This window comes from Pseudomonas sp. Ga0074129 (genome assembly GCA_001465025.1).
Lineage (GTDB): Bacteria > Pseudomonadota > Gammaproteobacteria > Pseudomonadales > Pseudomonadaceae > Aquipseudomonas.
The window spans coordinates 1-44,156 of sequence record LNDO01000058.1 but is presented as its reverse complement, the minus strand read 5'-3'; the positions used below and the strand labels follow the sequence as shown (position 1 = coordinate 44,156).

Sequence of the window (44,156 nt, the reverse complement as noted above, 5' to 3'; positions counted from 1 at the left end):
GCCGCCGGGTTTACAGGTGATTGCTGTGACGCGTCTGGAACAAGCGCTGGATGCGCTGTTTGAATAGCGGATCGCAGAGATGAGAAAGGAGGCCTAAGCCTCCTTCTGGTTACTCGTCTTCTTGCCCGAGCGCAGCCAGTTCTCGCTCCAGCAGGCTTTCGTCGCCGAGGTTGAGTTCAACCAGGCGGCGCAGGTGACTGATCGAGTCCAGGTCGATATGCCGGCAGACAAAGCCGAGCAGATCGCCCTGATTGCGGGTGAGGACTACATCCATCTTGACTTGGGTGTCGTCTGCCAGCGTCAAGGCCGCTTCGAGTGGCTGATCGGCGTCAGCACTCCAGTTGGCGGGGCGCTTGACCAGCAGCCCTTTCAACGAGATATCCAGCAGTTCTACAACCCAGCGTTGATCGCCTTGCACGATCTCGGTCGGTGCGTCGAAGGCGATTCGTTGAAAGCGCCGACGGTCATTGGCTGTTTCGCTCATGCAAACAAACTCCTGCGATGTTTTATCAACTATAGCCAAGGCTGCTGGCGCTGGCTGGTTAAATCTGGGCGGATATCTGGCGCAGATAGTAACTGAAGCGGCAGCTAAATAAGCTGCTGCAGTGGCAGGCGGCAACGCTCGTAGCGGCGCCTAGCCGTACAGGTCGCTTGCGGAAAACGTGGTTGCGCCGAGTAGTCCGATCATAAACTCTGCGCTACTACCCGCGTTGGTGCTGCCATACAGCACGCCGTCGGCGAAGCGCAGTTGGCCGCTGGCATCCTGCTCGCTGAAGGCAGCATTGCCGATAAAGCTGAAGGCGTCGTGGGCGGCGGTCAAGGGATTGGCATCCAGTGCCGACAGATCAATTAGGTCACCTTCACTGCTCTTGAAGCCATAAATCAGGTCGTGAAACTCACCCGTGAGCATGTCGCTGAGCTTGCTGAACACATAGCGATCAGCGCCGCTACCACCATTCAGGTAGTCGGCACCTGCGCCACCGTCGAGCACGTCGTTACCAGCCAGGCCATTAAGCACGTCGTTACCGCCTCCACCCCGCAGAGTGTTATTACCGGAGCCACCGCCCAGAATGTCGTCATAGTCGCTGCCTATTAGGTTTTCGAAGCCGCGTACTGAGTCGAGCCCGGAGCCGCCGGTCGCCTGGGCTTGTGTCGTGACCAGGGTGACGCTGACGCCGGCTTCGGCATAGGCGTAGGACAGGCTGTCGTTGCCGAGTCCGCCATTGAGGATGTTATTTCCGGAGCTGGCGAAGATGAGGTTATCTAGTGCATTGCCGGTGCCGTTGGAGTTGCCGGGAGCGATCAGGTGGAGGATTTCGATGTTACTGGCCATGGTGTAGCTGGTCAGGCTGCTGAACACCCGATCAGTCCCCCCATCGGCACCTTCCACTACCAGATCGCCAGCGTTGTCGACAAAGTAGCTGTCATTGCCCACGTCGCCGAGCAGCACGTCGGCACCCACGCCGCCATCCAGTACGTTGTCTGCGGCATTGCCACGGATGATGTTATTGAGGCTATTGCCGCTGCCGTTGAGCGCTTGCGGGCCGACCAACAGCAGGTTTTCCAGATTCTCGCCGAGGGTCCAGCTGATTGATGCCACGACGGTGTCATAGTCCTCGACGCCGGTGCCGTTCTCCAGAACTTGATCGCCGACGTTGTCGACGAGATAGACGTCGCTGCCGTCGCCGCCTTGCATATGGTCTGCGCCCAGGCCGCCGTCGAGGGTGTCGGCGGCTGCCGTGCCGAGCAGCAGGTCGTCGCCCTCAGTGCCGAGAGCCCGGTTGGCGGGGTACAGCGAGAGCGTGCTGGGGTCGTTGTTGTCGTGGGCATCGCTCTGATAGCCCAGGTCGTTGGCGATAAAGTCCGCCAAGCGCTGGCCGATGATTTCACTGGCATCGCCGGTCATATGCCAGACATCGTAGTAATAGGTCAGCGGGTCGACGTCGTAGCGCATTGGCAGGTCGCTGTAGTCCACCGCGATTTTTATATCGCTACGGCTGGCGGCCAATTCCAGTTGGGCTTGGCGGATCGCCTCAGTGCCTGCGACTATGCCGGCAATCTCCGCGGGGCTGTAACCGCGCAAGGCGGCCGCCTCCTCTTGGTAGGTACCGGTCAGCATCAGGTAGAACACCAGGTCCGGGGTGCCCAGCTGGGTTTTCAGGTAGTCGAAGACTTTCAGCGTATTGCTCTTGTACAGCTCGATTTCAGCCTGTTTGTCGCTGGCGGTGGCATAGCTCATGGCGTTGTCCTCACCCTGGCCCCAGACGATGGCCATGGTCACGCTACCTTTGGCCAGAAGGCTTGCCAGCTGGCTGCTGAGGTTGGTGACGGCCTGCAGCAGGGCTTCGCCGGGTTGGTCGGTGTCGCTGTACCACCAGGCCTTGGCCTTCTCTGCGTCTGTTGATGTGGAGCGGCCGCTGACGGTGCTGCCGCCGACGGCGATGTCCACTGGGTTGGCGTCCTGGTCAAAGAACAGGCTTTCCACTTTGTCGAAGTCGGTATAGCGCGTCAGGTGGCTGACCATTTCGGTGATTCCGGACTCCTCGTCGCCGGCGAACATGCGCAGTAGCCGGGCGTTGGATTGGCCCAGGGTGGGCACGAAGAGTGTGTTCTGCGGCATGGGCTCGGCGAAGATAAAGTCCGCCGCGCTCAGGCTGTTCAGGTGATTGCCGTTCAGCGCTATCTCGAAGCTATTGCCATCTGCGTCGGGCTCACGGGATTTAAGCGAGGTCTTGGTGCCCGTGTCATTCAGGGTCAAGTACAGCGTGTTGTCGTAGCCGTTACCCAGGCCGGTGTAGCCCAGGGCCGAAAGGTCGATCTTGTCCACACCGGAGGTGAAGTCGGTGATGGTGTCGGCGGCGCTGATGTCGGCGGGGCCGTAATTGCGGTAGCTGTCGAGTGCGCCGCTGAAGCGGAAGATGTCGCTGCCTTCGCCGCCGGTCAGGCTGTCTTTGCCGGCGCCGCCGTCGAGCACATCGTTGCCCGCGCCCCCATTGATCTTGTCTGCGCCGGCATTGCCAGAAAGTACTTCGTCAGCGCCGCTGCCGTTGAGTATGTCGTCGCCCTCCGTACCGGGCGGAGTTGGCAGCGGTGGAGGCGGCGGGGGCGGTGGTGGAGGCGGTGGTGGAGGCGGCGGTGAGGTGTCGAAAAACACGTTAGCGGCCGTCAGGCTGTTCAGGTGATTGCCCTGGAAGGCTAGCTCGAAGCGGTTGCCGCTGAGGTCGGGCTCCAGAGATTTCAGGTAGGTGCGATCGCTGGCGCTGCTGTAGCTGAGCAGCAGGGTGCCGTTGTAGCCATTGCCCAACGCGGTAAAGCCAAGTCCGCTGAGGTCTAAGCGGTCCAGTGCGGCATCGAAGTCGGTGATAGTGTCGTTATTCAGGCTGCCGTTACGGTAACTGTCCTGCAGTTCGCTGAAACGAAAGGTGTCCGCGCCGTCGCCGCCGGTAAGGCTGTCGCGCCCGCCGCCGCCGATCAGCAGGTCGTTGCCAGCACCGCCCAGAAGCGTGTCGATACCGGCCATGCCTTGTAGGGTTTCATCCGCCGAAGTGCCCAGCAGGCGGTCATTGCCCTCGCTGCCCCACAAGGTCAGCTCACCTTCTGGCGCGGCGCTGATGCTGATCAGGAAGCTGTCGGTGAGCGTGCCGCCGCGCCCGTCGCTGGCGCTTAGTCTGATCTCATAGGTGCCTGCCGTACCGAGTCCAGGCATGCCGTTGAAGGTCAGGGTGGTGGCGTTGAAGGCCAGCCAGGACGGCAGAGCCGCGCCGCTGCTCAAGGTGGCGCTGTAACTCAGGCTGTCGCCATCCGCGTCGGCGAAACTGGACGTTGAGATGCCGTAGGTAAGCGAAGTGTTTTCACTGAGACTCTGATCCAGCAAGGGCTCGCTGAGCGCGGGCGCGTTGTTGGCCAAGGCGTTGGCGCTAAACAGGATGTTGGTGGGGTTGAGAGCCGTCAGCTGGTTACCATGGAGGGCCAGTTCGAAGCGGTTGCCGCTGGCGTCGGCCTCGAAGGATTTCAGGTAGGTGCGGTCGCTGGTGCTGCTGTAACTGAGCAGCAGGGTGCCGTTGTAACCGTTGCCCAATGCGCTGAAGCCGAGGCCGGAAAGGTCGAGGCGATCGAGTGCGCCGTCGAAATCGGTGATCAGGTCGGCGTGCAAGGTGCTGCTGGTGCGGTAGCTGTCCGCCAGTTCGCTAAAGCGGAAGGTGTCTGCGCCGTCACCGCCGGTGAGCGTATCGCGGCCCGCACCGCCTACCAGAACATCGTTGCCGGCACCGCCGTTGAGCTTGTCGTCGCCGGCCTGGCCGCGTAACAGCTCATCGTCTGAGGTGCCAATTAGGTTGTCATTGCCGCTGCTGCCTTCGAGTGCCAGTAGTGCGTCGTCGGTGCCATTTGCCATGGAAAACATGCAGTCTCCTCCGCCAGCTGCTGTGAGCGGCGCCTTAAAGCCAATACACGGATGCGCATGGCTTTAAGAGCCCGCTGCAGTCGCTGTGACAGCGCCTCAGAGCAAGCGTGCTGCGCCGTTTAAAGCGCTCTGCGTCAAGGGTTGGGCGTCAATGAGTGCGGGGCGTACGGAGGAAATTTGGCGTCACTCAATGGGCGGGTGGCGGCCTTGCAAACAGGCACCAAGGCATTGCACCTTGAGTATTTGGGGGGAATAAAAATGCCCGCATCTCTCAATGCGGGCATTTTATTACAGACGGACGGTCGTGCGATTTCCCAGGCTGGCACTACGGGCCGGTGCCTGGGCGAGTCACTCAGTTGCCGTAAACCGGGAACTTGGCGCAGACCGCTTTAACTTGCTCACGTACGCGGGCTTCAACGGCTTCGTCGCCCAGGTTGGCGAGGATCTCGCAGATCCAACCAGCCAGTGCGCGGCATTCGTCTTCCTTGAAGCCACGGGTGGTGACGGCTGGGGTGCCGATACGCAGACCCGAGGTGACGAACGGCGAGCGTGGGTCGTTCGGTACGCTGTTCTTGTTCACAGTGATAAAGGCGCGACCCAGGGCGGCGTCGGCGTCTTTACCGGTGATGTCTTGCTTGATCAGGCTGAGCAGGAACAGGTGGTTCTCGGTGCCGCCGGAGATTACGTCGTAGCCCTTTTCAATAAACACACTGGCCATGGCCTGGGCGTTTTTGATGACTTGCTGCTGGTAGGCCTTGAACTCAGGTTGCAGGGCTTCTTTAAAGCACACGGCCTTGCCTGCAATCACGTGCTCCAGCGGGCCGCCCTGTCCGCCTGGGAATACTGCGGAGTTGAACTTCTTCTCCAGCGCTTCGTTGGCGCGGGCCAAGATCAAACCACCACGCGGACCGCGCAGGGTTTTGTGGGTGGTGGTGGTTACCACGTCAGCGAACGGCACCGGGTTCGGGTACACGCCTGCTGCTACCAAGCCCGCTACGTGCGCCATGTCGACGAACAGGTAAGCACCGACTTTGTCGGCGATGGCGCGGAAGCGTGGGAAATCGAGAACCTGCGAGTAAGCGCTGAAGCCGGCGATGATCATCTTCGGCTTATGCTCAACGGCCAGGCGCTCAACTTCGTCGTAGTCAATCAGGCCAGTGACGGTGTCGATGCCGTACTGCACGGCGTTGTACACCTTGCCGGAGAAGCTGACGCTGGCGCCGTGGGTCAGGTGGCCGCCGTGCGCCAGGCTCATGCCCAGCACGGTATCGCCGGCGTTCAGCAGGGCCAGGTAGACCGCGCTGTTGGCTTGGCTGCCGGAGTGCGGTTGGACGTTGGCGTAATCGGCGCCGAACAGCTCTTTGGCGCGGTCGATGGCCAGCTGCTCAACGATGTCGACGTATTCGCAACCGCCGTAGTAGCGCTTGCCTGGGTAGCCTTCGGCGTACTTGTTGGTCAGCACCGAACCTTGGGCTTCCATCACCGCTGGGCTGGTGTAGTTTTCCGAGGCGATCAGCTCGATGTGATGTTCCTGGCGTTGGGCTTCCTGCTCCATCGCGGCAAACAATTCGGCGTCATAACGGGCAAGAGTCAAATCACGGCTGAACATGGCATTCCCCTGAAAAAAACAGCTGGGCAGTAGAAAGAGGGGGCGAATTCTAACCCATCCGAGGTGCACTGGCATATGAAGGCTGATCATCTGGCGGACAAATGGGGCTCATGTGGACTGCACATCATGCAATAAGCCACAAGCCCCTAATACGCAGCGGCTTGCCTTAGCTGAGCATAAACAGCGCGGTGCCGGTGAACAGCGCGGTGAACTGATTGGCGGGCATGGGGCGGCCAAGCAGGAAGCCTTGCACTTCGTCGCAGTCATGCCCGCGCAGGAAGTCCAGTTGGGCCAGGGTTTCCACGCCTTCGGCGATCACCTTGAGGTTCAGGCTGTGAGCCATGGCAATGATGGCGCGGGCAATTTGCCCGTCCTGCTCACCGTGGGGCAGGCCGTCGACGAAACTGCGGTCAATTTTCAGCACGTCGATGGGGAACTGTTTGAGGTAGTTGAGCGAGCTGTACCCGGTGCCGAAATCGTCAATGGCAATGCCTACGCCCAGTTGTTTGAGCGCGCTTAGGGTCTGCATGGCGTTGGTTACATCTTCCATCAGTATGCTTTCGGTCAGCTCCAGCTCCAGGCAGGCGGCGGGTATGGCGCTGTCTTCGATGATCTGGGCAATACGTTGGTGCAGGTTGCCTTCGGCAAACTGACGGGCGGAGAGGTTGACCGAAATCTTCGGTACGCGAATCTGCGCAGCATGCCATTGCGCCAGTTGCCGGCAGGACTCGCGCAGCACCCAATCGCCCACTTGCACCACCAGGCCGAGCTCTTCCAGAACCGGGATAAAGTCGTTCGGCGGCACCAGGCCACGTTGCGGGTGTTGCCAGCGCAGCAGGGCTTCTGCGCCGGTTAGGCGCTTGCCGTCGCCGGAGAACTGCGGCTGGTAGTAAAGGATAAATTCGTCCTGCTCCAGCGCATGGCGCAGGTCGCTTTCCAGCTCCAAGCGCTGCAGGGCGCTGGCGTTCATGTCGGCCTGGTAGAACTGGAAGTTATTCTTGCCGCGCTCTTTGGCGTGGTACATGGCCGTGTCGGCGTTTTTCATCAGCTGGCTAAGCTCGCGGCCGTCTTGCGGGCTGAGGGCGATGCCGATGCTGGCGGTCACGAAGAACTCGCGGCCTTCGAGAATAAACGGCTGCGCCAGGCTGGCGAGAATCAGTTCGCCCACATGAATGGCGCGGTTCATGGCGGCATCCCGTATGGGGTGAGAGGACAGCAGTAGGGTGAACTCGTCACCGCCCATGCGCGCTACCGTGTCGTCACTGTCAACGCAGGCGCTCAGGCGCTGCGCCACTTCTTTGAGCATGCGATCACCGGCGGCATGGCCGAGGGAATCGTTGATCGGCTTGAAGCGGTCCAGGTCAAGGAACATCAAGACCACCCACTCATTGTGCCGTTCACCGTGCAGCAGGGCGTTGTGCAGGCGATCTTGGAACAGTGTGCGGTTGGGTAGTTGAGTGAGGGCGTCGTAGTAGGCCAGGCGGTGAATGCGCTGCTCGCTGGCTTTGCGCTCGCTGATGTCGCTGAAGAAGCAGACGTAGCTGACCAAATCCCCTTCGTCGTCTTTCACTGCCGTAATGCCGACCCAGGCCGGGAATTTCTCGTCATTTTTACGCTTGAGCCACACCTCGCCTTCCCAGCTGCCCTGCTGGTTGAGCTGGCGCAGCACATAAGACAGGTGGCTTGCTTGCTGTGTGTCGGCCGTGAGCACGTTGGGCAACTGGTCGAGAATCTGCCGTGGGCTGTAGCCGCTGACGCGGCTGAACGCTTTGTTGACTTGCACAATATAGCCGGCCGGGTCGGTGACCAGAATGGCGGCGGTGGAGTGTTCAAATACGGTGGCCGCCATGCGCAGGTCTTTTTCCGCGCGGCGTTGCAAGCTGATGTCCCGACCGACACCCAGCAGGCCCTCGAAGCGGCCGTTGTCATCCCACATGGGCACCAGGCGCAGCTCCACCGGGATTTTCTGGCCGTCGGCGCGCAGGGCGTCAAACACAAACAGTTGCGGCAAAAACTGGGTGCGCAATTCAGCCATGCGCAGCGGATCGCCCAAGGCTATACGCACACGCTCCAGCAGGGCATAGAACCCCACCAGCTGGCGCGGGTTGGTGGCCAAACTCTGAAAGCCATTGGCCAGCGCCCATTCGCTGTCGTAGCCCAGTACGGGTTTGACCGAGGGGCTGACGTAGTTGAGTTGCAGGTCGCTGCCGGTTGAGAAAATTACGTCGCTGATGCTTTCAGCCAGCAGGCGATAGCGCTGTTCGCTGGTGCGCAGCGATTCGCTGTGGGTGATCTGTTCAGTGATGTCTTTGGCCACCCCTATCAAGCGGCTGACCCGGCCATGCTGATCGTGCGCCAGGGCTTGTTCGCGAATATCGAACCAGTGCCAGCTGCCGTCGCGGTGACGCCAGCGCAACTCGAACTGCATCAGCAGGCCTTTACCCACCACTTGCTGGGCGTTGCGCATGTGTTGATAGAGTTCGACATCATCGGGGTGTAGGACTTTCTCCCACAGGTGTTCCCCGAGCTCTTTACTCTCCGCCTTGCTGTAGCCCAGTTGTGGCCCTAGGTGGTTGTTGCTGTACATCACTCGCTTATTGCAGAGGTCGTGCACGTAGATGGTGTCCGGCACGGCCTTGACCACCTGCGACCAGAAACGCTCGCGCTCGATCAGCGAGGTTTCAATGCGTTTGCGGTTGGTAATGTCGCTGATGCTGAGGGTTACGGCGTGCAGGTCTTCGACACTCTCCGGCAAGCGCATCAGCAACCACAAATGACGTTCGTGCCCTTGTGGCGTGGTGACTTGCCGTTCCATCTCCAGTTGCCGGTTACCGCTGAGCAAGGTGGTGAGCAGTTGCAGGCGGAACCCATCGGTTCCCAACTTGCCGCGGTTAAAGAGGTGCTCCCAGGCTTGCTGGTTGCTGTCCACGCCTAACAACTGCAGGGCCACCTGATTGGTCTCGGTCAGGCGCATACGCTGGATGAGTGCGTGGTGGTTGGCAGGATCGGCTTCCAGCCAGCTATGCAGGCGCGGCAGGGTGTAGAGCTGCTGCTCGTTGAGATAGCGGTGCAGTTCGGCCAGGTCCAGCACACACAGGGCGGTGCCGGTGCCGTCGAAAATATCTTGATAGCGCCGCCGGGTTTCTTGCAGCACCTGTGAGGCGTGCTGTTCTTCGGTGACGTCGCGCAAGACCCAGACAAATCCGCTGCGCCGGTTGTCCGTACTTAGATCGCTGCGGCTGACGTCATAGAGGTGCGTGCGGCCGTTTTGCTGGATCTCCACCAAGTCGGGGCCGAGGTCGTTGTGCAGGGCCGTGTCGTGCAAGAGCAGCGGATCCAGGCGGGGCAGCAATTGCAGCAAGTGCCACTGGCTCGCCTCGTCATTCTTCAGGCCAAACATGGCCTCAGCCTGGGGGTTGAGGTATTGCAACTGGCCGTTGTGATCGGTCACCAGCACACGTTCTTCGATAGCGCTCAAGACGCTCGCGGCTTGCTGCAGCGAACGCCGCGAAGCGCTGTTGAGGGCATGCAGGTTGCGTTGCTCTTGCAGCAGGCGATAGAGCGCAAACAGCGTCAGGGTGGCGCAGAGGATAAACAGCAGCAGTTTGCTGGCTTGTTGCGGCAACTGTTGAGCGCGCACCTGACGCTCATTAAAGAGCGCGCGCAGTTGCCAGTCACTGCCGGCCAATTCGGTTCGTTGCAGGGTGTGCGCCAGATTCTCTGCCGTAACGGGCGGTGCCACGGGGATTGTGCCGGTACTGCTGATCTGATTGCTGGCGATCACGCGTTGCACGTTGCGGTCTTCCAGCTGCCATTGGTGCGAGCTTTGATGATGTTCGCGCAGCCAGCCGCTCAGCGCGCTGTTACTCATGCGCAGCACCCAGAAACCACTGGCCATGCTGTCGGGGGTGTGTCGCAGGAGCGAATAAATACGCCCGCCATCGTTGGCGCTGAAGGTATAGAAGAAGGCTTCGGCGCGGCCGCGCTGTATCAGTTGTTGCAGGTACAGTCCGTCGTCGGTTGGCGCATGGCTGTCGGTGATGACAGCGCCTTGGGCGTTCAACCAGACCAGGCTGTGCAGGGTGGGGAATACACCGCGCAGGGTGTGCAACAGCGTTTCAAACTCATCCGCCGTGGCCGGTGGCTGCTGGTGGCCTTGCAGCAATGCCAGCCCCGCGCTGGCTTTGAGCTCCATGTTCAAGCTCAGGTGGTTAGCCAGCTGTGAGCTGTAGACCATGCCAAGTTGGCGCTGGTTGTCCAGCAACTGCTGAGACTCCTGGCGCAGCTGCCAAAGCAGCAGGGCGAGCATCATCAGCACTAAAATCACCAGCGCACCACGGGTTGGTCCACGCATCGCTGCCGCCGGCTTGAAGCCAGTATTGCGCGAGGAGGAGGGCGGTGTGACTTTAGGCAACGACAAGGTTCCTGGGGCTGTGTGGGGGATCCCTGAGTGGTGCGCGGCAGGGCTGATTTTCAGGGGGCGGCTAGCATGCCACAATCATGGCGAAGTGCCAGCGCAGCCGACGAGCGTTGTTTGCCCTGCCTCGCGCATTCCGGTAGTTTTGCCGCACGCGCGGCAACTGTCTATGGCCCGTGATTTTGCGGCCCCTGCTGGCAGCCTTTGGCAGCACTGTAATGCCTTTGGGCATTGCCCTGCAGACCACAGTTGGCGGCTCTTTCGATCCAATCCAGAACCAAGGTCATCATGGCTCAATACGTTTACACCATGCATCGGCTCGGCAAAGTTGTGCCGCCGAAGCGGGAAATCCTCAAGAACATCTCCCTGTCGTTCTTCCCTGGCGCGAAGATTGGCGTACTCGGCCTCAACGGTTCGGGTAAATCCACCCTGCTGAAAATCATGGCCGGCGTCGATACCGAGTTCAATGGCGAAGCGCGGCCGATGCCAGAGCTGAATATCGGTTACCTGCCACAGGAGCCTCAGCTCGACCCGAGCAAAACCGTGCGCGAAGTCGTGGAAGAGGCTGTAAGCCAGATCAAGGACGCCCAGGCGCGTCTGGATCAGGTTTATGCCGCATACGCTGAGCCGGATGCCGATTTCGATAAGCTGGCCGCCGAGCAGGCCAAGCTCGAAGCCATTCTGCAAACCAGCGATGGCCACAACTTGGAGCGTCAGCTGGAAGTCGCCGCCGACGCGCTGCGCTTGCCCGCCTGGGATGCCAAGGTTGCCGTGCTTTCTGGTGGTGAGAAGCGCCGCGTGGCCCTGTGCCGCCTGCTGCTGTCGGCCCCCGATATGCTGCTGCTCGACGAACCAACCAACCACCTGGATGCCGATTCGGTAGCCTGGCTGGAGCATTTCCTCCACGACTTCCCGGGCACCGTGGTCGCCATTACCCACGACCGTTACTTCTTGGACAACGTCGCCGGCTGGATTCTCGAACTCGACCGCGGCGCCGGTATCCCTTACGAGGGTAACTATTCCGGTTGGTTGGAGGCTAAGTCGAACCGTCTGGCCCAGGAATCCAAGCAGCAGTCGGCTCACGAAAAGGCCATGAAGGAAGAACTGGAGTGGGTGCGCAAAGGCGCTAAAGCTCGCCAGTCGAAGTCCAAGGCACGTTTGCAACGCTTCGAAGAAATGCAGTCGCAGGAATTCCAGAAGCGCAGCGAAACCAACGAAATCTACATCCCGGTTGGCCCGCGTCTGGGCGACAAGGTCATCGAATTCGTCAATGTCAGCAAGGGCTACGGCGACCGCGCGCTGATCGACAACCTGTCGTTCAGCATGCCTAAGGGTGCCATCGTCGGCGTGATCGGCGGTAACGGTGCCGGTAAGTCGACCCTGTTCCGCATGCTGATGGGCAAGGAGCAACCGGACTCAGGCAGCATCGAGATCGGTGAAACCGTGCAGTTGGCCTGCGTCGATCAGAGCCGCGACGACCTCGACGGCAGCAAGTCTGTCTGGGAAGCCGTGTCCGGCGGTTCCGACATGATCAAGATCGGCAACTATGAAGTGCCGTCGCGCACTTATGTGGGCCGCTTCAACTTCAAAGGCGGCGACCAGCAGAAGTTCGTCAAGGACCTCTCCGGGGGTGAGCGCGGCCGTCTGCACCTGGCCCTAACCTTGAAAGAGGGTGCCAACGTGCTGCTGCTGGACGAACCGTCCAACGACCTCGACGTGGAAACCCTGCGTTCGCTGGAAGAAGCACTGCTCGACTTCCCTGGCGCCGCCATTGTGATCTCTCACGATCGCTGGTTCCTGGACCGCGTGGCGACCCACATCCTGGCGTACGAAGACGACTCGCATATCGAGTTCTTCGAAGGCAATTACACCGAGTACGAAGCCGACCGTAAAAAACGCCTGGGTGATGCTGCCGCGCAGCCGCACCGCGTGCGTTACAAGAAGCTGGCGCAGTAAGCCACGTCGCACAACAGAACGGAGCCGCAAGGCTCCGTTTTTGTTTGCCGCGATTGATTCAAGCTCGGCCGCGCTGGTCTGAGTCTGCGCGAAGGCCTGTGCTGATTGGCTGATCTGCGGCAATGTCTTGCGTGTTGAGGGGCGCACACTGATGCAAACCACCCCTCAGGAGACTGACATGACCGCGTTTGATCCCCATGTTGAGCTGGGCCAACTGTTTGACGAATACAGCGCACGCGCACAAGCCATTCGCCACGATCTGGCGCGCAGCCATTCGGCTGATTTCGCCGAACAAGCCCAGCAGCGGCAAAATGACGAGGTGCTTGAGGCGCTGTTGGCCGAGGCTGAAACCGGGATGCGTCAGGTTGAGCTGGCCAAGCGCCGCTTGGCAGAGGGGCGCTATGGTGTTTGCCAGTGCTGCGCTGAAGCCATCAACCCCGCGCGGCTGGAAGCAATGCCCGCCGCCGAGCATTGCCTGAACTGCGCTGATCAGGCCTGAGCAGAGGCTGTTCAGGCCTTGCCGATTTCACCCAGCAAGCGGCGTGCGGCAGTTTCTGCCGCGTCGCTGTGAGGCCTGAGCACGCTGGCGGCGCCGGCATTTTCCAAGGCTTCGGCATCACCCGCGCGAAAGGCGCTAAGGGTGACCTTGCCTTTGAAGGTGCTGGCGCGCAGTGCGCGCAACAGGATGGCATTGACCTCGCGCTGGGGAATGGTGCTGATCATGGCCTTGGCCTTGTTGAGCGGCAGGTGCTCTAAAAAGTCGCTGTCCTCGGCGTCGCCGTAGCAGACGTTGAGGCCTTCGTTACGGGCATCGCTAAGTGCGCCAGGGTCAAAGTCCACCCCCAGGACACGCAGGCCACCGGCTTCAAGTTGGTGGGCAAGCTGACGGCCATAACGGCCCATGCCATACACGACGACATCGGCGTGGCTGTTTTGCGGGTCGCTGTCGTTGGCGTTTTCGCGGTGCGGGATGTGCCGCTCGAAAATCCCCAGCCAAGGCGCCAGTCGATCAAACAGCGGCTGCGAGTACAAAATCATGTAGGTGGACAGGGTGATGGTGATTAATCCCACCAGCGTGGTCAGCCCTAGCGCATCCTGGCCAACATGCCCCAGGCCAATACCCATGGCGACAAAAATGATGGAGAACTCACTGATCTGCGCCACAGTCAGCCCCGCCATAAAGCCGGTGCGTTTGCGGTAGCCCATCCAGCCCATGATGGCCATGACGATCAGCGGGTTACCAATCAAGACAAAGGCCGAGAGGATCAGCGCGCTGCCGATTTGCCCGTGGATGTGGGCGAAATCCAATTGCAGGCCCAAGTGCAGAAAGAAGAACAGCAGCAGAAAGTCGCGCAGGCTGGTCAGGCGACTGGCCACGGCTTCACGCAGCGGCGTTGAGGCCAGCGAGAAGCCCGCGACAAAGGCGCCAATCTCTTTGGACAAGCCAAGCGAATCGGCACCCGCTGCCAGCAAAATCCCCCAGGCAATGGCCATCAGCATCAGCAACTCGGGGGAGCTGGCCATGATGTCCAGCAGGCGCGGCAATGCGAAACGCATCAGTAGGTAAAGCAGCACCCCAAAGCCCAGCAAAGTGGCCGCTAGCAGCAGCGGCGGCATCACCGGCGCTTCACCGTTGCTCGGTTGATAGAGGTTAAGGCCGAGCATGGCCAGCACCACGGCGATGTCCTGAACAATCAGGAAGCCCATGGCGATGCGTCCGTGCAGCGAGTCGATCTCGCCTTTGTCGGAGAGCAATTTGACGATGATGATGGTGCTGGAGAAGGTCAGCGCCACCGAGACATACAGCGCGGTCATCCACTCCAGCCCGAGCAGGTAACACAGGCCGTAGCCGAAGACGACGGTAAAGGTCAGCTGGCCCAAACCGGTGGCCAGCGCCACAGGCCCGAGCGTGCGCACCAGGCGCATGTCCAGCTTTAAACCGACGACGAACAGCAATACGGTGATGCCAATTTCGGCGAACAGCTTGAGCGGTTCGTTCTCACTGCTCAGGCCTAGCACGGCGGGGCCAGCAAGAATGCCCACCAGGATATAAGCGATGATCAGCGGTTGGCGCAGCTTGACGGCAACGCCGCCCACCACGGCAGACAAAGCCAGCAATACCGCAACTTCCTGGAAAAGACTCATGGCGAACTCCGTGAAAAATTGTGAGCCATTCTAGAAAAGCCCGCGCGGCTGCGCTTGCGTTAGATCAAGCATACCGCTTGTGGATGAGGGCCGATGGGGCGATTATTTCGTCAGCCCCCCGTCCAAGGATTTCCAATGCCTGACTCCGTTGCAGCCCATTTGCGCCTTGCGCCTGAAGCGCTGACCCGCCCGTTTTCCCCTGAGCAGTTCAATTTCACTAGCACGGAAGATTTAGAGCCGTTTCGCGGCGTACTGGGTCAGGAACGTGCCGTTGAAGCGTTGCAGTTTGGTGTGGCCATGCCGCGCCCCGGTTATAACGTGTTCGTCATGGGCGAGCCCGGTACCGGGCGTTTCTCCTTCGTCAAACGCTACCTCAAGGCTGAAGCCAAGCGCCTGCACACCCCGGCGGACTGGGTCTACGTCAACCATTTCGATGAGCCGCGTGAGCCGCGTGCACTGGAGCTGCCGGCCGGTACTGCCAGTGCGTTTATGGCCGACATCAATGGGCTGATTGATAACCTGCTGGCGACTTTCCCGGCGGTGTTCGAACACCCCTCGTTTCAGCAGAAGAAAAACGCCATCGACCGCGCCTTCAACAAGCGCTATGACCAGGCGCTGGATGTGATTGAGCGCCTGTCGCTGGAGAAAAGCGTCGCCCTGTACCGCGACAGCAGCAACATTGCCTTCACCCCCATGCTCGACGGCAAGGCGCTGGATGAGGCCGAGTTCGCCCAGTTGCCGGAAGCCGAGCGGGAGCGCTTCCATGCCGACATCGCCACGCTGGAAGAATGCCTGAACGAAGAGTTGGCCAGCTTGCCGCAGTGGAAGCGCGAATCGAGCAATCAGCTGCGTCAGCTTAATGAAGAAACCATCACCCTGGCCTTGCAGCCGTTGCTTGCGCCGCTGTCGCAGAAGTACGCGGAAAATGCCGGTGTCTGCGCCTATCTGCAGGCCATGCAGGTCAACCTGCTGAAGACCGTGGTCGATCAGTTGGTTGAAGTGGAAAAGGCCGATGCGCACACGCGCAAGCTGCTCGAAGAGCAGTACTGCCCCAGCCTGGTCGTCGGCCATCACCTGCAGGGCGGCGCACCGGTGGTGTTTGAGCCGCACCCGACCTACGACAACTTGTTCGGCCGCATTGAATACAACACCGATCAGGGCGCGCTCTACACCAGTTACCGCCAGTTGCGTCCGGGAGCGCTGCACCGCGCCAACGGCGGCTTTCTGATTCTCGAAGCCGAGAAGATGCTCGGCGAGCCGTTCGTTTGGGATGCGCTCAAGCGCGCCCTGCAATCGCGCCAGTTGAAGATGGAGTCGCCATTGGGCGATCTGGGCCGAATCGCCACCGTGACCCTGACCCCACAGATGATTCCGCTGCACCTCAAGGTGGTGATCATCGGTTCGCGCCAGCTGTATTACACGCTGCAGGACCTCGACCCGGACTTCCAGGAAATGTTCCGGGTGCTGGTTGATTTCGACGAAGACATCCCGCTGGCCGACGACAGCCTTGAGCAGTTCGCCCAGCTGATGAAAACCCGCACCTCGGAAGAGGGCATGGCGCCACTCACCGCTGCTGCCGTGGCGCGCGTGGCCACCTACAGTGCGCGGTTGGCCGAGCACCAGGGGCGTTTGTCGGCGCGTATTGGTGACTTGTTTCAGTTGGTCAGCGAGGCCGACTTTATCCGCAGCCTGGCCGGGGATGAAATGACCGATGCCGGGCATATCGAGCGAGCGCTGAAAGCCAAGGCCACGCGCACCGGACGGGTATCGGGGCGCATCATTGACGACATGCTGGCCGGGATCATTTTGATCGACACCGCTGGTGCGGCGGTGGGCAAGTGCAACGGCCTGACCGTGCTTGAGGTGGGTGATTCGGCCTTCGGTGTGCCCGCGCGGATTTCCGCCACGGTCTATCCGGGCGGCAGCGGTATCGTCGACATCGAGCGTGAGGTCAACCTCGGTCAGCCCATCCACTCCAAGGGAGTGATGATCCTCACCGGCTACCTGGGCAGTCGCTATGCGCAGGAGTTTCCGTTGGAGATTTCGGCGAGCATCGCGCTGGAGCAGTCCTACGGCTATGTCGACGGCGACAGCGCCTCGCTGGGCGAGGTCTGCACGCTGATCTCGGCCCTCTCGCGCACGCCACTTAAGCAGTGTTTCGCCATTACCGGCTCGATCAACCAGTTTGGCGAGGTGCAGGCGGTTGGCGGGGTCAACGAGAAGATCGAAGGCTTCTTCCGTCTGTGTGAGGCCCGCGGCCTGACGGGCGAGCAGGGCGCGATCATCCCGCATTCCAACGTCACCACCCTGATGCTCGATGAGCGGGTGCTACAGGCCGTGCGCGCCGGGCAGTTCCATATCTATGCCGTGCGCCATGTGGATGAGGCGCTGAGCCTGCTGGTCGGCGAGGACGCCGGTTCACCCGATGAAAAGGGCCAGTTCCCAGCGGGCAGCGTCAATGCGCGGGTGGTTGAACGCTTGCGTGATATTGCAGCCATGGGCATGGACGACGACGAAAAGGATGAGGAAAAGAAAGAGGAACCCGTCGTCAAAGAAAAGAAACCCAGGGCGAAGAAATCTGTGGCCCCATGAGCGCTGGCCCGTGCCGTTCGTCTGGTGGCTGGTCAGTCACTGAGCGAATGGCGCGGGCCTACAGGGCGACAGGGCTGGGCTGACTTTTCCGCGATTCATCCACACAGTTATCCACAGCTTTTGGGGGTAACTGTTGGCTTCCCAATGGCGCAAACCCGGGTGTAGGCTGAAGGCCTGCTCCCGCGAGGGTTGTCGCCATGTCACGTAGCTTGCACCTCACCCGTCATTGCCTGGGCCTCGACACCCGCATTGAATGCGTGGTGCTGCCGCTGGCCGGTGAAAACGGTCTTTGGACGTTGATCTGCGCGGCGGGTATGGCGGGTGCGCAACCGTCCACCATTAAGGCGCAAGGCCCATTCCACGGGGCTTGTGCAGCACAGATCGTGCTCGACGATATCGCCGATAACCTGCGCGCAATGGGCTATTACCCTTGTGCTGACGTAGCAGTTTGGCGCTTGCCCATTCAGGCCGAACTGCGCCGTTTGAATGCGCGGCGCGGTCATGGTCAGGGCCACCAGTTCTCCCTGCCTGAGCCGTAAACCCACCGTTGGTGAGTTTTTAAGCAGCTCGCTGCAGCGCCAGATATGACCGGCGTGCAGCCATTCATCCCGAGCCCGCCCACAGGGTTATCCACAGTTGCTGGGGATAAGCGCTAATGCACGTTGCATGGCCCGCGCGGGCTTGTATGGTCAGGGGCGCTGAGTATACTCGCCGGCAGTTTTAAACCCTAAGTGAGTGGCCCTATGGAACGCCTTATCGAAAACGCTATGTATGCCTCGCGCTGGCTACTGGCACCTATCTACTTTGGCTTGTCGATTGCCTTGTTTGCCCTGGCGCTGAAATTCTTTCAGGAGGTTTTTCACATCCTGCCCAATGTATTCGCCATGACCGAAGCCAATCTGATTCTGGTGCTCCTGTCGTTAATCGATATGGCGCTGGTGGGCGGCTTGCTGGTGATGGTGATGCTCTCGGGTTATGAGAACTTTGTTTCCCAACTGAATATTCGTGAGGGTACCGAGAAGCTCAGTTGGCTGGGCAAGATGGACTCCAGTTCGCTAAAGATGAAGGTGGCCGCTTCGATTGTGGCGATCTCGTCGATTCATTTGCTCAAGGTGTTCATGGATGCCAAGAACGTTCCTGAGAGCAAGCTGATGTGGTACGTGATCATTCACCTGACCTTTGTCGGGTCGGCCTTTGCCATGGGTTATCTGGATAAGCTGACCAAATACGAAAAAGACTGACCGCCTTCATGCTGCCCAAAACCGCCCGTCTGTTGCAAAACAGACGGGCGGTTTGCGTTTTGCCTTGTGCTTTTGCGTTGTTGTACAAGAATTGTATTTGTATCGAATCTTGTATAACTTCGCTCGCCTGAGGATATTGCCATGAACCTAAACGACCTTTCCCAGCATGCCCACGCGGGTGACATTGACGCGCTTAACCTGATCTCCATTGAGGGCGGTATCTATCTGCTGGAGGCGCACATGGGCGGGCGCGCTCATCCGCTCAGTGATGGCAAAGGTAAAACCCTGCACCTGCGTTCGGTCGAACATGCTCGCGGTTTGCTGCAGGACTTGCCGCGTATGCCGTTTCATTTAGTGCATGCCGTGGTGCATGACGAGATGTGCGGCATGCAGGACGGCACCCAGGACACCGTGCGGGTGCCTATCTCTTTTAACTCGTCCTGGTAGCGCTGTGCCTGCACCCATTGCTCTGTTTTCCCGCGCGCTGGCCATCATTCATGTGCAGGTCACTGGCCTGCATCCCGAGAAAGACAGTCTTTGGGAGATAGCCGTGCTGCGTGTGGAGGGTGGTGCGGTGGTCAAGCGGCACTCTTGGCTGCTCAATCCGGGGCAAGCGCTGCCCATGAGTGTGTCGCGCCGCTGTGGCGTGTTGCCCGCCGAGTTGCAGCAGCAACCACGTTTTAATCACATCGCCAGTGAGCTGGCCAGCAGCCTTGAAGGGTGCGTGGTGGTTGGGCACAACCTGCGCGTGGCCCATGCTTTTTTGCGGCGTGCCTTCGCCTTAGCCGGTCAGACCGTGCGTTATCGTCAGCTGTGTACCCTGCAATTGGCCCGCGCCGCCTGGCCAGATCTGCCGGATCATGGGCTTGACGCTTTATGCGCAGCGCAATCGATTCAGCGGTTCTTCCGCGACCGCGCTCTGCCGGATGCCGAGGCAGTTTGGCAGCTGCTGCAGTGTCTGGTGGCCCAAGTGCCGGCTGAGGCGCTGGCGCTGCAGGTTAGTGATCAGTTGCGCAAGGCGGCGGTGCCGCGGTATCTCAGTGCCGAGCGCTTGCGTGCGCTGCCGGCGCGCCCCGGGGTTTATTACTTCTACGGGGACAACCGGGCGCTGCTCTATGTCGGCAAAAGCCGCAATGTGCGTCAGCGTGTGCAGTCGCACTTTCAGAATGATCATCAGAGCCGCCGCACCCTGCAGATTGCTCAGCAGATACGCGATATTCATGTACAGCCCACGGCCGGTGAGTTGGGCGCTTTGCTGTTGGAGGCGGCTGAGGTAAAGCGCCTGCTGCCCTTGTACAACCGCCAATTGCGACGCCAGCGCGACCTGTTGACCTGGGCGCTGCGCGAGGACCAAGACGGTGTGCGGCCCGAATTGCAGCGCTTGGCCGATACGGGGCCTGTGACGCAGAGCGTTGGCTTGTTTCGCTCTCAGCGTCAGGCACTCGGTTGGCTACGTGGTGAGGCGCGTAAACAACAACTGTGTCTGCGTCTTTTGGGGTTGGAAAATGGCGTGGGCGCTTGTTTTGCAACCCAATTGGGCGGCTGTTTGGGCGCATGCTGCGGGCAGGAGCCGTGCGCGGTACACGATGCGCGCCTGTTAGCCAGCTGCCAGCAACTGCGCATCGCCGCCTGGCCTTGGTCGGGGCCGGTAGCCTTGGTTGAGCGTGATAGCCAGCACGGCCTGACGCAGTGGCATGTGCTCGACCAGTGGCGTCATTTGGGCACTGTCGATGACTTCGCTTTGTTGTCTGCGCCCCTCAATAATTCGTCCCAGGCCTTCAGTCTGGATGCGTATCACATTGTGCTTAGCCATCTGCGGCGCTTTCCGCACACCGAGGTTGTGGTTTTATGAAAACTCGTCGGCTTGCCCTGATTTTGGGCGATCAACTGTCGTTTAACTTGCCCAGCCTGCAGGCGCTGGATCCACAGCACGATGCCGTGTTGTTGGCCGAAGTGCTGGCTGAGGCTGAGTACGTGCCGCATCACCCGCAAAAGATCGCCTTGATCTTCAGCGCCATGCGCCACTTTGCCGAGGCGTTGCGCGAGCGTGGCTGGCGTGTGCACTACGTCAAGCTGGATGACCCCGACAACCGCGGGTCGTTGGGCGCTGAGTTGCAGCACTGGGCCAACACCTTGCAGACCAGTGAAGTGCATATCACCGAGTGTGGCGAGTGGCGCGTGGAGGAGGCGTTGCAGCAGGTGGCTGTGCCGATTACCTGGCATGCCGACACGCGCTTTGTCTGCGCCCGTGATGAGTTTGTGCGCTGGGCCGATGGGCGCAAACAGTTACGCATGGAGTTCTTTTACCGCGAAATGCGCCGCAAAACGGGGCTGCTGTTAAACGCGGATGGCACGCCAGTGGGCGGTGCCTGGAACTTTGACGCGGAAAACCGCAAGGCGTTGCCCAAGCAGATCAAAGCCCCTATGACGGCGCGCTTTCCGGCGGATGCCATTACTCAGGAGGTGCTGGCGCTGGTCGGTGAGCGCTTCAGTCACCACTACGGCAGCCTTGAGGCGTTCGACTACCCCGTGACGCAGGTTGAAGCCGAGGGGCTGTGGCAACATTTTCTTGAATTTGCTTTGCCCGCGTTCGGTGATTACCAGGATGCGATGGCCATCGGTGAGCCGTTTTTGTTTCACGCGCGCATCAGTGCCGCGCTGAATATCGGCCTGCTGGATGTGCGCCAACTGTGTGCCGATGTGGAGGCTGCTTACTGGCGCGGTCAGGTGCCGCTGAATGCCGCTGAGGGCTTTATTCGTCAGCTGATCGGCTGGCGCGAATACGTGCGTGGCATCTACTGGATGCACATGCCCGAATACGCCACGCGCAACACCTTCGGCAACACCCGTCCGTTGCCCGCGTTCTACTGGACCGGCCAAACCCGCATGAAGTGCATGAGCCAAGCCATCGGCCAAACCCTGGAACACGCCTACGCCCATCACATCCAGCGGCTAATGGTTACCGGTAACTTTGCCTTGCTGGCAGGTATTGAGCCGACTCAGGTCTGCGACTGGTACTTGGCGGTCTATATGGATGCGTTTGATTGGGTCGAACTGCCCAATACCCTCGGTATGGTGATGCATGCTGACGGCGGTTACCTGGGCTCCAAGCCTTATTGCGCCAGTGGTCAGTACATCAAGCGCATGTCCAATTACTGCGGCAGTTGCGCCTACAAGGTTACGGAAAGCGTTGGTGAGCAGGCTTGCCCGTTCAATGCTCTGTATTGGCATTTTCTGATGCGCCATCGTCAGCAACTGTCCGGCAATCATCGCCTGGGCATGATTTACCGTGGTTTGGACAAAATGACCGAGGCTAAACAGCAAGGCCTATGGGCGCGGGGCGAGCAGTTACTGGCGCGTCTGGATGCTGGTGACATGCTGTGAAGAAAGCCGATTTGCCGGTGAAAACTTGCGCAGTGTGCAGCTTGCCCTTCACCTGGCGCAAAAAGTGGGCGCGTTGTTGGGATGAGGTGAAGTACTGCTCTGAACGTTGTCGTCGCCACCGGGCCGCTGCCGTCGCGCGTTAGAGCCGGCAAAGGCTTTGTGCTAGGCTGGCCGCCCTTTTTCAGCCCCTAGCGGAGCCGTGTTATGTCCGAAATCAATCTCTCTACTGACGAAGCTCGCGTCAGCTACGGCATTGGCCGTCAACTGGGTGGCCAACTGCGCGACAACCCGCCGCCGGGCGTGAGCCTGGACGCTATCCTGGCTGGTTTGACTGATGCCTTTGCCGGTCAGCCAAGCCGCGTGGGTGAGGCTGAGATGAATGCCAGCTTTAAAGTGATCCGCGACATCATGCAGGCCGAAGCCGCTGCCAAGGCTGAAGCTGCTGCGGGTGCTGGCCTGGCGTTCCTGGCAGAAAACGCTAAGCGTGATGGCATCACCGTGCTGGCGTCGGGGCTGCAATACGAAGTGCTAACCGCAGGTGACGGCGTTAAGCCGAGCCGCGAAGACAGTGTGCGCACTCACTACCACGGCACCCTGATCGACGGCAGCGTATTCGACAGCTCCTACGAGCGTGGCGAGCCTGCTGAGTTTCCGGTTGGTGGCGTGATTGCCGGCTGGACTGAAGCCCTGCAATTGATGAATGCCGGTAGCAAGTGGCGTCTGTACGTACCGAGCGAGCTGGCTTACGGCGCGCAAGGCGTTGGCAGCATCCCGCCGCATAGCGTGCTGGTGTTTGATGTGGAGCTGCTCGACGTTCTGTAAGCGCGTTGCGGTCTGCTGCGCGTCGGCCCTCCGGCGTTGGAAACAGGCTTGGCATGCTCATGTACAAACGTACACTCCGCTGCCTCGCCTGTTTCCGCCTTGCAGGGCTCTAGCTCGCGAGATCTTGAGTTTTAGACTCTTGCTATCGCAGGCAATGCCCGCGACGCGCGTCAAGGGCGCAATGCCCGGGCGTAGCAGTAGAGAAACAGGTTGCGCACCAGCTCTTTGAGCACCAGCGGTTCGCTGGAGTTCAGTTCGTGCAAATCCAGATCGCCCTGATCACGCAATTCGTCCAGCGCGTCTTCTTTGAGCACTGCACAAACCTCGCCCGTATTGCGGTTGAGGATGCGCAGATAGGGTTGCGGGCGGTCCAGCCAAGCATCAATCAAGTAAGTCATGACTCATCTCCCTTTCAAGTGGTTAGATGAGAATAATTCTTATTGGATTTATAGCAAGGATTAATCGCTGCCTTTCGTCGTGTCGGCTCCGCGAGTATTGGGTGGTGGTTGCGGTCTGCGTGCTTATAAAAAAGCCCGTCACATGGACGGGCTTTGCTGACGGTGCGGCGTATCAGTGTGTGCGGGCTACGGCGAAGCGGCTGAGTTCAATCAGTGCATCGCGGTATTCACTGGCCGGCAGAACGTCGAGGCAGGTGATGGCGCGTTCGGCGTAGTCGCGCGCCAGGCGTGCGGTGTAGTCCAGCGCGCCGGCGGCTTCCACGGCGTTGCGGATGCTTTCCAAGTCCTCGATGCCGCCTTTCTGGATCGCTTGGCGTACAAGCGCAGCTTGCTCCGGCGTGCCTTCGCGCATGGTGTAAATCAGTGGCAGGGTCGGCTTGCCTTCAGCCAGGTCGTCACCGACATTTTTGCCCAAGGTGGTGGCGTCGCCACGGTAATCGAGCAGGTCGTCAACCAACTGGAAGGCCACGCCAAGGTGGTCGCCAAATGTACGCAGGGCTTCCGTCTGCTCGGCGTTGGCATTGGCCAATGCGGCGGCGCTATGGGTCGAGGCCTCGAAGAGCATGGCGGTTTTGCCGCGGATGACTTCCATGTAGATCTCTTCGGTGGTGCTGGCGTCGCGAATCTTCGACAGTTGCAGCACTTCGCCTTCAGCGATCACGCGGGTGGCTTTGGAGAGAATCTTCATCACGGGCATTGAGCCCAGTTCGACCATCATTTCGAAGGAGCGCGAATAAAGGAAGTCGCCTACCAATACGCTGGGCGCATTGCCCCATTGGGCATTGGCGGTGCTGCGGCCGCGGCGCATGTCGGACATGTCGACCACGTCGTCATGCAGCAAGGTCGCGGTGTGCAGGAATTCGATGGTGGCGGCCAACAAACGAAGGTTCTCACCCTCAATGCCCAGCGCCTTACCGCTGAGCAGAACCAGCAATGGCCGCAGGCGTTTGCCGCCAGCAGAAATAATGTAGTCGCCGATCTTCTCTACGAGCGGGACGCGCGATACCAACTGGGCGCGGATGATGCCGTCAACGGCAGTAAAATCATCCGCCACCACGCGGTAAAAAGCCTGGGGTTGCATCGCTTGCACCTACTACTCATGGGATGCGCGGCATGCTAGGTGGCAGGGTAGGGGCTGTCAAGGTAAGCCCGGATGGGTCTTGCGTCGCCCTGGCGCCTTGCGTACAATTGCGCACCCTGAACTTCCCCCTGGGTATTTCCCTGCCTTACGCAATTGCAAGGGTGTCCTTCCGGCCCCAAGCAGCCATGCCAGCCGACACTTACACCTATAAAGCGCTGGGTGAGCAGGATTAACGGAGATTTACCATGTACGCAGTAATTGTTACTGGTGGCAAGCAATACAAAGTCACCGAAGGCGAATTCCTCAAGGTCGAAAAAATCGAGCTGGCCACTGGCGAAGCTGTGACTTTTGACCGTGTTCTGCTGATCGGCAATGGCGACGACGTTAAAATCGGCGCTCCGGTTGTTGAAGGTGCCAAGGTTGTTGCTGAAGTGATCGCTCAAGGTCGTCACGACAAGGTCACCATCATCAAGTTCCGTCGTCGTAAGCACCACATGAAGCGCCAGGGCCACCGTCAGTGGTACACCGAGATCAAAATCACCGGTATCCAGGCCTGATTCGTTTCGGTCTGATCCCTTTATAGGAGTATTGAACTCATGGCACACAAAAAAGCTGGCGGTAGTACCCGCAACGGTCGCGACTCAGAAGCCAAACGCCTTGGCGTGAAGATGTATGGCGGCCAGGCTATCAAAGCAGGCAACATCATCGTGCGTCAGCGCGGCACCCAATTCCACGCTGGTTACGGCGTTGGTATGGGTAAAGATCACACCCTCTTCGCGAAAATCGAAGGCGTGATCAAGTTTGAAGTAAAAGGCGCGTTCAACCGCCGTTACGTGAGCGTCGTTGCGGCTTAATTGCGCGACTGCTGGAAAAGCCCCGTCCTTGCGACGGGGCTTTTTTATTTCTGTATTCTTGGGGTTCTTGCCAAAATGTCCTGAGTGCTGGCGTTCGATTTGAATGCAGGTCAATTTTGCAAGAACCTAGTGTTTTTCGTTTCAGATAACCCGCCTTGTTGCGGGAGGCGTATCCATGAAATTCGTCGATGAAGTATCGATTTTTGTAAAAGCCGGCGACGGTGGCAACGGCATGATGGCTTTTCGTCGTGAAAAGTTCATCGAAAAAGGCGGCCCTAACGGTGGTGATGGTGGCGACGGTGGCTCGGTGTATATCGAGGCGGTCGAGAACTTCAATACCCTCGTGGATTATCGCTATACCCGTCGTTTCCAGGCGCAGAATGGTGAGAAGGGTGGCAGCACTGACTGTACCGGTGCCAAGGGTGAGGATCTGATCCTGCCGGTGCCGATTGGTACCACGGTGATTGATGCCGGTACTCAGGAGGTGATTGGTGACCTGGTTCGCGCTGGTCAGCGTTTGATGGTGGCGCAGGGCGGTTGGCATGGTCTGGGTAACACCCGCTTCAAGTCCAGTACCAACCGTGCGCCGCGCCAAACCACGCCGGGTAAGCCGGGTGAATCGCGCGATCTCAAGCTGGAATTGAAGGTGTTGGCCGATGTTGGTTTGCTGGGGTTGCCGAATGCCGGCAAGAGCACCTTCATTCGCTCCGTGTCGGCCGCCAAGCCGAAAGTGGCTGACTATCCCTTCACTACCCTGGTACCAAACCTGGGGGTGGTCAGTGTCGACCGCTACAAAAACTTCGTGGTTGCCGATATTCCAGGGCTGATCGAGGGTGCTTCCCACGGTGCTGGCTTGGGTATCCGCTTCCTCAAGCATTTGTCGCGTACCCGTCTGTTGCTGCATCTCGTCGATATGGCGCCGCTGGATCTGACCGATCCAGCTGAGTCGGCCGCCACCATTATTGATGAGCTGACCAAGTTCAGCCCGTCGCTGGCTGAGCGTGAGCGCTGGTTGGTGCTGAACAAGGCTGACCAGATGCTCGACGAGGAGCAGGAGGTGCGCATTGCTGAAATCGTTGCGCGGATCGAGTGGGAAGGTCCGGTGTATGTGATTTCTGCCCTGGCGCGCCAAGGCACCGAGAAGCTCTGTTATGACATCATGGATTTCCTTGAGGCGCGTGCTGAGCGCATTCAGGAAAACCCAGAGTACGCCGCCGAATTGGCTGAGCTCGATACGCGCATTGAAGACGAAGCGCGTGCTCAGTTGCAGGCGCTGGACGACAAGCGTGCGCTGCGTCGCTCCGGTGTGCGAGCGGTCGGTGAGGCTGAGGAAGATGACAGCTTCTGGGATGAAGAAGATGCCGATGACGGCCCGGAAATTATCTACGTCCGGGATTAAGCAACTATTCAAACGCCGCTTAATTGCGGCGTTTTTGTAATCACAGGTCGCTGCTGGGGTTGGAAGATCATGCGTGACAAGGTAACCGGCGCGCAGCGCTGGGTGGTGAAGATTGGCAGTGCGCTGTTGACGGCCGATGGTCGTGGTTTGGATCGTGCCGCGATGGCGGTGTGGGTCAAGCAGATGGTCGCACTGCGTGAGCAGGGTGTGGAGTTGGTGCTGGTGTCCTCCGGTGCGGTGGCAGCGGGCATGAGCAAGCTGGGTTGGAGCGCACGACCGAGCGCCATGCATGAACTGCAGGCGGCGGCAGCCATTGGTCAGATGGTGCTGATCCAGGCTTGGGAGTCGAGTTTTGCTGAGCATGGCCGCCGTACGGCGCAGATTCTGCTAACTCACGATGACTTGTCTGATCGCAAGCGCTACCTGAATGCGCGCAGCACGCTGCGTACGCTGGTTGATCTGGATGTGGTGCCGGTGATCAACGAAAACGACACCGTGGTCACCGACGAGATTCGTTTCGGCGACAACGACACCCTGGCCGCGCTGGTGGCCAATCTGGTGGAGGCCGATCTGCTGGTTATCCTCACCGACCGCGACGGCATGTATAACGCTGATCCGCGGCATAACCCTGATGCTGAGTTGATTTTTGAGGCGCGCGCTGATGATCCGGCGCTGGACGCTGTGGCCGGTGGCGTGGGTGGTGCGTTGGGGCGCGGCGGCATGCAAACCAAGCTGCGCGCGGCACGTTTGGCGGCGCGCTCCGGTGCGCATACCGTGATTGTCGGTGGCGCCATTGAGCAGGTGTTGGCGCGGCTCAAGTCCGGCGAGCGACTGGGGACGCTGCTGGCGCCTGAGCGCGGTATGTTGGCGGCGCGCAAGCAATGGCTGGCGGGTCATCTGCAGACGCGCGGCTCGTTGGTGTTGGATGACGGTGCGGTCAGCGCGTTAGCTACGGGCACCAAGAGCTTGCTGCCGGTTGGCGTGAAGTCTGTGCAGGGTAATTTCCGTCGTGGCGAGATGGTCGTGTGTGTCGCGCCGGATGGTCGGGAGATTGCTCGTGGCTTGGCCAACTACAGCGCCTTCGAGGCGCAAAAGATCATTGGTCAATCATCGGACGCTATCGAGGCGCTGCTGGGTTATGTTGATGAGCCCGAGTTAGTGCATCGGGATAATTTGATCCTTGTCTGAGGGCTGACGGATGCGCGTAGCAAGCGGTTTATTGAGTGTTTTGCTGTGGCTGCCAGGCTTGGCGGCGGCGGATGTGATCGGCGAGGTGTCGACGGTCTTCAAATTTATGGGGCCTAACGACAAAATCGTCGTTGAGGCATTCGATGATCCGAAAGTGGCGGGCGTGACCTGCTATCTCTCGCGTGCCAAGACGGGTGGCGTGAAAGGCGGTTTAGGTCTGGCTGAGGATCGTGCCGAGGCTTCGATTGCGTGCCGCCAGGTTGGTCCGATTAGCTTCCAAGGTGAGCTCAAGGATGGCGAGGAAGTGTTCCGTGAGCGCACCTCGCTGGTGTTTAAGACCATGCAGGTGGTGCGCTTCTTTGATCAGAAACGCAATACGCTGGTCTACTTGGTGTACAGCGATCGGGTTATTGAAGGCAGTCCGCAGAATGCAGTGACGGCCATTCCGATTCTGCCCTGGCCGCACAAGCGCTAACAAGAAAGCCCGAATTGATTCGGGCTTTCTTTTGCGAGGCGTTTTTAGAGGCAATAAAAAACCGACCCTGAGGTCGGTCTTTTAAGAACGTATGGCTAATCAGGCAGCAGCGGCTTCGCTGAGTGCTTTGATGTGGCCATTCAGGCGGCTCTTATGACGAGCTGCTTTGTTCTTGTGGATGATGCCTTTATCGGCCATACGGTCGATAACAGGAACAGCCAGGGTGTAAGCATTTTTGGCCAGATCGAGATCTTTGGCATCAATAGCCTTGACCACGTTCTTGATGTAGGTACGAACCATGGAGCGCTGGCTGGCGTTATGGCTACGACGCTTCTCAGCCTGTTTTGCGCGTTTTTTGGCAGAAGGTGTATTGGCCACCGTCAAGCTCCTCGAAAAAAACTGGGGGGTTACGAACGAATAAGGCCGCGAATCATGCCGACAAGCAGAGTCACTGTCAAGCCTGTTGCAGTGTTCATGTGCTGGCCTGGTCGTCGGTGGCTCGCTACACTCCTTGCCTTTGCGTGGTGCCGGGCTTGCCGGCTCGCGCCTGCTTGCCGAATCGAGCGTACCGATGAATTTGTTGAAATCACTGGCTGCGGTCAGCTCCATGACCATGCTGTCGCGGATATTGGGCTTCGTGCGCGACACCATTATTGCTCGCACCTTTGGTGCGGGTGTCGCCTCGGACGCCTTCGTGGTGGCCTTCAAGTTACCCAATCTGCTGCGCCGAATTTTTGCCGAAGGCGCGTTTTCCCAAGCTTTTGTGCCCATTCTGGCGGAGTACAAAACCCAGCAGGGCGAAGAGGCTACGCGAACCTTTTTGGCTTATGTCACGGGGCTGCTGACGCTGGTGCTGGCGCTGGTGACCTTCATCGGCATTTTGGCTGCGCCATGGATCGTCTGGGCGACAGCGCCCGGTTTTGCCGATGAGGCGGATCGTTTTGCGCTGACCACCGATCTGCTGCGCATCACCTTTCCTTATATTTTGTTGATCTCGCTGTCTTCGCTGGCAGGCGCGGTGCTCAATACCTGGAATCGCTTTTCGGTGCCGGCTTTTGTGCCGACCTTGCTGAATGTCAGCATGATTGTCTTTGCCCTATTTCTGACGCCTTATTTTGATCCGCCAATCATGGCGCTGGGCTGGGCGGTGCTGGTGGGTGGTTTGGCGCAGTTGTTGTTCCAACTGCCGCACTTGCACAAGATCGGCATGTTGGTGTTGCCGCGCCTGAACCTCAAAGACACCGGCGTGTGGCGGGTGGTCAAGCAGATGGGGCCGGCGATTTTTGGTGTCTCGGTCAGTCAGATTTCGCTGATCATCAACACCATCTTTGCCTCATTTCTGGTCGCAGGTTCGGTGTCGTGGATGTATTACGCCGACCGTCTGATGGAGTTGCCCGCAGGCGTGCTGGGCGTGGCTCTGGGTACGATCTTGCTGCCGGCGTTGTCAAAAACCTACGCGGGTGCCAGTCGCGAGGAATACTCCAAGCTGCTCGATTGGGGGCTGCGCTTGTGCCTGTTGTTGGCGCTGCCAAGTGCCGTTGCCCTGGCGATTATTTCCGAGCCGCTGATTGTCTCGCTGTTCCAGTACGGCAAGTTCACCGCCGCTGACACGCTGATGACGCAGCGCGCGCTGATTGCCTACTCCCTAGGGTTGGTCGGGATCATTCTGGTGAAGATTCTTGCGCCCGCCTTTTATGCCCAGCAAAACATCAAAACCCCTGTGCGTATTGGCCTGGTGACGCTGTTGGCAACCCAGGCGATGAATCTGCTGTTTGTTTTTGTCATTCCTCTGGCGCATGCAGGGCTGGCGCTGGCCATCGGCTTGGCCGCCTGTCTGAATGCGGGGCTGTTGTACTGGCAGCTACGCAAGCGCGATATGTTTCAGCCGCAGCCCGGTTGGGCGCTGTTTGCCGGCAAATTGCTGCTGGCACTCTCGGCAATGGCCGCGGTTTTGCTATTGGCCATGCAGCAACTGCCCGCGTGGGCGGATGGCAACATGCTGTGGCGATTGCTGCGACTGGGTGGCTTAGTTGGGGTTGGGGTGTTGGCGTACTTCGCGGTATTGGCTGCGCTGGGCTTTCGTGTGCGCCACTTCTCCCGGCGCAGCGTGCATTGATCCGGCGCCCAGGCGGGCAAGCGGCGTCTGTTGGCGCACATTAACGCTCGCTCGCCACAGCGGAACTGGCTCGCAGCGCAGTCGGCGGATCGGTAACAGATTGTATAAGCGGCTGATTTGCTGCCTGTTGTCTGTTGCTCGGTGTGCGTATAATCGGCCACTTTCTGAGCAAGAAGCGCGTTATGCAGCTGGTTCGAGGCCTACACAATCTGCGGCCCCAGCATCGGGGCTGTGTCGCCACCATCGGTAATTTTGACGGCGTCCATCGTGGTCATCAGGCCATCTTGGCGCGTTTGCGTGAGCGATCCGCCGAGCTCGGCGTGCCCAGCTGCGTGCTGATTTTTGAGCCGCAGCCGCGTGAATTTTTTGCCCCCGGCACAGCGCCCGCGCGCTTAACGCGCCTGCGCGACAAGCTCGCGCTGCTGGCGGGCGAAGGGGTTGATCGGGTGCTGTGCCTGGCATTTAACCCGCGCTTGCGTGAGTTGAGTGCTGCGGAGTTTGTCCAGCAGGTGCTGATCGACGGCTTGGCCGTGCAGCACTTGGAAGTGGGCGATGACTTTCGCTTTGGCTGTGACCGCGCAGGCGACTTCGCCTTTCTGGCCGAGGCCGGTGAGCGTGAAAACTTCAGCGTTGAGGCCGCCAGCACCGTTGAGCTGGATGGCATTCGCGTCAGCAGTACGCGGGTGCGCGAAGCCCTTGATGCGGGTGATTTTGCCCTGGCGCAGCACCTGCTCGGGCGTCCCTTTCAGATCGCCGGCCGGGTGCTGCATGGGCAAAAGCTTGGTCGTCAGCTGAATGCGCCGACCGCCAACGTGCAGCTCAAGCGCAAGCGGGTGCCGCTCAAGGGCGTGTACCTGGTGAGCACTGAGATCGACGGTGAAAACCGGCCGGGCGTTGCCAATATAGGCGTGCGGCCCAGTGTTGCGGGTGATGGCAGTGCCCACCTGGAAGTGCATTTGCTGGACTTTGCTGGCGATTTATACGGCCGGCGTTTGACGGTGGCTTTCCACCACAAGCTGCGCGATGAGCAGCGTTTCGCCTCACTTGAGGCACTGAAGACGGCTATTGCTGCCGATATTGCTGCCGCCCGTGCCCATTGGCGCGTTTAAGCACCGAGTGCCAACCGCTTACGAAGAGCCTGACATGACCGATTACAAAGCCACGCTTAATCTGCCTGATACCCAATTCCCGATGAAGGCCGGCCTGCCGCAGCGCGAGCCGCAGATTCTGCAGCGCTGGAATGAGATTGGCCTGTATCAGAAGCTGCGCGCGCAAGGCGAAGGCCGTCCCAAGTTCGTCCTGCACGATGGCCCGCCCTATGCCAACGGCAGCATTCACATCGGTCATGCGGTCAACAAGATTCTTAAAGACATCATCACCCGCTCGAAAACCCTATCCGGCTTTGACGCGCCCTACGTGCCAGGTTGGGACTGCCACGGCCTGCCGATTGAGCACAAGGTCGAAACCACTTTTGGCAAGAACCAGCCTTCCGACCTGACGCGCGAGCGTTGCCGCACCTACGCGGGCGAGCAAATCGAAGGGCAAAAGACTGACTTTGTGCGCTTGGGTGTGCTGGGTGACTGGGACAAACCGTACAAAACCATGGACTTCGCCAACGAAGCGGGCGAGATCCGCGCGCTGGCTGAAATGGTCAAGCAAGGGTTTGTGTTCAAGGGCTTGAAGCCGGTCAACTGGTGCTTCGATTGCGGCTCGGCGCTGGCTGAGGCGGAAGTCGAATATCAGGACAAAAAGTCCGACGCCATCGACGTCGCCTTTGTGGTTGAAGATGCCGACAAATTGGCCGCCGCATTCGGCTTGGCGAGCTTGCCCAAGCCAGCCTCCATCGTGATTTGGACCACCACGCCGTGGACCATTCCGGCCAACCAGGCGCTTAACGTCCATCCTGAATTTACTTACGCGCTGGTCGATACCGGCGAGCGTCTGCTGCTGCTGGCCGAAGAAATGGTCGCAGGCAGCTTGGCCCGTTACGGCTTGCATGGCGAAGTCATCGCCACCGCGCCAGGTGCGGCGCTGGAGCTGATCCGCTTCCGTCATCCGTTTTATGAGCGCTTCGCGCCGGTGTATCTGGCCGACTACGTCGAGCTGGGTGCCGGTACTGGTGTGGTGCACTCGGCCCCGGCCTACGGCGAGGACGACTTCCGTTCTTGCAAAGGCTACGGCATGAGCAACGATGACATCCTCAGCCCGGTGCAGAGCAACGGCGTGTATGTCAGCGACCTGCCGTTCTTCGGCGGCCAGTTTATCTGGAAGGCCAACCCTGCCATCGTCGCCAAGCTGGAAGAGGTCGGCGCGCTGCTCAAGCACGAAGCCATCCAGCACAGCTACATGCACTGCTGGCGGCACAAAACTCCGCTGATCTACCGCGCAACCGCGCAGTGGTTTGTCGGTATGGACAAACAGCCGAATGAAGGCGCCACCCTGCGCGAGCGCGCCCTGGCCGCCATCGAAGAAACCGCATTCGTCCCGGCCTGGGGTCAGGCGCGTCTGCACAGCATGATTGCCGGTCGTCCGGACTGGTGCATCTCGCGTCAACGCAATTGGGGCGTGCCTATCCCGTTCTTCCTGCACAAAGCCACAGGCGAAGTGCACCCGCGTACCGCCGAGTTGATGGAAGAGGTGGCCAAGCGCGTCGAGCAAGAGGGTATCGAAGCCTGGTTCAAGCTGGACGCAGCCGAATTGCTGGGCGATGAAGCCGCGGACTACGACAAAATCAGCGACACTCTGGACGTTTGGTTTGACTCCGGCACCACCCACTGGCATGTATTGCGCGGCTCGCACCCGCTCGGTCATGCCGAAGGCCCGCGCGCCGATCTGTACCTGGAAGGCTCCGACCAGCACCGTGGCTGGTTCCATTCCTCCTTGCTGACAGGCGCAGCAATCGACGGCCACGCACCGTACAAAGAGCTGCTGACCCACGGCTTTGTGGTCGACGAAAACGGCCGCAAAATGTCCAAGTCGCTGGGCAACGTGGTCGCCCCGCAGGAAGTGAATGACAGCCTCGGTGCCGACATTCTGCGCCTGTGGGTATCGTCCACCGACTATTCGGGCGAGATGGCGGTTTCTAAAGTCATCCTGCAGCGCAGCGCCGACTCCTACCGACGCATCCGCAACACCGCGCGCTTCCTGCTCTCCAACCTCAGCGGTTTCGACCCGGCGCAGCACCTGCTGCCGGCGCAAGACATGCTGGCACTGGATCGCTGGGCAGTAGACCGCGCCCTGCTGTTACAGCGTGAAATCGTCGAAGCCTACGACAGCTACCGTTTCTGGAACGTCTACCAGAAGGTTCACAACTTCTGCGTGCAAGAGCTGGGCGGCTTCTACCTCGACATCATCAAAGATCGCCAATACACCACCGCCGCAGACAGCGTGGCGCGTCGTTCCTGCCAAACCGCACTGTTCCACATTGCCGAAGCTTTGGTGCGCTGGATTGCCCCGGTTCTGTCGTTTACCGCCGACGAACTGTGGGAATACCTGCCGGGCGCGCGTAATGAATCGGTGATGCTCAATGGCTGGTACGACGGCCTCAGCGAACTGCCGGAAGGCTTTGAGTTGGATCGCGCCTTCTGGGAGCGCGTGATGGCGGTCAAGGTTTCAGTGAACAAGGAAATGGAAAACCTGCGCGCCGCCAAAGCTATCGGCGGCAACCTGCAGGCAGAAGTCACCCTGTATGCCGAAGACAGCCTAATCGCCGATCTGAGCAAGCTGGGCAACGAACTGCGCTTTGTACTGATCACCTCGACCGCCACCCTGGCTCCGCTGGCCAGTGCCCCGAGCGATGCGGTGGAAACCGAAGTGGCTGGCCTGAAGCTCAAGGTACTCAAGTCCGAACACGCCAAGTGCGGCCGTTGCTGGCATCACCGTGAAGATGTTGGCATCAACCCAGCGCACCCAGAAATTTGCGGCCGTTGCGTGGACAACATCGAAGGCGCAGGCGAGGTTCGTCACTATGCGTGATAGCCACCCGATGTCTGCTTTTGTAGGAGCCAGCTTGCTGGCGATCTGCGGCCTATCGCCAGCAAGCTGGCTCCTACAGGTCGAGGCGCAAGCATGAGCGAGCGTTTCGGCAAACTTCCCTGGCTCTGGCTAAGCCTGGTGATCTTTGTGGTCGATCAAGCCAGCAAGTTCTGGTTCGACAACAACCTCACCATGTACCAGCAGATCGTGATCATTCCCGATTACTTCAGCTGGACTCTGCTCTACAACACCGGCGCAGCCTTTAGCTTTCTGGCGGACGCCGCAGGCTGGCAGCGTTGGTTTTTTGCCGCCGTTGCCGTGGGCGTCAGCGTGGTGTTGGTGGTCTGGCTGAAACGCTTGAAACCAGAGGAAACCTGGCTGGCGTTGGCATTGGCGATGGTGCTGGGCGGCGCGCTGGGCAATCTGGTAGACCGCGTGGTGTTTGGCCATGTAGTGGACTTCATCCTGCTGCACTGGCACCAGCAGTGGTATTTCCCAGCCTTCAACGTGGCTGATATGGCGATTACCGGCGGAGCTATTCTGCTCGCGCTGGATATGTTCAAAAGTGACAAGTCGGGAGAGAAAACCCATGACTGATGTGCGTATCGGCCCGGACCGTCAAGTGACGCTGCATTTCGCCCTGAAGCTGGAAGGCGGCGAAGTGGTCGACAGTACCTTCGATAAGCAACCCGCCACGTTCAAAGTGGGCGACGGCAACCTGTTGCCCGGCTTTGAACAAGCTATTTACGGCCTCAAGGCCGGCGATAAGCGCAGCCTGTCGATTGGTCCGGAGCAAGGCTTTGGTCAGGGCAACCCGCAGAACATCCAGGTGATGCCGCGCAGCCAGTTTCAAGACATGGAACTCTCTGAAGGCCTGCTGGTAATTTTCAACGACGCCGCCAATGCCGAACTACCCGGCGTGGTCAAAGCCTTTGACGACAGTCAGGTCACCATCGACTTCAACCACCCGTTGGCCGGCAAGGCGCTGAGCTTCGATGTGGAAATTATTGAAGTCAAAGCGCTCTGATTTGTAGCCCGGATGAACTCCGGGAAACGTGAATTTCCCTCCCGGATTCCATCCGGGCTACGCAGCGCGGGAGCACTGTTCGATCCCGCGTTAAGCTTGTCCTTGAACGACCGCGTGTCGAGGCTCTTATGCACATCAAACTCGCCAATCCCCGTGGTTTCTGCGCCGGTGTCGACCGCGCGATTGAGATCGTCAACCGCGCGCTCGACGTTTTTGGCCCACCGATCTATGTGCGTCATGAAGTGGTGCACAACAAGTTTGTTGTCGAAGACCTGCGCGCACGCGGGGCGGTGTTCGTCGAAGAGTTGGATCAGATTCCTGACGACGTCATCGTCATTTTCAGCGCCCACGGCGTCTCGCAGGCCGTACGCAGCGAAGCCGAGCGCCGTGGCTTAAAGATATTCGACGCCACCTGCCCGCTGGTCACCAAGGTGCACATGGAAGTGGTGCGCTACAGCCGCGAAGGACGTGAATGCATCCTTATCGGCCACGAAGGGCATCCGGAAGTCGAAGGCACCATGGGCCAATACGACAGCAGTAATGGCGGCAGTATTTACCTGGTGGAAGACGAAGCCGACGTGGCCGCTCTTGAGGTGCGTAACCCCGAGGCATTGGCGTTCGTTACGCAAACCACTTTGTCGATGGACGACACCAGCAAAGTGATCGACGCCCTGCGCGCCAAGTTCCCCGTCATTGGCGGTCCGCGCAAAGACGACATCTGCTACGCCACGCAAAACCGCCAGGATGCTGTTAAACAACTCGCCGCCGACTGTGATGTGCTGCTCGTGGTCGGCAGCCCCAACAGCTCCAACTCCAACCGCCTGCGCGAGCTCGCCGAGCGCATGGGTACACCCGCGTATCTGATCGATGGTGCGGAGGATTTAAAGCAGGAGTGGTTCGCTAACGTCACCGCCATCGGCATCACCGCCGGCGCATCCGCGCCGGAAGTGTTAGTGCAGGGAGTGATTAAGCAGTTGGGCGAGTGGGGCGCACAAGGCACCGAAGAACTCGTTGGGCGTCCGGAGAACGTGACGTTTTCGATGCCGAAGGAGTTAAGGGTAATTGCAAGACAGTAACCTTCAACCCCTTTATATATTTATAGTGCAGGCCTTCTGAATATACCTGATATTCATGCAGGCATGAGGTGTATGGCACTTCTTGCTGTCAGTTTTTCAACTTGCACTGAAAATTCGTTCTGATACCTGCAATGGCCGATCAATCAAGGGTATGAGTGTGAGGGCGGACGGGAGTGCTTTGGATATCAAGCTTAGATAGAGCGTTCGGTTTAAAAAGGGAAGTAGTGTCGTCTGTAACTCGTGAATGTTGATTGGTGTTAGAAATAATCTACCGTGTTTGACGATTGGCTATCGTGGAACTAACCACCGTCCCGCCCTCCCATATTAGATATATGTGAGGGCGGGGCGCTTATATCCAGAACTTTAGCGAGTGTTTGTTATTTCCAGCATTCCTCCGTAGGCTTTGTTCCAGACCGGCCTTTTATGCCTAGGGCATTAAGCGTCAAATTTCCACATGCAGTGTCGCCGATTTTTTGTGTTGCTGTCAGTGTGTAGCCGCCATCATTAGCGACAGAGGATACTTGTGCCTCGTAGTAGCCGTTCTCGGATATTATTTTCTTAGCTGCGGTATCTGTTTTTTGTACCCCCAGCAAGGCTAGCTCGTCGTTATTTGTTATGTAGCGATTGTTCTGTGCTAAGAATCTTTCTTGACGAGCTGCAATGTCACTTAGTAGCCCTATAGCCTCAGTTCGCTTTGTCCTAGTCATATATTCGCTGTAGTTGGGTATCGCGATAGACGCGATGATCCCAATTATTGCGACAACCATCATTAGCTCAACTAGAGTAAAGCCTTTGTGCTTATTCTGCATTTTTGAGTCCGTCTATTTCTTCTGTCGTTAGTGGCGGTAGCTCATGGATGTAAACGTTTTTAATGATGTTATTTGGCGATCCGGTGTCGCCGGAAAAATTAATCAAAGCGCCTGGTTTTAACGAGAATATTACTGGTGAATTACCTGATAGTACGGAATTCGCCAGTGAGTATTTCTTGTCGTTTACTATGATTGTATTTTTTTCAACAGATACTTCTTGAATGTGACCCACCTCTTCGAATGTGGTCGCCAGCAGCACAGGGGAGGCAAGAAAGCCTGCTAGGATAAATAGATGCTTATGTACTTTCATGGTTAGTAATCCTCAACAATGCGCCAGCTTTGGCGCCCACTTGACTCCAGGCCAGGGTCAATTGTTTCACAGCTGCTCGATGTGCACACTTGAATTTGACCTTCTGGTGTAGTGGTCACGATCAGGCCGCCCATGCCATCATTTTGGTAGCCTGAAACTGGAACAATAGTCCCGTCAGATTTTTTATAGTTGGAACGGGAGTCAACATAGCCTTGGCGCGCAAGGTCAAAAACAGCAAAGTCGAGTCGACCCCCGGTTGCTGGGTTTATTCCATAGGTCCAGTTCGATACACCGTCCGCGCAGGGGTCGTCATTGGGTGTCAATGTTTGTGCGAGTAAGACCTGGCCAATAGCTACCATGTCGTCAACTACCATTTCTCCTTCGAGAGTGGTGTTGACTTTTAAGTCTAGAAGCCAACCGTATTTTCCTTTGCCTGTAGTGCTGTCATGCCACTCGAGCGGGTTCTGGCTAAGTATCCTTATATTGCGTTTGTTACTGCTCCCTGCTTCGTTAGTAAAGGGTGCACTATTAACTTCCTCAGTGAAAGTCTGCTCAGCAAGATAAGTATACTCGGCACCAACCTTGGATCTATTGATGCTTGGTGTGGTTAAGGCCGGTTGACCTTTTGTTTGTTTGTCCCATATACCGTAAAGAGTTTGGGCTCTGCTTGTATCGGCTCCCGCATCGCTGGACTGGAAATATTTCCCTGTGCCGAAAACGATAATGTAGCCCGTGCTTGAGGGATGTCGAACGATGGAGGGAGCCGCCGTAATTGCTTGGCTAGAGTTATCACTAGCTTGTGCAGAAAATAGTGGTTTTCCACCAAATGAAACCTTAAAGTTTTTGGCGTTTTCTGGTTTTTCTGCTGAGACAAGTTTGCCGCCAGAAACTGCAGATGTACGTCCTAGGCGCTCAGAGTCGAGGCTTACGTCAGCTGTTGTTTTGGTCAGTAAGTCAAAACGCCACATGTTTCCTTGAAGGTCCCCAGCATAAGCGTAATCCGCTACACCATCACTGTTATTGTCAGCCAGTTTTGGTGTTGAAAGCCCATTAGGAATACCTTCTTTACCTTTAACTTCAAGCTTCCGAATAAGACTGCCGTCCTTTACGTTGAAAATTAACAGTGCGGCTTTGTCATCCTGGCTGGAGTAGCCATTACCAGTTACTACCGCCCACTGGCCGTTGTGCAGGCGCGCAACAGTAGGTTTTGGCATGCTGTGGCCCATGTCCACTTCAGTAGTAAGATTAATCTCCCATAGCAGTTTGATTTTGCTTGGATCTGTAACATCCAACGCGAAAATGCCTTTCCCGCCAGCTCGGAATGTTCCGATTAGCACTGTGCGCCATTCACCATCAATTACCGTATCTGCCACTACGGGACTGCCATCAACGTAGAACTGGTGAGCACTTCCCTTATAACTATTACCTGATAATAGATTAAGTTTTCCAAAAATAGTTGATGGTATAAATGCAAACTCTTCTTTGCCGGTGGCTTCATCAAATGCATGGAGCATTCCGTCGTTTGCGCCAACGTATATAAGCCGTTTACGTCCTTGCGTTGTGCTTGTCGTGTCTACCTTATTTTTAAAGTCTTCATAAGGAATGCTGTCAAATTCTATAGGGTTAGCCAGATATGCAAGGTACTGTGCGTTGGCAACCACCGCCGGAGCGGAGTTAATAATGTCACCGAGGCGCGTTACTCGGCTTCTGAAATTTGCATTACTCTTGCCACGGATAAATTGCAGTCTGGCCTCGCCTAATGCGTCAACCGTATTGTTGCTATCAGGGTTACGATTCAGGAGTGCACGTTGTGTTGCATTTAGATTGCTCCACTGGAAATCAACCAGGTTTGTCGCGGAGTTACCAGCAATCATTATTTTCCTGCTATCAGGATCTTGAGCTTCAAGTTTTTCCTGTGCGCTCCATTCCTTGATTTTTTCGGTGATGCCGAATTTTTCTTCGAGTTTGTAGCGAATCAAGTCACCAGCCCAGTTCTTTGAACTATCGAAGCTGCTCTGGTAAGCATAACGCAGCAAGGTGTCGCCCGACGGACTCTCTTGCAGTTTTGCTGTAATTGCTGGTCGTGCGGCAGAGTTATTGCGATCACCGATGCGCGTAAGGATAGTTTGGAACGCGGACACCATATCTTCGGGAGAATCGGCGCTGAAAAACTCGCCACGAGAGTTAATTGCCGCATGCCAAAGGTCATACACGTTGTTTGCAGAATCAGTAGACGCCGCTGGCCATGCAATAGAGCCGTCTGCGAGTTTGCCATAATCCCCCTCGAAGGTTGACCCGTCCCAAGCGGGGCTTGTGAGGCTTGAGGTCAGTCCAAGGCCTAGGGTGAATGTGGTCATGTTCTGCCATGTGGACGGATTGTTGCGCGGATCCCAATACTCCTTTGTCGAATCAGTAGGATTCGCCGCGGAGATAAATGGCTTGATCTTGTTATCTATATCTGTGCGTGCATCCCGTCTCCAGTAATTGAAGGCAAGATCTGCAACTGTATTGTCTGCACCATCCTTATACGGAGCAATAGCTGTATAAGATTTACCATCAGGGAGAGAGGCGATATTTGTGTTGTCAGCATTACCCACCGAGGCGCTGTCACTGTTCCATATACCATCAGTCATTAGGATATGGTAGGTGGGGCGGCACGCATACTCTGGATTTTTTTGTTTACCCAGCGAGTATGCATAGGGGCCATTAATGTCTGTTTGGCTTAGAAAATTACCTGCGCGCTGCATGGCCCGGCGCAGTGGGGTTCCGCCAGTTACGCTTAGTTTCTCAAGCCAAGTGAAAAAGTTAGCTCGGTGTTGGCCTGAAAATTCACGCAGATAGTTAGTGTTGCAGTTGCCAGAACTGGAGCCGCTGCCCATCATGTTGCAATTGCTGTTGTTTAGTACCTGCCATGTAAGGCGGACGTTTTCCGGCAGTGAATAGAACGCCAGATTGGCTGCTGTTTGTGTTGCCAATGCACGAGTCCGATAAAATGAATACCAGATGGCAAAATTTTTCTCATCAGCAACCGTTGCAGGGATGTTTACTTTGCTATAGCAGTCAGTGTCCGTTTTTGTTTTGTTGCAATTTGCGTTGTTTGGTCGGTACTCGAAGTAATGCGCGCGCCCATCTGCTGCCGTATCCACATCTGCGCCACGCCCATACTCCACGGTGGCAGCATAGCCCGATGAAAGGTTAACGGCTGCTGCTTTAGTAAAACCGTTCTTCCATGCGGCGGTGAATGTAGGTGCATCGTATTCAGTTATCTTTAGCTCGCCAGAAACTAAGGTTATTTTTTTAGGTAGTTTGTACTCCGTTGTTGGCGAGTAGTACATTGGGTTGAAGTAATTAGATTTGAAGTAGTTTCTGTTTCGTTCGCTCACGGCCGCGTCGGGGGCGTAAGCGAATGCCATACTGCCCGAGTCATCGAGAGTTACTAAGATGTTAGGTGCAACACCTTGCGTGAGAAATAGAGGCTGTTGGCTTGGGACCATGGCAGCTGCGCTTGCTTGTTGTGCGCTGGTCATAACTGCAATACTGAGAGAGCTAGCTGTCAGTAATTTACTGCCTTTTACTAAAAGTGCGTTCATTATGCTCTCCATCAGTTGCTTGTATAGACGCGTGCTACAGTAGACTGTAACAACGCGGACCCTTGCGTACCAGTTGTGGCTCGGGCTCTGCTGTTTGTGGCATAAAAGAATGTTCCTTCCCCGCGCATTAAATTGCCGTACTCTGGGTTTAGAGCTTCATTGTTCTGCTCGCCAGTCGGGATGGGTACGCTGTTCCATGTGATGGTCCTGGTCGGATCTAGAGTCGTTGGGTTGTCAATGTCAGAGCCAATATAGGGCATCCAGGCCCGGGCACTCGATGGATCTATTTTGTCGAACTCTTTGGGGTTGGCATGTAGCACATTTATATCAAGGCCTAGTGCGGCTAGGTTGACTAGGCATGGATACTTTTTGTTTGTTAACTCACAGCCTTCACCGGGTTCTTGGGCTGTATATGTATTGTTAAATCTACGCTCTGCTTCGCGTAAACCAGAGTCGGCCAGGTTTAGTAGGCGCTTCTGTTCAATTGTGTTGGCAGTTATGCGGCTTTCAAGCGTAACTTCGCGCATGCTACCGACAGCTAGAATCGTAATTATCAAAAGCATTATTAGTGCAACTATAAGCGTCGCACCCTGTTGTTTAGTATTTGGAGGGTTGATCATGGCATCATATTCCGAAGGGTTTGTGCGCCTTGGCCGATAAGTAGTAACTGACCGTGCTCTTTAGCGTCGAGAGCAGTTTTGTTTCCACCGTAATAGGTTATCCAGTCTGCTTTGGCTTTGCTGTCGACGCCTTCTCCTACACCTTTTCGTAGATCAGCTTCGCCGCTACTAGCAAGTACAGAAAAGCGTACGCCTCTAACGACTTGATCAGCAGTTGGAGTTTCCGTGAAACTTTCAACGCTGCGTTTTCCCTTAGGGCCTACGCCGTAACTGATATTTATATCTTCAATACCCCCTACAAGCTCTTGGCCTCCGCATTGCAGCGAGCCTGCAGATTTTCCCGTGCCTGGAGTAAATGTTATTCGATAGGTTTTAGTGATATCGCTGGGGACTTTATCGAAAGACTTTCCGGGTGTCCCTGGTATTAAATTTCCCAGACAGTCACTGTCGCCCACGGTTGCTGCTTGGTAGCGGAGGCATATGCCGCGACCTCCTGTTGCGGGAGTGATTACTTGTCCCGCAATGAATGCGCTGCATCCTCCTGCAGGGTCCGCTTTAGGGAATGCGTTTTCCATTGGAGTATCTGCTAAACGCCTGTAGCCTGCTTTGACAAGTTGTTGCTCAAGAAGCAGTAGTGTGAAACGACTGTTTTCTTGATTGCTAGCTTGGCCTTGTTGGAAGAAATAATTGTAACGGCTGTCAATAAAAAGCTGTGAAACGCCGAGAAGGAGGAAGCAGCTAAGCGCCAGTGCGACTAAAAGCTCAATCATGGACAAGCCATTTTGGTGTGACAGTTTTTTATCCATTTTCCTGCTCACAGCTGTGCGCGTAGATTGAATGTGCATATCGATTTGTCCGCAGTTTGATCGTTTGCGTCGATGCAGGTGCCAGATTTGACTCTCCACGCCATGCTTATTTCAACCGCCGAGCCCGCGGCCGCGTTGCAAACACCGGGTGATGGGCTCCTACATATCTTAAAGTGGCTATTCAGCAGTTCACTGCCTCCAGGCAAATTCTCACCAGCTCGTTGGGCCCAACAACCAAGTTGATCCTTTGTAGTAAGTGCTGGCTTGGGGCAGGGCGGAAAATCACTGCCTTTTGCTTTGTAGAAATCTGATGTGTCCTTGTAGCGTTCGCGAGAGTCTAGGTATGCTTCCGGGTTGGCGCGCATGAGTTCAAGTAACTCGTTCGCCATATTGCCGGCGGTGCCGCGTTGGGCAGAGTCTTGAGTGAATTGAATGCTACGGCCTTGCATAGCAACCATGCCTAAAACGCCTGTTGTCACAATTATTAATGTCACTAAAACTTCAATCATGCTAAAGCCGGATATACCTCTGTGCCTATTCATGGAGCACACCCCCCTAAGGCTGTTGTATTATTCGCTTGTTTTCCGCGGGCATGTATTTTGCTACTTCCGCTTGCCTGTATAGTTATCAGGTATGCTGTTTCTACTTTGTTATTATTGCAAACAATTGCCCTGGCAGCACTTGCTGTGCCATTAGGGCTATAAGTGACAGTAAGTGGTGATGGATTGGTAGCAATTGAAATGTTTGTTGCGTCAAATGTCTCTTGTCGCAAATTTTTGTTTCTACTTAAGTCTCTTACAGTCCAAGTGCCGCCGTTGTTGCTTAGGTTGATTCGCGCTCTGCGTACAACGGCCTCGCTTCTTGCATACTGGAGTAAACTATTTATTTGCTGTGCTTGGCTCTCTATTTGGTCGTTTCGGATCAGACTTGCTAGATTGGGCACTGCAATTGCTATAGCAATTGCAAAAAGTGCCAGGACAACCATTAGCTCTATCAGGCTGAATCCGTGCGGGCGTGGTTGAAGCGTCATTGTGCTCTCCTAGGGGGCAGTGAGCGTATCCTCTAGAATGATTTTTGTCCTGTCATTGATTCGATGACAGCTGGCGCTATGGGGGCGATGATCGGTTGTCGCTGCTATTCCCCGTGCGCTGACGGCGTCGAGGCCTTGTGATTGAACAGGTTTCAGGCCTTCTCATCCTTGCATCGGTAGTCTTGAGAAAGATTATCGCTTTCAGTACTTGTTTTTAATCGCCCCTGACGGTTTATTACTAATTGCCATGTGATTTTACTATTTTGGCATTGATAAACCCTGCCGTTGCTTATCGGTGTTGTTCCATTTGGATAGAATCGTATGCTTTGTGTGAAGCCACTTCTTCTTATTGTGGTTGAGCCGTCTAGTTTTCTTATCTGCAGTGGTTTTTGATTTTTTAGCTCTTTAATAACCCATCCGCTTGACCAGTCACTATTGCAGGTTGACTGGTCGCCAATTCCGCATATTTCTATGATTTCCCTGTTTAGTATGGCGATGGTTCTTGCATATTCAATTGAACTTCTGGTTTCGCTGAGAAGCGCTTTGCTTTGGCTGGTTTTGAATAAGTTAATAAGTGGAGGTGTGGCTATAGATATGGCTATAGATATAAGTGATGTCGCGATGATTAATTCAGTCAGTGTCGTTCCGCTCATTTTCTGCTTTGGCATCTTATTGATGGCGGCGGCAAAAACTGAGTGCAACACCTGACCTTTCCGGTACGGTGCTGCCCCTATGTCTTATTCCGAACTCAGCGTTGAAGAACGCGCCACCATT

Annotated in this window: 37 protein-coding genes; 21 read left to right on the top strand and 16 right to left on the bottom strand. The window is 57.4% G+C overall.

All coding sequences use genetic code 11. The features are described 5' to 3' along the window. Positions 1-109 precede the first annotated feature (109 nt). The 4 genes from AUK77_RS06220 to AUK77_RS06205 all read right to left on the bottom strand — a co-directional run bounded on the left by AUK77_RS06220 (position 110) and on the right by AUK77_RS06205 (position 10,365). A complete protein-coding gene (locus AUK77_RS06220; RefSeq protein ID WP_296127272.1) occupies positions 110-484 on the bottom strand; it encodes a PilZ domain-containing protein in 375 nt (124 codons plus the stop codon). A gap of 150 nt (positions 485-634) precedes the next feature. Next, a complete protein-coding gene (locus AUK77_RS06215) occupies positions 635-4,402 on the bottom strand; it encodes a M10 family metallopeptidase C-terminal domain-containing protein (RefSeq protein ID WP_296127271.1) in 3,768 nt (1,255 codons plus the stop codon). A gap of 352 nt (positions 4,403-4,754) precedes the next feature. Then, complete coding sequence (gene glyA, locus AUK77_RS06210; protein WP_296127268.1) at positions 4,755-6,011, bottom strand: serine hydroxymethyltransferase; 1,257 nt, start codon at positions 6,009-6,011, stop codon at positions 4,755-4,757. 166 nt (positions 6,012-6,177) lie between these two features. Further along, positions 6,178-10,365 (bottom strand): EAL domain-containing protein, encoded by a 4,188-nt coding sequence (locus tag AUK77_RS06205; RefSeq protein WP_296127267.1) that lies wholly within the window; start codon positions 10,363-10,365, stop codon positions 6,178-6,180. A 351-nt stretch (positions 10,366-10,716) separates the two neighbouring features. Between AUK77_RS06205 and ettA the strand changes: the two genes are divergently transcribed. Together ettA and AUK77_RS06195 are read left to right on the top strand one after the other, a co-directional pair. Next, the gene (gene ettA / locus AUK77_RS06200; RefSeq protein WP_296127264.1) at positions 10,717-12,384 is read left to right on the top strand and encodes an energy-dependent translational throttle protein EttA; all 1,668 of its coding nucleotides are present in this window, start codon (positions 10,717-10,719) and stop codon (positions 12,382-12,384) included. A gap of 178 nt (positions 12,385-12,562) precedes the next feature. Then, entirely contained in the window at positions 12,563-12,883 is a 321-nt protein-coding gene (locus AUK77_RS06195; RefSeq protein ID WP_296127262.1) for a TraR/DksA C4-type zinc finger protein, read from the top strand. A gap of 11 nt (positions 12,884-12,894) precedes the next feature. Here AUK77_RS06195 and AUK77_RS06190 read toward each other — a convergent pair whose 3' ends face one another. Further along, positions 12,895-14,529 carry a cation:proton antiporter family protein gene (locus tag AUK77_RS06190; RefSeq protein ID WP_296127260.1) on the bottom strand — a complete coding sequence of 545 codons (1,635 nt, stop codon included), beginning with the start codon at positions 14,527-14,529 and terminating at the stop codon, positions 12,895-12,897. 135 nt (positions 14,530-14,664) lie between these two features. Here AUK77_RS06190 and AUK77_RS06185 point away from each other — a divergent pair, with 135 nt between their 5' ends. From AUK77_RS06185 to AUK77_RS06150, 8 genes are all read left to right on the top strand, one after another. Further along, positions 14,665-17,121: an AAA family ATPase gene (locus tag AUK77_RS06185; RefSeq protein ID WP_296127258.1), complete on the top strand. Its 2,457-nt coding sequence runs from the start codon at positions 14,665-14,667 to the stop codon at positions 17,119-17,121. A 197-nt stretch (positions 17,122-17,318) separates the two neighbouring features. Beyond that, positions 17,319-17,660: a hypothetical protein gene (locus tag AUK77_RS06180; RefSeq protein ID WP_296127256.1), complete on the top strand. Its 342-nt coding sequence runs from the start codon at positions 17,319-17,321 to the stop codon at positions 17,658-17,660. Between the two features lie 204 nt (positions 17,661-17,864). Beyond that, entirely contained in the window at positions 17,865-18,362 is a 498-nt protein-coding gene (locus AUK77_RS06175) for a TIGR00645 family protein (RefSeq protein ID WP_296127254.1), read from the top strand. A gap of 141 nt (positions 18,363-18,503) precedes the next feature. Next, on the top strand, positions 18,504-18,809 hold the full coding sequence (locus tag AUK77_RS06170; protein ID WP_296127253.1) for a DUF6482 family protein: 306 nt from the start codon (positions 18,504-18,506) through the stop codon (positions 18,807-18,809). A 4-nt stretch (positions 18,810-18,813) separates the two neighbouring features. Then, entirely contained in the window at positions 18,814-20,214 is a 1,401-nt protein-coding gene (locus AUK77_RS06165) for a 3'-5' exonuclease family protein (protein ID WP_296127252.1), read from the top strand. Next, on the top strand, positions 20,211-21,746 hold the full coding sequence (locus AUK77_RS06160; protein WP_296127249.1) for a cryptochrome/photolyase family protein: 1,536 nt from the start codon (positions 20,211-20,213) through the stop codon (positions 21,744-21,746). The genes AUK77_RS06165 and AUK77_RS06160 overlap by 4 nt, the downstream gene beginning before the upstream one ends. Further along, the gene (locus tag AUK77_RS06155; protein WP_296127247.1) at positions 21,743-21,889 is read left to right on the top strand and encodes a DUF2256 domain-containing protein; all 147 of its coding nucleotides are present in this window, start codon (positions 21,743-21,745) and stop codon (positions 21,887-21,889) included. Before AUK77_RS06160 ends, AUK77_RS06155 begins: the two co-directional genes overlap by 4 nt. A gap of 61 nt (positions 21,890-21,950) precedes the next feature. Further along, entirely contained in the window at positions 21,951-22,568 is a 618-nt protein-coding gene (locus AUK77_RS06150; protein ID WP_296127245.1) for an FKBP-type peptidyl-prolyl cis-trans isomerase, read from the top strand. Positions 22,569-22,738: 170 nt separating this feature from the next. Here AUK77_RS06150 and AUK77_RS06145 read toward each other — a convergent pair whose 3' ends face one another. Next, on the bottom strand, positions 22,739-22,966 hold the full coding sequence (locus AUK77_RS06145; protein WP_296127244.1) for a hypothetical protein: 228 nt from the start codon (positions 22,964-22,966) through the stop codon (positions 22,739-22,741). A 172-nt stretch (positions 22,967-23,138) separates the two neighbouring features. Beyond that, positions 23,139-24,107: a polyprenyl synthetase family protein gene (locus AUK77_RS06140; protein ID WP_296127241.1), complete on the bottom strand. Its 969-nt coding sequence runs from the start codon at positions 24,105-24,107 to the stop codon at positions 23,139-23,141. A 245-nt stretch (positions 24,108-24,352) separates the two neighbouring features. Here AUK77_RS06140 and rplU point away from each other — a divergent pair, with 245 nt between their 5' ends. From rplU to AUK77_RS06115, 5 genes are all read left to right on the top strand, one after another. Beyond that, positions 24,353-24,664, top strand: a complete 312-nt coding sequence (rplU, locus tag AUK77_RS06135; protein WP_296127239.1) for a 50S ribosomal protein L21 — start codon at positions 24,353-24,355, stop codon at positions 24,662-24,664. A gap of 39 nt (positions 24,665-24,703) precedes the next feature. Further along, the gene (gene rpmA, locus AUK77_RS06130; protein WP_085584170.1) at positions 24,704-24,961 is read left to right on the top strand and encodes a 50S ribosomal protein L27; all 258 of its coding nucleotides are present in this window, start codon (positions 24,704-24,706) and stop codon (positions 24,959-24,961) included. A gap of 175 nt (positions 24,962-25,136) precedes the next feature. After that, on the top strand, positions 25,137-26,360 hold the full coding sequence (gene cgtA, locus AUK77_RS06125; RefSeq protein WP_296127237.1) for an Obg family GTPase CgtA: 1,224 nt from the start codon (positions 25,137-25,139) through the stop codon (positions 26,358-26,360). 69 nt (positions 26,361-26,429) lie between these two features. Next, on the top strand, positions 26,430-27,548 hold the full coding sequence (gene proB, locus AUK77_RS06120; RefSeq protein WP_296127235.1) for a glutamate 5-kinase: 1,119 nt from the start codon (positions 26,430-26,432) through the stop codon (positions 27,546-27,548). Between the two features lie 10 nt (positions 27,549-27,558). Continuing rightward, positions 27,559-28,023 carry a CreA family protein gene (locus AUK77_RS06115; RefSeq protein ID WP_296127233.1) on the top strand — a complete coding sequence of 155 codons (465 nt, stop codon included), beginning with the start codon at positions 27,559-27,561 and terminating at the stop codon, positions 28,021-28,023. A gap of 99 nt (positions 28,024-28,122) precedes the next feature. Here AUK77_RS06115 and rpsT read toward each other — a convergent pair whose 3' ends face one another. Then, entirely contained in the window at positions 28,123-28,401 is a 279-nt protein-coding gene (gene rpsT / locus AUK77_RS06110; protein WP_296127231.1) for a 30S ribosomal protein S20, read from the bottom strand. Positions 28,402-28,594: 193 nt separating this feature from the next. On the opposite strand from rpsT, the gene murJ reads away from it, so the two are divergent. From murJ to ispH, 6 genes are all read left to right on the top strand, one after another. Further along, positions 28,595-30,139, top strand: coding sequence for a murein biosynthesis integral membrane protein MurJ (gene murJ, locus AUK77_RS06105; protein ID WP_296127229.1), 1,545 nt, complete (start codon positions 28,595-28,597; stop codon positions 30,137-30,139). A 182-nt stretch (positions 30,140-30,321) separates the two neighbouring features. Next, positions 30,322-31,248 carry a bifunctional riboflavin kinase/FAD synthetase gene (gene ribF, locus AUK77_RS06100; RefSeq protein WP_296127227.1) on the top strand — a complete coding sequence of 309 codons (927 nt, stop codon included), beginning with the start codon at positions 30,322-30,324 and terminating at the stop codon, positions 31,246-31,248. A 34-nt stretch (positions 31,249-31,282) separates the two neighbouring features. Then, a complete protein-coding gene (ileS, locus tag AUK77_RS06095; RefSeq protein WP_296127225.1) occupies positions 31,283-34,114 on the top strand; it encodes an isoleucine--tRNA ligase in 2,832 nt (943 codons plus the stop codon). A 93-nt stretch (positions 34,115-34,207) separates the two neighbouring features. After that, positions 34,208-34,711 (top strand): signal peptidase II, encoded by a 504-nt coding sequence (lspA, locus tag AUK77_RS06090; protein WP_296127222.1) that lies wholly within the window; start codon positions 34,208-34,210, stop codon positions 34,709-34,711. After that, complete coding sequence (locus AUK77_RS06085) at positions 34,704-35,141, top strand: peptidylprolyl isomerase (RefSeq protein WP_296127221.1); 438 nt, start codon at positions 34,704-34,706, stop codon at positions 35,139-35,141. The genes lspA and AUK77_RS06085 overlap by 8 nt, the downstream gene beginning before the upstream one ends. 128 nt (positions 35,142-35,269) lie before the next feature. Continuing rightward, positions 35,270-36,217 (top strand): 4-hydroxy-3-methylbut-2-enyl diphosphate reductase, encoded by a 948-nt coding sequence (ispH, locus tag AUK77_RS06080; protein WP_296127220.1) that lies wholly within the window; start codon positions 35,270-35,272, stop codon positions 36,215-36,217. 377 nt (positions 36,218-36,594) lie between these two features. Here ispH and AUK77_RS06075 read toward each other — a convergent pair whose 3' ends face one another. From AUK77_RS06075 to AUK77_RS06040, 8 genes are all read right to left on the bottom strand, one after another. Further along, the gene (locus AUK77_RS06075; RefSeq protein ID WP_296127218.1) at positions 36,595-37,026 is read right to left on the bottom strand and encodes a type IV pilin protein; all 432 of its coding nucleotides are present in this window, start codon (positions 37,024-37,026) and stop codon (positions 36,595-36,597) included. Next, positions 37,016-37,336 carry a PilY2 family type 4a fimbrial biogenesis protein gene (locus AUK77_RS06070; RefSeq protein ID WP_296127215.1) on the bottom strand — a complete coding sequence of 107 codons (321 nt, stop codon included), beginning with the start codon at positions 37,334-37,336 and terminating at the stop codon, positions 37,016-37,018. Before AUK77_RS06070 ends, AUK77_RS06075 begins: the two co-directional genes overlap by 11 nt. 2 nt (positions 37,337-37,338) lie before the next feature. Then, complete coding sequence (locus AUK77_RS06065; protein ID WP_296127214.1) at positions 37,339-40,926, bottom strand: PilC/PilY family type IV pilus protein; 3,588 nt, start codon at positions 40,924-40,926, stop codon at positions 37,339-37,341. Positions 40,927-40,937: 11 nt separating this feature from the next. After that, positions 40,938-41,546, bottom strand: a complete 609-nt coding sequence (locus AUK77_RS06060; protein WP_296127212.1) for a PilX N-terminal domain-containing pilus assembly protein — start codon at positions 41,544-41,546, stop codon at positions 40,938-40,940. Beyond that, the gene (locus tag AUK77_RS06055; RefSeq protein ID WP_296127210.1) at positions 41,543-42,352 is read right to left on the bottom strand and encodes a prepilin-type N-terminal cleavage/methylation domain-containing protein; all 810 of its coding nucleotides are present in this window, start codon (positions 42,350-42,352) and stop codon (positions 41,543-41,545) included. Before AUK77_RS06055 ends, AUK77_RS06060 begins: the two co-directional genes overlap by 4 nt. An 8-nt stretch (positions 42,353-42,360) precedes the next feature. Further along, complete coding sequence (pilV, locus tag AUK77_RS06050; RefSeq protein ID WP_296127208.1) at positions 42,361-42,861, bottom strand: type IV pilus modification protein PilV; 501 nt, start codon at positions 42,859-42,861, stop codon at positions 42,361-42,363. A 29-nt stretch (positions 42,862-42,890) separates the two neighbouring features. Further along, positions 42,891-43,382: a GspH/FimT family pseudopilin gene (locus tag AUK77_RS06045; RefSeq protein WP_296127206.1), complete on the bottom strand. Its 492-nt coding sequence runs from the start codon at positions 43,380-43,382 to the stop codon at positions 42,891-42,893. Between the two features lie 152 nt (positions 43,383-43,534). Then, positions 43,535-44,086, bottom strand: coding sequence for a GspH/FimT family pseudopilin (locus AUK77_RS06040; RefSeq protein ID WP_296127204.1), 552 nt, complete (start codon positions 44,084-44,086; stop codon positions 43,535-43,537). Positions 44,087-44,156 lie beyond the last annotated feature (70 nt).

Coding starts and splice junctions, on each gene's coding strand:
- rplU (WP_296127239.1), top strand. CDS start 24,353: ATGTACGCAGTAATTGTTACTGGTGGCAAGCAATACAAAGTCACCGAA.
- pilV (WP_296127208.1), bottom strand. CDS start 42,861: ATGATTGAAGTTTTAGTGACATTAATAATTGTGACAACAGGCGTTTTA.
- AUK77_RS06195 (WP_296127262.1), top strand. CDS start 12,563: ATGACCGCGTTTGATCCCCATGTTGAGCTGGGCCAACTGTTTGACGAA.
- AUK77_RS06045 (WP_296127206.1), bottom strand. CDS start 43,382: ATGACGCTTCAACCACGCCCGCACGGATTCAGCCTGATAGAGCTAATG.
- ribF (WP_296127227.1), top strand. CDS start 30,322: ATGCAGCTGGTTCGAGGCCTACACAATCTGCGGCCCCAGCATCGGGGC.
- ileS (WP_296127225.1), top strand. CDS start 31,283: ATGACCGATTACAAAGCCACGCTTAATCTGCCTGATACCCAATTCCCG.
- AUK77_RS06060 (WP_296127212.1), bottom strand. CDS start 41,546: ATGATCAACCCTCCAAATACTAAACAACAGGGTGCGACGCTTATAGTT.
- AUK77_RS06180 (WP_296127256.1), top strand. CDS start 17,319: ATGTCACGTAGCTTGCACCTCACCCGTCATTGCCTGGGCCTCGACACC.
- cgtA (WP_296127237.1), top strand. CDS start 25,137: ATGAAATTCGTCGATGAAGTATCGATTTTTGTAAAAGCCGGCGACGGT.
- AUK77_RS06065 (WP_296127214.1), bottom strand. CDS start 40,926: ATGAACGCACTTTTAGTAAAAGGCAGTAAATTACTGACAGCTAGCTCT.
- ettA (WP_296127264.1), top strand. CDS start 10,717: ATGGCTCAATACGTTTACACCATGCATCGGCTCGGCAAAGTTGTGCCG.
- AUK77_RS06075 (WP_296127218.1), bottom strand. CDS start 37,026: ATGCAGAATAAGCACAAAGGCTTTACTCTAGTTGAGCTAATGATGGTT.
- AUK77_RS06220 (WP_296127272.1), bottom strand. CDS start 484: ATGAGCGAAACAGCCAATGACCGTCGGCGCTTTCAACGAATCGCCTTC.
- AUK77_RS06070 (WP_296127215.1), bottom strand. CDS start 37,336: ATGAAAGTACATAAGCATCTATTTATCCTAGCAGGCTTTCTTGCCTCC.
- lspA (WP_296127222.1), top strand. CDS start 34,208: ATGAGCGAGCGTTTCGGCAAACTTCCCTGGCTCTGGCTAAGCCTGGTG.
- AUK77_RS06205 (WP_296127267.1), bottom strand. CDS start 10,365: ATGCGTGGACCAACCCGTGGTGCGCTGGTGATTTTAGTGCTGATGATG.
- AUK77_RS06185 (WP_296127258.1), top strand. CDS start 14,665: ATGCCTGACTCCGTTGCAGCCCATTTGCGCCTTGCGCCTGAAGCGCTG.
- AUK77_RS06175 (WP_296127254.1), top strand. CDS start 17,865: ATGGAACGCCTTATCGAAAACGCTATGTATGCCTCGCGCTGGCTACTG.
- proB (WP_296127235.1), top strand. CDS start 26,430: ATGCGTGACAAGGTAACCGGCGCGCAGCGCTGGGTGGTGAAGATTGGC.
- ispH (WP_296127220.1), top strand. CDS start 35,270: ATGCACATCAAACTCGCCAATCCCCGTGGTTTCTGCGCCGGTGTCGAC.
- AUK77_RS06190 (WP_296127260.1), bottom strand. CDS start 14,529: ATGAGTCTTTTCCAGGAAGTTGCGGTATTGCTGGCTTTGTCTGCCGTG.
- AUK77_RS06215 (WP_296127271.1), bottom strand. CDS start 4,402: ATGTTTTCCATGGCAAATGGCACCGACGACGCACTACTGGCACTCGAA.
- AUK77_RS06140 (WP_296127241.1), bottom strand. CDS start 24,107: ATGCAACCCCAGGCTTTTTACCGCGTGGTGGCGGATGATTTTACTGCC.
- AUK77_RS06160 (WP_296127249.1), top strand. CDS start 20,211: ATGAAAACTCGTCGGCTTGCCCTGATTTTGGGCGATCAACTGTCGTTT.
- AUK77_RS06170 (WP_296127253.1), top strand. CDS start 18,504: ATGAACCTAAACGACCTTTCCCAGCATGCCCACGCGGGTGACATTGAC.
- AUK77_RS06115 (WP_296127233.1), top strand. CDS start 27,559: ATGCGCGTAGCAAGCGGTTTATTGAGTGTTTTGCTGTGGCTGCCAGGC.
- murJ (WP_296127229.1), top strand. CDS start 28,595: ATGAATTTGTTGAAATCACTGGCTGCGGTCAGCTCCATGACCATGCTG.
- glyA (WP_296127268.1), bottom strand. CDS start 6,011: ATGTTCAGCCGTGATTTGACTCTTGCCCGTTATGACGCCGAATTGTTT.
- AUK77_RS06145 (WP_296127244.1), bottom strand. CDS start 22,966: ATGACTTACTTGATTGATGCTTGGCTGGACCGCCCGCAACCCTATCTG.
- AUK77_RS06055 (WP_296127210.1), bottom strand. CDS start 42,352: ATGGATAAAAAACTGTCACACCAAAATGGCTTGTCCATGATTGAGCTT.
- AUK77_RS06085 (WP_296127221.1), top strand. CDS start 34,704: ATGACTGATGTGCGTATCGGCCCGGACCGTCAAGTGACGCTGCATTTC.
- rpmA (WP_085584170.1), top strand. CDS start 24,704: ATGGCACACAAAAAAGCTGGCGGTAGTACCCGCAACGGTCGCGACTCA.
- AUK77_RS06150 (WP_296127245.1), top strand. CDS start 21,951: ATGTCCGAAATCAATCTCTCTACTGACGAAGCTCGCGTCAGCTACGGC.